We start from the raw sequence: 45,729 nt of genomic DNA, 5'->3' as shown, positions 1-45,729 counted from the left end.
CGCTTTTCTTGACTATTTCAACAAAATATTCCCGTGAGCAGTAAGCCACACTCCTTTTGCATCTTGAACAACACCAATCATATATGCTCGTTGACGAACAAGGGTTCCAATTTTATCACGTTCTAAAAAAATCATTTCTTTAGTTTGCGCAAATTTATCATAAAAATCATAATACTGTTCCAATATTTTTTCAGTCAAATTTTCATCACTATAGAAAAAAATCCGCAAATCATCGCGATTACATGCCCTACGTACTTCATATCGGGCATTTTTTGAAAATCCATGCAGAATTTCTTTTTCACTAGCTACTAAATTAATCCATTTGGAGGCTGTTCTCGCTCCCCATTTATTTGACAATTCTATATATGACAAAACATTTCCGTATCGTTCTTTAACCTCTCCATCAAGAGTTAACGGATACCAGACCTGCACCTCATCAACATATTTAGCATCATGTTCTAATTCTGCTAACTTTAAGGGATTTGACCAATAAATGCACTCAATACGTTTACCACATTGTTCATACAAAAATTTCATATCACATACTCCAAAATAACTCTTTACTGTGTGCCATAAAATTTAATATTTTCACAAACCAAACATTAAATCCTCAATAGATAAAATAGGAATATCTGTCCTTTTTACAAGTATAGTTTCAATCTCATCAAAATAATTGAGCGGTGTGACTATGATAGCATCGACAAGAGGTAACGCTTCATCCGGTGTTAGTAGTTCAATAGGTGCAAAAAGATTTGTAGCGTTCTGATCAATTCCATAAGCTACCTCAACACCACTATTCTGTAGTTCTGCAAGTAGCCGTTCGCCAACATCTGCCATACCATAGATGGCGATCTTTTTATAGCTCCTTTTAATAAGAGCCGTCGCCAGATTATTTTCATCTTGTTTTATCTTCACCCAACGGATCATAGCATGCGCCAACTGCATATTTCCCATACTTTTCCCCGCTTCTTTATCTACAAGTCTTGCCATACGCCGTGTGACATAGATGCCTGTCATTACTGCACCAACCAAAAAACTAAGTACGGAAATAAATACCATCAACATAAAATTCTCCCCCATAATTCCATGATTTTTGTAATCTCATAATCTCTTGCACGCTGATAAGATTTGACTGCAAGGGAAATAAACAAGTCCTCATCAGTCAGAATATGCATCATTGCCTCAGCCAAGGCATGTTCCTGCGGCCAGAGCAGTTCACCAAAATTAATTTTACGTATTGGTAATTGAGGAGTCATAATTCCATATGGACATATTCTTACCCCTTCTTGATCCATATCAAAACAATCCAAAATATCCCGGCATCCCCCTGGTGCATCTGCTGCCACAATTGGGATTGCCCATGTCATTGCTTCAATAATACCATTTGGAAATCCCTCACATTTCGAAGTTATAACACAAACACTTGCATCCATTAGATACGGCTGTATGTCTTCGACAAAACCAGGAAAGTTTACTCTATCTTCCAGATGTTCCATGTCTGCCAATTTTTTCAGATATGCTAAAAGTGGTCCTTGCCCAAGAATGGTCAATTGCGCCTCTGGAATTTTTGCTGCCACAGCTGCGAAGGCACGAATAATATGATCTTGTTGTTTCACGCCTTCAAGGCGGCCGACGACCAGTACTTGTTTCTTTACATAGCGTTCAAGACGCAAAACACGCATCTGCTCCCATGACTTTTGTTGCAGATGGACAGGATTGGGAATTATTGATATTTTCCGTGGAAAAATATCATAAATATCAGTCATCTCACGTTGTCCATCTCGTGCCATAACGACAACCGTATCCGCCAGTGAATATAAAAAATGAAGCATACGCCTATGATAAAGTACACCTGTCAGCGAACGTGCCGAAAGGATAGTACAAACACGAACAATAATCTTATCTCCACAACGTGAAAGTACATTAATAGCATTGAATTGTTCCATAAAACTGATTGAAACATCAATTGCATACCGTCTTTTTAAAGCTTTAATGCATTGTGCATTATGCCAAAGCTGTCCACCTGTTAAAACATATGAATTCATACGCCAAGGATAAATCGGCCTGATACCCGTTCGTACAATTTTTCCCTTTACTGAATAATGTACCGGAACACCAAAATCACCCAAAAAATAGTAAACTTGATGCCCTCTTGCTACAAAAAAATTGCCTATGCGCTGCGCCACATGTTCCGCACCACCACCACCGAGTTCAGGAATAAGTATTGCAATATTCATAAAACATTTCCTCTTAATTTATTTCGCGCATAAGTAGTAATCGACATACCTTCATATTTAATAGCAATCTTAGAAAAAAGCTGATCCATATCACAATATATTTTCTCAATACTACCCTCTGAGCGAAAACCTGGGCTACCAAAAGGCATCAATTCCGATGAATGAATCATAAATTCCAGATAGTCAGAAGGTGATTGTTCATGTCTTTCTACAATTTGCAGCATTATATTGAGATTATTACCGTTCGGACGCAACCAATTGGATACGATCCTACCATTTATCCACTCCTGCCGCACTGTGACAGGAATCTCCAAGATGCCGCTTCGTCCACATTTGCAAATATTATATTCATTCAACTCGTAAGCATTTTTCGGGAATCCCCGATAATCTGGTCCCTTTATCCCTTCTGTCAAACCTAAATTATTTCTCCAATCCACACCTGGAGTCACAGAACAATCGGCCAAGTAGCCATACTTTCGAAGGATCTTTAAATACTGTTTATTTATAAGCCAACGACCGCTGCGATGACTTGTAATAGAACATTCAAAGATTTTCTGCAACTGTTCTGTCAATATTTGTACCTTATTTTCTATAATATCATTCGGGTATTCTGATATATATGGATTGCAAGCTCCTGTATGACCAGCACCACGCTTAAGTGGATAATACGGTGGTACACTCCATCCATGCATATGCATACCAATTTCACACGTCCCCCGCAGCAATTTTTTTTTTGCCATTGCCGTAAATCTTTTTGAAAAGCTCATTTCATAATCGACAAAATAAGTTGGTATAAAACTATATTTTTCACAAAGTTTTTGAAATCGCAATAAATAATCTCCATTTACAATGGTAATACGATTTTGAACAGCATTCTTTGAATACATTGGCCGCCACATATTATCGCCCTCAGTATCAATCGTGATCAAAATTTTTTTCAATCTCTATCTTCCTTCTTTCTAATGTTTAGCAGGAATATCTACTTAACTGTTTCCAATATTTTTCCAAAATCATAACGGAAACCGACTTGTACTTACTTCTACTATCACAATAAAAATTTGGAATTGAAAACCCCCGTTTTTTCCTATGCAACAATTTTTCTGGTAATATTCCTCTATATGCTTGTTTTAAACAACGTTTAAGATCTAATCCACTGCAGCATTCTTCAGATGAAAGTGAAAATGCATATTCAATAACTTTCCGTGATAAAAATGGTACACGTGCTTCTAAAGAGAGTGCCATACTTGCTCGATCAACTTTTGTTAATATATCCCCCGGAAGGTATGTCATAAAATCAAGATACCTTGCACGAGTTATCACTGGTAAATCTTTACAATAATGCTTTTTCAAATGCCATGTAACATCATAATCGTCGGGGATTTTCCAAATTTTCTTGTAGGAACTAACCTGTTGATTATTCGCTACAAAAATAACAGGGCAATATTCATCTATCCCCGATGTTAAATACCTATGTGAAAAATTTTCTCCACAAAATAAATCCAATCGATTCAATTCAGCAAAATGACTAAGTGAAACAGAATCAAAAACTTTATCGCTCATTCTATCCGCAAATATTTGGTAACGCTGATAACCTCCAAATAATTCATCACCACCATCACCTGTTAACACCACTTTCACAGATTTACGCGCTAATCGCGACAATGCATAAGTTGGAAAAGCCGATGTATCTGCAAATGGTTCATCGTACCATTGTGTGAGTAATGGTTCTAGTTTATCCATATTTTCCGTATTAAAAAAATCAACCTTATTGTTTAAACCACAACTTTCTGCCAAAGCGTTTGCATAACACGATTCATCATATGCAGTATCATGGAAACCAATTGTAAATGTCTCAATCATCGGACTCAATAAATTAGCCTCATAAGTTATTATACTAGAATCTATTCCACCACTTAAAAAGGTCCCCACAGGGACATCTGCCACAAGTTGTTCGCATACCGAATTATGTAACAATTCGCGTAATGTTTCGCTCACATCTTTTTCATTATGTTCTCGTTTTTTATTCACATTTACATGTAATTGCCAATACGGAAAAATATTTTCTATTTTATGTGAATCAATATTATAAATAAGACATGAAGCTGGTTGTAATTTATAACAACCCTGATACATCGTTTTAGGTGCAGGAATATATTGATAAAAAAGATAATCATAAAGAGCCGTAGTATCCAACTTCCATAACATTCTACTATTTTTTGAAGCTTCAACTAACGCCTTCATTTCAGAGGCAAACGCTATTTTCCCGTCATATAAACAATAATAAAGTGGTTTAATTCCTGAACGATCCCGATACAATTTCAATTTTCTCTCTCTCAGATCAAGAATAGATATTGCAAACATACCATCGATTTTATCAATAAATTCATCGCCATATTCCATATAGGCATAAAGGATCACTTCTGTATCAGACGAAGACGAAAATTTATATTTATGTATTAATTCGCTTTTTAAAGATTGAAAACCATAAATTTCACCATTAAAAACAAGACAAACTTTACCATCCGAAGAACTCATCGGTTGCATACCATTATCTGTTAAATCCATAATGGCCAAACGAGTAAATGCCAGTGTAAATTCTTCAGCTTTCTTTACTCGGTTCCCATCTGGACCTCTATGATAAAGGCTTTCAATTCCTTTTTTATAGTCCCAATCTTTAAAATTACCACCTAAAATTCCACACATATAATTATCCTCATTCATAGATTATAGTATTAGTATATTTATGAGTCCAATAAAATTGAATCATCCTGCCTAATCAATATGGTGAATCATATTCTGCAATTTAATCCTATAAGCATGTATCAAACGCTTTTGGAGTTTCAGCAACCACGACCAATCATGTGTGGGCTTGATAACCTGATTCAGAAAATGTTCAGGATGAACACAATCAATAATAGGCTCTTGATGATAATCACTCAGTTTTTCATACTGATCAAGTTTATCTTCTTTTACGAACAAAAATGATTCCTCTGCATAGAAATAGCATATTTCTCGCCACTGATTCCATACCTTAGGGCGAATGTAATCAATACAAACATAACCACGCTTGCGAAATTTATGAATCCAATAACTTGGCCATCGTTCATTGACATGATGCATACCACCCGAACACGGTGTTGCTCCTGAGAAATAAATAACATTACTCAAACTTGTCAAAGTATCGATAAGATAATCAGCACGTCCATTCGAAAGATGTTCCGCCATCTCTAAACAAATGGCAAGATCATAACGTTCTCCATTTTTAACACAAATTGGTTTATTAGTAGTATCCTCAAAATCATAGATCTCAATACAATCAGGTTCTACTTCTAAAGACCAATTTTTAACCCATGCTCCATCAATACCATGAATATGCTTAACCTCTGGAAAAAGTTCAAAAGCATGTAACCAAATCCCTATGCCACATCCTAAATCACAGACAGAAGTGGGATGTATTGCTTCCATTAGAATTTTACTTATTACATCGGATGATTTTTGATTACTCGGACCGATCATAGACTTCATTGCTCGGTAGTTGATGTCCTTATTCTCAGACACGATTGTACTCCTTCCATTTATCAAATACACATACAACATATAACAAAATCATAACATCATGAACAATACTATAAAAAATACCATGCATAAACTTGATACCTATAGAACTTATTTTCCCTTTAGACTCAATTATTTTTCCATATGTATAACATAGTTATATCCTTATCCAGCTAAATATAAATTTCCACCAATTCATATAATCAAAATTACTAACATAGAAAACTTTCTTCATGAAAATTATTCCGCACTGGTTTCTTTTCCCTTATTATGTAGTAGTATTATAAATACTATTCCCCGCACTGATCTCCGTACACATGTTTTGCATATCACTATTGGCCTTCTTTTGATGTTGTATCCACAACGGTAAATCAATAATTCCTTCATCTTGTGGCAAACTACTTGCCAAAAGTGGTTGACATATATCCAATATCTGTTTATTTGTTAGGTTTATTTCTATACGAGACAATTTTTCCTGCTGAAAATCATAACAATAAATCAAACCATCAATAGAATTTTGGAAACAAAGTGTATCTTTCGACCAAAAATTAAATGAGAGTTTTGCATATACTCCGTCCGGGTAGGCTGCCATATTCGCTGTCCGGTAATTAATCTGTTTCAATGTATTTTCACCAATGTGTTGATAAAGTACAACAGGATAAGTAGCAGGGAAATATACAATTATATCATCATGGACATAGCAATACCAGCAACTGCCCGACCAATTGTGATCACTGTCCTCGAACTTAAAATACTGTTCTCTGCGAATAATACCATACTTCGGGTTCCAAATAACCGCACCACTTATTTCATTTGTAAGAATAATATCATCTTGATAAGCCGCCAATGCAAAAAAACGTTCATTTTCCCGATCACCAATTTGATACCAATTGTATTTCTCCTCTGATAAATCGAACTCCATCAAGAAGTGCGTTCCATAAAGCATCAAATAGAGCTTGTCTCCCATCTGTGTCTTATAAGAATTAAATCCTGTCCAAGACGAAACTCTTCCTTTTAATGGTTCATAGCATCCATCAATACGCTTACACGTATCCCTCCTGCAATCATAAATAAATATACTGTCGATAGTCCTAGCAAAAAGATATAATTTATCATTATAGAGTGTGATATTTGCAAATTTTTGATTACATGCCTTTTCATTTTGTGAAAGTCCCAGTTCAATTTTATAGAAAATTCCTTTCTCAATATCGAATCGCCAAAACTCCTTAGCATTATAAGGAGCAAGATAAAGATATTTTTCCCATCGAACAAGAGTTGTAACTAAAGTCCCATTTGGGATTTCTGGTAAAAAATACATTTTATCAACTATCCGTCTATTTTTATTCAGATGGAATAATACATTTGCTATATATGATACTGTCCACATACCAGTTTCATCTGGCTCTGCACCCATTCCAATCAAAGGACGTCTGTGCCGATAAGTTATACCATCATTTAAATCTTGTATTAAAAGTGATTTTCCAGTCACCTTATACAACCATACAACCGAGCTCATATCACCGTAATAAGCATCCGACCATGTTATTGCCCTATCCAGCTCCGCTGTATCATCATATATTCCCCATGCTTCATTTTTATATTCTTGTTCTATCTGCTCATATTCCTGCAAAATTTCCGGGCGCATTGATTCCATTGTAGCTTTCATCAAAGGATGCGGCCTCCACCAAAGAACCACATCCTTACGTTCCTTAAATACAGAAAAAACATAACGCAGCTTAGCATTTACCCTGCCCGAATTTTCCAGCATAGCACCAAGGCTGGTATTATACAATATGATTTTTCTGCCGTTTATTATTTTTTCCCAGTTATCAGGTAAAACAAAATCTTCTTTTTTACTGCTGAGAACTTTATCAAACTTTGGCGAACCTAGTGCCAAAAATTTGTCCTTAGGTGGATTACCTCCCGGATAATATGTCTCGTACTGTTTTTTTATTTTCTCTGATTCCACAATAACATGGTCTGCCATTACGATGCCAGGTGCCTGACAAATATCCTCAGAAACAGCAGGTCCTGACACAAAATACGGCACATATACAAGCATATTCGTATATTTTTTCAATTCACTGGAATAATAACTTGAATCAACAGATGTAACACGGTTATATCCATCATAGGGATTATGTATATAAATGACATCTGGTCGATGTTTAGCTATGTTATATTCTCGATAGTCAGTTATGGGTACGTATGAAGGGAACTGATCGGCTTCACAGTGCCATTGTGCCGCCGAGCCATCCGGATTGCGATCACAATAGGGAATAGGTATTACATAGGCATCGCAGTTTTCCTTGTCAGCGGCAGCAGCCTGCCAGATACTTTCCAGACTATCCCACATTGAAGCTTTATACGGCAAAAAAATAATCTCTTTTTTTACTTCTTTATCGTTTGATAATCGCGCAGAAATAATGTCAAGAGATTTTATAAATGCATCGCAATCAAATTTAGCCATGTTTTGCTGAGTGATCAACTGTTGGGATAGCTTATCAATAATCATACTAAAACCCTGATTATAATAATCTGCCCGTGTTTTAGAAAAACCATTTTGACATAACTGTTCAACAGATTGCAATGCCTGTATGCATTTTTTTAATACTATGTATTTATTTGAGACTTGAAAATAGGCAAGTCCCTTTTTAACTGAAACCATTATATTTAAAATTTGGTCTCTTATCTGCCGTCTCATGCAAGTGTTCCTCCCAATCCTTGGATGTATTATAATTCTTGATGTGTCGTATAAAATCCTGCCTTCATTATCAGATACTTATAATCTTTGAATTTAAAAATAGCTCTTTAATCGACTGTACTAACTATTTTTATGGAAGGATGACATATCTATCGTTGCCAAAATGGTCTCTATCCTCCCATATAGGGACACTAATGCAAGCAGCCTTACTAATATTAAATCTTTATATTATATCGAAAAACCTGGAGCGAAACTTAAACTCCAGGTTATATTCATTACAATTTGATCATCATGTTCAGTTATTCTTTATTTTATCCAATAGCACAAAATCAACCATCGGCATCCTTATGGCATAATCAGCGGCTTTTCCCTTATTCTTTTGCCGCAAAGACACCTGCACCAAGTTACGCAGCGTCCCTTCATCATGTGCATCGATAGAAAATGCCGTCTCTAAAAAAAACTGGGTTGATGTAAAATCATCATCAAAATAATACTTTGCTGCCACGGCATTAAGTTTTTTTATTTTATCCGTAAGTGATGTATCTTCCTGCAGTATACCGGCACTAATACTTTCTATAGCCGGTTCAGCAGCCGAAGTTGTACTATTTGTTATATCATTACCAGTAGCCTGTTCTGCCGCCATTTGGGCAGAAGGCTGTTCTATGTCGTCCGCCGGCGTCTGCCCAGAATCTTTCGCTAATTCCGTATTTATCATCTGCTCAATAGAATCTGCAGCCGATTGAGCTGACTGCAGTGACTCATCATCTGTGGCATGTTTAGTATTGTCTGTCCTATCATCTTCAGCAGCGAGTTCTTCATCAATATCTTTTGCGATATTATCCTGTTGCTGTTCTTCATCAGTTTCTGTCGATAGATTCATATCTATACCAGCTTCATCTTCTTCCATTTTTTTAGCAATATAGGGATATTTCTCCGCAATTATATCAGCATCATAGGCCAGTTCCACTACCAAAAGCATATCGTCCATCAGTTCACCATCAGCATCTGAAATACTTTCAGACAATCTCAATGCGTCGTTTAAGGCACCGGCCATTTTTTCCGTATCATTGTTATCCGAATATATTTGAGCTAATAGTATAAATGGTTTGCCTGTTTTTTGTGTCTTTAAAGAATTAAATGCCCACTTTTCCGCTCTTTGATAATCATGGGTGGCGTAGTATATTTCCGCTAAATCAAACATTAAGTCATAATCCGTGTGTCCGGTATCGAATAAACTGATTATTTTTTCCATCGCCGCATTATATTTTTTTTCTTCTATCAACACTTTTATTTCCTGGCGATGTTTACTTTCATTAGTTTTTGAATTTATATTATCACTTTTTAAATTACTATACTGCAAATTTTTCACAGCAATTTCCCTCCGTCTATTTTTTATAATACGTTTTTTATTTTTTCCCATACCATATCACCTTACATAAAATATTTTGTTAATAATAATTTATAACTTTAATATTTTAATATTGTTCAATTTATCTTATATAATTAGTGTTTATTTACATTTTCCATGTATTATAATTTCTTATTATGGAATTTATTTTTTTAATATTATAATTTATCTCTTCATCACCACTTTTTTCACAATTTGATATAATCTCATTCATAACCTGATGATATTTATCGGGTAGTATATGATATATAGATTTGACACTTTTATCCGATAAATTCTTATTTATTGCTATCATGAATTCATAATCATCCGATAAAGCCATATCAAATGCATCACAAGACCTATCATAAATCTGGGCGTTTAATAGATTTTCTCCCATATTATCAATGATATTGATGTTATACTTCTCTCGTAAAATTTTTTGATAAAACAAGATTATTTTACCAGAAAAGTGTCTATACAAAATATTTGTCAAAAATTTTAGCCTATTTTTATCTATCATATAGATACTATTTAAAATTACAATTTTTTCTTTAACATCCAGCGATTCCAATAAATGATAAAATTTTAACAAAACTTTATCATTATAAGGTTTTTCCTGTAAAAATTTTGCGTAGTATTTTACAGCCATTGCTTTATCACTCTTTATTTGAGATATTTCTCCCAAATAAAAATAAATACTCGTTAAGATTTCCTTTTTAGCATACTCAGAAAATTGTTCAGCATCATTTAAAAGCTTTATGAAAAAACTTTCTGCAATATCATATTTTTTCTCTCTATACGCCCGTTCACCTTTACCATAATTATAAACTATTTTATAAGGTACACCATCACATATAAATCTTCTATATTTATTATTCATTGTGATTTACATCCTGTTAAATTTTCTAATTGCATTATCAAGAATTACTTTATATACATCCGGCAGAATCAATTGCATTTTTTCATATTTGTCTTGTTTCTTATCAAGTAAAAATTCAAAAATCATTTTTTTGTAAATTTCCCGAAGATCCACTACTAATATTTCATTTGCCGTCCGATATTTTTTTTGTGCTATCAATGCATATTCCTTGAGAGGATTTTGCATATTTTTTTTACTCAGCATATTAAAACAATATAAAAATTTTCCATCCAGCTTATATCTTTTAAGCATTGCTGTCAAAAAATTTATGTCAGTATCGTCATTAAAGTTATAAATTTTATTTAACATTCTCAACAAAAGCCTATTGTCTTTATTTTTCACAACATAATAAAAATTATCAAAGAATTCTACGTTATGTTTATCGTTTTGCAAAGATTTTATGAAATATGATATTGCCTTAGATCTGTCATCCCTTGTTTTGGCTAAGGCACCTGCCACATTGTAAATAAAATTTTCAAAACGCGGCATAACAGATGATGTTATATTAAAATTTTTTTTCTTTAATAAAGCAACTGTCTTTTGCAAATTTTTTTCTGAATCGACATAATTGCCTTCTTTAAGTAATAAAAAACTTTTCATAACAAAAAAATCGGGTACCGTTTTAAATTTATCTATAGCAATATCAACTGCTTTCAAAATTTCGACATTGGCATGTCCCGCTAAAAAAAGCGAATCAATCAATCTCACGTAAGGATTTGTCTCTGCACCTATCATATTCAACCCACTGTCGATAAATTTTTGAGAATAATAAATGGCTTTTTCATAATCTCCCAAGCCGTAGTAACAATCTCCTATATAAGCAAAATATTGCGGATCATCACTATTTTTTTCTATTTCATTTTTTAATAACACTAAATTTCTTTTAGATTTTTCTTCGGAATTTGAGGCAGAGTATCCCGTATGCATTATCTGCACATCGTCTTGCAAAACTTTCAATTGTATAACTTTGTTATTTCTTCCCTGTAATGATTCATGTATTTTCCCTAAATAACGCATATCAGGATCATTGCGAAACACACGCAGCTGATAAAAACTGGATAAAAATTCATCATTATCCGGGTCAATATTTATCATCTTGCATGCCAAAGCATCAACCTTAGGATCCGAATCATACTTTTTTATATATTTTAAAACTTGTCGTCCATCATTTTCTAGAAAATATTCATCGGCGTCCAAAAAAATTATCCATTTTCCCCTTGCTTTTTCTATAGCAAAATTTTTAGCCGCTGCAAAGTCATCACACCATTCAAAATTATATACTTTAGCACCAGCTTTTTGGGCAATGTCAATTGTCTTATCTGTTGAACCTGTATCAACGAGAATTATTTCATTAACTAGCGGTTGTATATATTTTAAATATCTTTGTATATTTTTCTCTTCATTTTTCATAATCACACAGGCTGAAATAAATATAGCCTTTTTTTGCTGTGCATCTTCATTATATTTTTTTTGTATCATTTTCCCATATTGGTCTTTTTTCCCATACTTGTCCAAAACAGATAATATTTCATCACTGCTTTTTCCTGACAAATACAGCGAAGAGATAAGTGTATGATATATTTGTTCTTCTCCCCCCAAGGCCTTTAAACCAGAGGCAATAAATTTTTCGGCAAAAACAATTGCCCTATCATAATCTCCCAAACCATAATAACAATCTGCTAATGCCGAATAATAACGAGGATTATCACCATTCTCTATCATATCATCATTCATTATTTTTAAATTTCGACGTAGTTTATTCTCAATGTCCTTCTGCCAATAACCCGTATGATAAATCTCTATATCCGATATCACTGCTATATTTGTAATCTCTTTTCCGGCATAAAACAATTGTTCATGTACCCTTCCCTGATAACATAATTGGGGATCATTTCTCAAACCACGTACCACATATACAGTATTTACCGGTTTCCTACGTTCATCAAAATTTGTCAGTCTGCACATGAAAATCTTTACATCTTTCTCGATGGACATAATATTTTTCTTTACTAGTTTTATCGATTCATCGGTAAAATACTCATCAGCATCAAGAAATAAAATCCATTCTCCCTTTGCTTTACCTATAGCAAAATTTCTTGCGGCCGAAAAATCATTGCACCATTCAAATTTATATAATATGGCGCCTGCTTTTACAGCAATATTGCAGGTATCATCGGTAGACCCGGTATCGACGACAATAATTTCATCAGCAATTGCCCACATGTTTTTTAAGTAGTGACGAATATTTTTTTCTTCATTCTTTACAATTACACAAGCCGATATCCTTATCATTCACTATTTCTCCTATCTTTTATCCACGTCAAATATGATTTTACTTCCGCGGAATTGTAATTGTTTTGTAGCAATATCTCAAAATATTTTTCTGCTTTTACTAAATCCTTATTATAATAAGCTATTTTTGCCATTTTTATTACATAATTCATATCATTTCCAAAATATTGCCTCATATCATCAGAAAGGAATTTCCCAGCGCTCTGCCATTTTTCCAATCGGCATAATTCATCAAATATTTTAGCACGCTTGTTTAATGAAAATCTTGTACCAAGAGAAAAATATTTTTGTTGTATGTTTTTATCAGTCCGTCTGGCAACCACAGAGATTAAAGTTATATATGAATCAAAATTTTCTTCCGTTAATTCGATTTTCCCATAATAGGCACTTAAACATTGCCAAATTCCCTTTGGCAGCACATTATGGTATTTATCGGGCAAATCTCCCAAAAAGAGCAAAGAAATAAATAATAGCTGTATTTTTTCCACCGTCTGTATCAATAATTTTTCAAAGGCATCGTTTTTACTCTCATTCATAACTATTTCCCATGACCTCCATTTTTCTGAGTGAATACCAAATTTATTAAATAAAACTTTATTATAATGTATAAATAAGTTTTTTGTTCCTATATAAAAAAACTGATCAGACAAAAACAGTATATCCTTGATTGTGTCATCATAATATTTAGATAAACAATTGACACTATATTCATATGAAAATTTTTGCAATATAATACCCAAAAGCCGTAATGCCTTATAGTTATATTTATTTAGCAGCAGTGCCTTGTTCAAAAATAAATATGCTTTGGCAAATTTTTTTTCATATATATATATTTGTGCAAGATATCTATATACTTCCGGTAATAAAGCTGTAAAATTATCCGAAGACGAATCCCGATTTTTTTTATATAACGCTAAAGCCTGTAAAAAAAATTTTTTTGCTGTATTATAATGTCTGTCCGAAAAATTCAAGGCAGCATGTTGTGCAATAAATTCCGGCTGGTCAGGAAACAGGTCATTAGCTTTTTTTATTGTATTAAGAATATCTTGTAAAATATATTTTTGTTTGATCATAGAATCAATTAAATTAAAATAGATGTCATTTTCATTATTCAAGGAATGTAGTTGACTTTCTATATGCCTCTTATAATACTTAATAGCCTCAGCATAATTTTCTAAAGCATAATAGCAATCACCAAGATATCTGTAATAATATATATTTTCACCAGATTTTTTTATATTCTCCTGTAGTATTTTCAAATTTCTTTTAATTTTATTCAAGTATTTTTGGCTGGAATAACCGGTATGATATATAATAATTTCTTTTTGTTCCAATAATTTCAATTTATTGCTATCTTTTACCAGCTGTTCATGTATTTTCCCAACGTATCTCATATTTTCATCATTGCGAAATATACGCGTCTGCATAAATCTATTTATTTCAATATTTCCATCATCTACATCGATGTTGATCATTCGACATAAAAGTGCATCAACATTCTGTTTATCAAGCATTAATAAACTATTTCTCAGATCTATATCATCAGCGAAATATTCATCGGCATCAAGAAATATTATCCAATCTCCTTTTGCTTTATTTATAGCAAAGTTTTTAGCAGCGGCAAAGTCATTTTTCCATTTATAATGATAAAATTTCACAGGCATTTTTTTCAAAATAGATACCGTTCTGTCTGTAGATCCGGTATCCACTACTATTTGTTCATCGCTGCAGTCTTTTACAGAATTGTACCATCTGTCTATATTTTTTTCTTCATTTTTAACTATGACACAAGCTGATATATGCATATATCCCCCACTGCTTATTAATATCCATCTTAATTTTTATCTATTCAACTTTTAATTAAGCAGATAAAAATTAAGACGGATGTTAATATTAACATCCGTCTTAATAAATCCGTCAAAGAACAATCGGCAAACATTACTGCAACAACTGCAATATGTTCTGGCTGCCTGAGTTAGCCTGAGCAAGCATTGCCTGTGAAGCCTGCATCAGAATATTGTTCTTCGTGTATTCAGTCATTTCCTGAGCCATATTAGCATCAGTAATGGTTGATTCGGAAGCCTGTACATTCTGGCTGGCCGTTGTCAAGTTATCCTGTGTATAATCTAAGCGGCTTTCCACAGAACCGATCTGGGTCTGTTCTTTAAGAGCTTTCTGTACTGCATTGTCAAGAACGTTAACAGCAGCATTAGCATTGGCACGTGTGCTGACATCAAGATTTTGTACACTGCCATCAGCAGAAACACCTTGAAGTCCCAGAGCCTGAGCCCGCATATCACCAAGGCCTACACGGATAGTCTGGTTAGCTTTAGTACCAACCTGCAGGGTAATCGAATTGTCATTTGATTTATCCTGGGCACTGATCTGTTCATCCCATGCATCAAGCTTAGTATTAACTGATGTTTTAATATTACCATCCGTACCAGAAATACTGATCGTAAACCCAGCTATATTACCGCTAATACCACTCTTATTAGAAGTAACAGTCAAAACAGAAGAACCATCTGCTGTATGCATTGTCACATCCTGGGCATTCTTACCAATTGTAGAACCAGTTCCCGCCGTTTTTAAGTAAACACTATTGCCCATGCCTGTTATAGTGGCGCCTGTAGCCTGATTAGCTTTACTGAATATATCACTTAAAGTACTACTGCCAACTTTGAAGCTCGTTGTCATAACTTTACCGTTTGTGACATAAGATACTGTAACGGTATCCTGGGAAAGAATATTAAGGGTATTCCCATTACGATCCTTTAATGCCGTCAATGCCGTAAAAAATGTTGTGTCAGTAGCTAAACTTGCATTTGAATAAGCCACTGTAGTAGCACTTCCCTGCTGGTTCATGGAACCATCAACAAGCAGCTTGCTATTATAAGTTACATTTGCATTATCATTGATCTGGGCAACTGTCTGATCCAAGTAATCCTGAATAGTATTGCGATCATATGTGGTGTTGGTATCATTGGCAGCATCAAGAACTTTTTCCTTCAATGTTTTCAAGATATCAACGGTTGAAGCAACAGTACCTTCTGCTGTCTTTAACATATTCTGACCATTTGCAGCATTGGTATTATCCTGGTTCAATGAACGAATCTGAGTCTGCATGCGCTGAGAAATAGCATATCCTGCCGGATCATCGGCAGCACTGTTGATTTTCTGACCAGATGACACCTTCTGCAGACTAGCTGCCAAATTTTTGTTGTTTTTACTCATTATGTTCAGCGTGTTAAGTGCTGACATATTATTTTTTACTACTAAAGCCATGAGAAATTCCTCCCTGATAATTTAATTTGTTCCGCTCATCCTGAACGGTATATATAATCAAAAATTACACAGCCGCCGATCGCTCGGCTTATATAATTTCCAACCTCAATAATACTATCGTGCTGCTTCGGTTTGAACTTAATAGTTTCTATAAAATTTTACATCTTTTTATTAAAAAAATTCCCCGCATAAGTCATCGCATCATAAGAATGAACTTTATTATTTAAATTGCGATGACTTATCAGCCAAGACTGCGCCAGAGCACGAATTCTTACATTAAGCGGATTGATCTGTCTAATCAATGCCCTGCCCGCTTCTGTTTTATGGTAAGTTATATTATTAAGCTGCTCTAGTTGTTTCTGCAACTCCAAACGCTGGTCCAAAAGACTAAGAAACATATCCGTATCATTTTTTTTGATAAAACGATACATCTCCGTCGTCACCATATAAAACTTCTTCCATAAGACTTCTGCTTTTGCATCACTGTTTTCCATAATATACTCCAGCTTTATTCATTATATAACCTATTTTGTCAAGTTGCAATACCAAAACCAAACTATTTCATGATAAAAATCATAACATCCTACGTTTTTTACTATAACGGCAACACATACTGCTGTTAATAACTATATATCATTCGGCCTGATGCGCCTTTTTCATCGCCTGAGCCCAAGTATCGCGTAACTGCAATACCAGTTTTTTTGCTTCTTCCAACTTATCGGCATCATTTTTCATATTGCCTTCTATCAAAATGCGGTATATATAATTATAAATAGGATACAGCTGCTTAGCTATATCATATTCCATATTAAGTGATGACATAAGTTCTATTATTATATTCTGTGCACGAATCAGGACTTTGTTAGACTTTATGCAGTCTTCTTCACCGATATGTTTGATTCCTTCATTAATGAACTTTACAGCCCCATTGTAGAGCATCAGTGTGAGCATTTCCGGACTAGCTGTTAAAATCTGCTGCCTTTTATATGCTTCAGCAGTATAAGAAGCATTTTGCATCTACATAATCTCCTTGTACTTATCTTTTTAGCTGCTATAGCTGGATATAAAGCTATACTGGGAATTCAGATTTGATATGGCCGTTTCCATAGCATCAAACTGGCTGTATAAGCTATCCTGGTACTTATTCATTGTATCCTGAAAATCACTTAACTGGTTCTTTAAGTCTTTTATTTTATTGCCCCAGTAACTTTGGTCCGCATAATTGCTTGAATCAGTAGTACCAGCATCTCCCAATAATCCTGTAGCATTGGTTCCCAGTGATCCGCTGCCGGCTGCCGTTGACAGCGCCGTATTTAACTTTTTAACTACTCCATATGTCGAACTGTCATTTTTATCATACACAGGATTATCTAAAACCTTATATGCTGCCTCGGGATCACTGGCCAGTGCTTTTTGCAGAGTGCTCGTATCCAAAGTCAGCATACCGCTTGAATCTTTATTCCAATCAGCTGATACAGTAATACCCAGGCTGGCTAAACTGGTATAGCTGCCGCTAAGCCCGGATATCTTTGTGTTAACCGCCGAACGCATGCTGTCAATCAGGTCAGATAATGTAGGATCCTTGTATAAAAGCCCTGCTTTGGCCTTTGTTTCCCACTGGGTTATCTGATCTGCCGTCATGGTCTTCTTTTCAGCATCGGTCAGAGGTTGATAATTGCTATCAGGATTTGTATACACATCATTTTTCAAGCTGGTCAGCAGTGTATTATAATCAGTGACAAACTGCTGGACATTTTTTACAACAGTATCCGTATCATTGCCTATTGTAACAGTTGCTGTTTTGCCAATAGCATTGGCAGAGACAAGATTATATGTTACGCCATCCACGCTGATCTGGGTTCCTGTGACTTTATCATAAGTTTTGCCGTCAATTGTAACGCTGCCGTTTGTGCCGGCAATAGCCGTACTGCTGTCGGCGGTGTTTATATTGCCTACATCAGCCGGTGTATTATCAAAACCCGTCGGGCTGGCTGATGAACCGGCATTAATAGCACTTCCCAGCGTATTGCTGGCAGCATTATAAACCCCTAAATTGAGTGCAGACAAAAGCTTACGGGTATTATCATTGCTGCTGGATGTGACATTTTCTCCACTAAGGTTATTGGTCACCGTATCCACGGTCAAGTCGACCATATTGCCCGTCCCGCCAGCTTTATTATAAATACTGAAGGAATCATTCACTGAGTCATACTGGCCTGATATATTGGTCCCGCTATTGCTTATGGAATTGCCCAAATCATTCAATGTGGATTCAGCTAAGTCTCTGTAACTATAAGAAATCGTTTTATAGTTCTTTGTCTGGGCACTGTTATCTATATTGGTCACATTTGTACCATCACGGACAGTGAAACTGACAGCTGTCTCATCCATCTGCGAGCCGGTCAAAGTAACATCCTGCCCGTTCAGCGTAAAAGTAAGAGTATCTTTTGCTGATGTATCGGCAGTAGATGATGTAAGCTTTACATTTGACATTCCTATAATGTCAGATAGTTTAATACTTGTCGAATCAGATGTATTTCTTGTCACTGTACCGGTACTCTTCAAATATGCATTGGACGCCAGGCTGTTTACCGATACCTGATGGGAAAGCGAAGCCGCAGCACCACCGGCTGTCGCTGTTACGACACTGGTATCTGAACTTGATGCCGTTTTAGGATCCATGCCGCTGGACAGAGCATACTTATAAAGGGTATTATTTTGAAAATCAATGAGTTTCTTATACCAGGTATTATATGCATCTTTTGTCCATTCAGCCTTTTGTTCTTTTTTATAAATGGAATCATACTGCGTCTGTTTTCCCTTCATTGCCTGGGTAACAAGTGAATCAATATCCAGTCCCGATGCCAGACCATATATACCATTTACTCCCATAATAGTCATCTCCTGTTATCATATTTCTTTGTCCAAAAATTTTCCGACCCATTCTTTAGTCCGAACAAGGGCATTCATGATTTCCTCAGGGGGAAATGATTTAATCGTCTTATTGGTATTAATATCAACCATTTTCACTCCCAAGCGATCCAATTGTTTATACCAGACAAATTCAAGCTGAAGATTCATATCCTTCGTCATCTTATTGAGCTTCTCGGTCATACTTTTCACACTTTCGTCAGATAAATTATCTGACGCTGATTTTTCACCGTCAGCTGCCGCAGCATTTTTCGGTAAAGTATTTCCCGCTGTCATATCAGAAGAACCACTTGCTGCCGGTTCACTTAGACTCAAGGAATTATCATTTTTCTCCACTTGACCACTAGATAAATTGATATTCGATAAATTATTAATCATGATTACTCCCTCCCTGAAGAATCCTGCTGTCCTTAATTACAAATTTATCCCAATTTCAATCTTTTTTATCATTCTTTGACGGCATTAATTGATTCAAATCTATATTGTCAGGCTGTGTAGCTGATTTTTTATTTTCTTCGATTATTGCTTCATAAATCTCTCCACGATATATTTTTATATTACGTGGAGCATCTATTGCCATACGGACATTAGCGCCCTGTACATCTGAAATATGGATGACGATATCGTCGCCTATCGTTATATATTGCCCCGGATGACGCGTGAGTACTAACATTATTCATCATCCTCCACATTTTTTTTCTCTACCAACAAATGTTTAGTAGTATAATTTGTATTTTCTAAAATCAACTGCAACCCCTCATAATTACTCTGGTTTATTATAATTGGTGCTAAAAGATTCGCCGTTGTCTCTTTTATATCTTTATTTGGTATTGTCAAAAGCGAAAAAATCAATATGTCTTCCCGTTTTTTTATCTGAAGTTCATTCATTACATCATCGTTTACAACAAACTCATAATCATTAAAAAACATAAATGGACTCACCATCAAAAAAGCCAGCCGTGCTGTACTCACTGACTGAAGAAACAAAAACGGACTTTCTTCACTATAGGGAATAATAACAAATTCATGTTCATCTTCAAAAGATGGTATACCATGAGAAAATTTTATTATTTTAGTCTCATCAATCTTTATATTACCGAATCTAACGGTACTAATGCTTCTCACATTTACTGCCTCCACTAAGCATAGATGCTATATTTATTTCCGGTGGTCCACATCTTTACCGATGAATAACGATTTACAGATATGTCCACATTGGCAGGGCTATAATCAAGATGATATTTTCCAGGGACAGATTCAATCACATCACTGCCGGGATCAATTACCCCTTTGATTTCAGAAGGGCTAACTGTTATTTTGGCAGATGGCATTGAAGCTATTTTAAACTGCTTTTGCTCGGGGAGCAGATGCTGACGTTCAACGTTAATGATGGCATTGCTTCTAGCTCCCTTTTTCATAACTTCACGGGCTTCTTTCATCGTCTGGGCAATGTTGTCAGCAAGTTTTTGTTCTCCCTCCGCACCATATTTTTGTGCCCATCTGGTATTCGTATACAATCCCAGCGCTTCTCTGCATGCTGATGAATCTATTTTTACCTCCACCGGAGTAACTACTAACTTGTTTTGCGGCTGTATATATTCCCCCTTACCACTGGGCTGTTCAAAACTTGCATCTGCTTTCCCCCAATCCGTATGCATCTGTAATGCAAAATCTGTCGTCCTGATATTTAAAGTAAGCATATTCATCGTTCCTTCGTAATACTAAAAGTGTCGATATCAACTTAAATAATCTGCTATTGTTCCAGGAAGTACATTTTTACTTATGGCCAGTGATATATTGTATATTGTCTGGGCAGTCAACAATTTAGTAGCGACCTCAGCCACATTTATACCGTTCACATCAGTTATATTACCCTGTATAACAGTGTTTTGATCATTTAAAGTGGTGACAGCCGCGCTGTATGCCGAGCTTCTGGATGCCAAGCCGGTCTGGGCATGACTAAGATAGTCAGACGCATTATTGGCAAGGGTGATACCGTCGCTTGTCAACCAACTTTTGTTGCCGCTGTCCATCTCTGCCACAACAGTAAGCATATCATTTAATGTGGCCGTGCCATGCGACGCACCAAAAATATCACTGTCGCCAAACATATCACTGCCGGTAACATTGACACTGTCACGTGTTGTATCGACTCCACCGTTTAATTTTACCATAGATATCTTATTCTCGTCACCGGCATAGCTGACTACATATTGTTCAACGGTGTTAAAAGAAAATGTCGTACTCGTTCCGCTGACTGACAGCCCCGTTGTCTGCAGTGCCTTTCCGGCATCGGTAATTGCCCCGTTGGTAGTATTAAAATATTTATTTATAAAATCCTTACGCACATTTGTCGTAAGATTTTCATAAGTTCCTTCGTCAGCATATGCCGTGGCATTTAAATTTCCCGCAGCCAAATCGGCAGCAGTTTTCGGCAGATCCGCTAAGGTAGAATTACTGGTTAAAGTAATTCGTCCCACTGCATCATCAGCCGTCACGCTGGTCTGTCCGGCACTTATTTTATCTTTATAACCACTTTGGACAAAATCCTTACTGAAAACATATCCTGTGCTGGGATCCAGATAGTAATCATTACCATCACTGCCCTTAAGGCTCAACATTTGATCCATTCCATTGACTTGTGTTCCGCCGTCAACTTTTGTAGCGACCCCGCCTATGCTCACAGTTTTGCCAAAAAATGCCGATTGATTTTCATCGAGTGTCTTTGTAAGGCCGCGCTGAACCTTATCAGTTGACATAGTAAATGGCTGTGTCTTATCCGACTGCCCCGAAAACAGATATCTGCCGCCCTGATCCGTGTTGGCCTGGCTGACCGATTCCTGCAATATACTGAGCAATTCCGTGGCTGTTGAACTGCCATCAAATGTTTGATTAGTTCCATTTGCCGCCTGATTAGTCTGTTCTATAAATGTTTTAAACTGCTCATATATATTAGTAAGTGCACTATCACTAGTCGTCATCCATGACACGGCCGACTGGGCATTTGAAGTATATTGACTGTTTTCTACATCATCTGTTGTATAGCTGAGGTATTTAGCATAATCCACCGGATCATCAGACGGACGATTGAGTTTCTGCTGTGTAGAGTTCTGCTCCACGTACTTAGCCTGGGTTGCATAATTACCATTAACAGCATTTATATAATTATTAATCATCATTGCACTGCTTACACGCATCTAATCATCACCTTCCTACTTCACCTGTGCTGTTTATTAATTTATCAAGCATCTGATCCATCGTTGTGAGTACTCTGGCACAAGCAGAGTATCCCTGCTGAAATTTTATCATATTAGTAAGTTCCTCATTCCAGTTGACACCAGAAACTGATTGCCGTGCATTATCCAGCTGTGTAAGGGTAGATGTTGTCTTCGTAACATAATCATCGACATTACTGGAATCATCTCCCAGTTTCGCCATTGAATTATCATAATAATCATTTAATGATAAGTTTTCTGTTGAGCTGAATTTCGTCGCATTCCCGCTGGAATCCAACATTCCCGCGGCTGTTTTTATCGTACTGGTTATTTTAGCATCGGAAAGCGATGTGCTAAATAAACTGCTTAAAAGCACTGCATTGGAACCGTCGGCAATACCCGCGGTCCCATTTTTAGCCGGTATCCTGTTAGCATAGGTCACCTGATTGCCATTCGCATCAGTGTAGTATGTGTTACCATTAGCATCAGTCGTCGTATTGGCTCCTTTAGCAGCAATATAATCCGTTCCTCCGTCACCGGTTATTTTACTGTTGACTGTCAGTTCATTAATTATATTGATACCGCGCAGCTTCTCCGTTGTACCGCTGCCGTCAGTCTTTTCTACGCAGGCTGACTCATAGCCTTCCGATGTACTGCTTTTTTCATCAGCCCATTGATATGAGTTCTGCGTTTCACCAAAGAAATTTAAATCTGTCGTCCCATTCCCGTTATTGGCACCATCTATCCCATAACCTTCTTTATGTTGGGCATTAAATGTCGTAAGAAAGAACGCCGAATAATCAGCTAATTTATCCATATAAGATTTATCGGTCGCCACATTATCCTGTATTCCTTTGATTTCACCGTCACTGGGGTTAAAGATAGCGCCGGTATCTTTAAAGGTCAGTGTATAATCAGTAATGCCATAATCTGAATTATTTTCAGCCTGCAAAGCCAGATTAGTACTGCTTCCCTCATCTACCATATTACTGCCATCACAGCTGATGGTATATGCCCCGTTGCTTTTTTCTGAAACGTTGACTTTTAAATATTTGGAAAGATTATCCACCAGTTCATCTCGCTGATCCCGCAGATCATTCGCAGAGCCGCCATTTGCCTCAAGCTGTACAATGTTTTTGTTAAGAGCTGCAATCTGTGATGTTATAGTATTAACACTGTCAACATCAGCCTGCATCTGCCCATAATTTGTAGAAATCTGCGACTGCATATCCGATGCCATAGTCTTTATTTTATCAGCCATAGTAACAGCCGTATCGCGAACACTTATTCTATTTGCCGGTGTACTGGCTGCAGTACCCAGTTTCTGCCATGCCGACCAAAAACTATTTATAGAACTTTTCAAACCGACGTCGGTGCTGTTGACTTCAGAATCATTAAAAACATTTTCAACCACTGTATAATTATTTTGACACTGTGTGTAGTAAGAATTTGTGGCATTTTCTTTCCAATAATTCTTATCGGCAAATATGTCCCGTGCTCTCGTTATAGAAGCAGCTGTCACTCCACTGCCCACATAGCCTGTTCCATAGAGGGTATTTTGTGTCAAGGGTGCTGTTGCAACCAAATTCACACTTTGCCGGGAATAGCCTTCAGTACTATCATTGCTTAAATTCTGTCCAACAGTATCCAGTCCCAGCTGATGCGCCTGGAGTCCACTAAATACTGTATTCAATCCAGAAAATGTTGTCCGCATTTTGCCTCTCCTTTTTATATACTTTCATCAAACATCTTTATTTTATTTATACCTTTATCAGACATATCACCATGTGATTGATATGGTACATTAGCCGTAGTTTTAGTTAATACATTAATATTAAACTGAATGCATTCCATTTTATTCTTCAAAAGCAATTTATTGCATTCATTTATTTTTTTTATTGATTTAGCTTGTTCCCATACTTTTTTTGTAATTTCATCAACTTCAAGTTGTTCATTATCTGATATTGTGGTATTTGACTGCAGAATATTTTTCTTAGTTTTTTCTAATAATTTTATTTCGTTCATTAATTGTTCCAGACTGCAGGTTGTCGTATGGAAAAGTTTATTATTTACATTTTTCTCTATTAATAATTTTTTTTGTATTTCCATATTCTTTTTTAAAGCTTCATACTTTTCCACTTGTTTTTTTAATATATCTATTAATTTTGTCATAACACTTTTAAACCTTAAAATCCAATTCTTCTCTGTGCGGAGAAAAACCTTGATTCCCATTCCCCTTATAATTAGGATCAGCTTTTAATTGTGATATTGAATTTATATTCAAATTTATTGCCGTCAATGCTCCCCTCATCAGCAATCGGTTAGCATCATTTATATCAGTTACCTTTTTCACGGACATTGATAATTTCGTATTTGCAATTGAAAACTTTTCCTTATATTCCTGCGGGCAAAATGCTGTTAACGTCTTACTGTTCGATAATTGGTTTATCAAAGAATCTTTTTCAGCCATTTTTTTCAAAATGCCCCTGCGTTCAGCTTCAATAAAAACAATTTTATTCACTATTTTTTGTTCTTCATTCACAATTTTATCCAAATTATGCATATTTATTTCTACTATAGCTTTGCGTTTATTTTCATTGAGAATAAAAAGATTATCATATGTTTCTATAAGTTTCAGCAATACATTTATTAATTCCTGCCACATAATATTATCCTCTATTTATCTTAAGTTAGCCATTTAAAATTTTCCCGGCAATCTTTTGGGAATCAATTTTATAATCATTATTATTTATTTGGGCACTGAAAAAATTAACTTTATCCATCCGAACATCCGGCATGGATCTGAGTTTATTCAAATATGAAGAAAATTCCTGGCTTTCATTTGACAAAACAATTTTATCGCCGTCATCAGTTTTGTTGATGTCAATATTGTTTCGCGGTTTTGCAGCTGTCTTATCAATGCCGTTTAAATATATGCCGGTAATTGACTGAATATGACCGCTATTAGAAATCATTATGCACCCCTCCTTAAAAAAATTACCGATACTGCCTGCTAAACAGAATATCGGTGATTGCAATAATTCAATTAAATAGCGTTTTTAGTTATTTTTTCTATATTTTCTAACCAAATCATTCGTTTTCTTTAATTTTCACAGGTTAATGGTCATAAGTATTTATTTTGAATACATACCACGACTGTCAAGTTTTGAGTCACGAATTTTTTGCTGTTTTTTATTCATGACATCACTCATTTTTTTAATATCATTTTGTAATTCCTGAGTGCATTTAACGCAATAACGGCCTTCACTGATAAGTTCACCGCATCTTTCACAAGGATAGGTTATTGAACCCTTGCCGATAAACCGACCGGCCCGTATCATCCTCATTATTGTTTTTTCTTTTATTCCTGTGGCTTCATATATCTGTCTGATGGTACTGCCCGGATTATCTCTAAGATAACTGCTGACGACAAGTTCTTTTTTTTCCTCTTCGGCAACACAATCACTGCACATCCCTGCCCCTGTATCAATAAACAGCCTGCCGCATTCTGGACAATTTCTCATTTTGTTAGCCATATTACTACCTCCAGGATAATGTCTCTCTAAAACATTTTTCATATCATTAAACAAAAACTATTATTCAGCATCTGTTGCCAGAACCAGACCATATATTTTAGCCGCACCATGCCTTTTTAAAACCTTGGCACAAGCTGACAGCGTGGCACCGGTCGTATATATATCATCCAGCAGCAGACAATTCTTCCCGCTTACTGTCATTCCTTCTTTTAGTGAAAAAGCATTCTGCAGATTTTTTAAGCGTTCCCGCCGACGCAATTTATATTGCGCCTGTGTAAAAAATATTCTCTTTAAGTTATTTTCACATTTAAAATGCTTTTTTGCAAGCCATTTTTTAAAAATTAGTTCCGTCTGATTGAACCCGCGCTCTTTTAACCTTTTTTGATGCAGTGGAACGCAGATAACAATATCGATGTCTTCGGGCAGTTCAATATTTTTTATTGCAGTCTCAATAAAGCTGCCTAAATATGGCAGCGTGCTTTTCCGTCCGCCATATTTAAGTTGTATTATCAATCGGCGCAATACTCCGTGATATCTTCCCAATGCCCAAATTCTGTTAAAGTTTTGATAGTCCCATCGATCAATTGCAACAACATGTGCCTGAACAGTACTATCCATACACTTACTGCACCAGCTGCCAATATTCGGCAAATAGTGCCGGCATAAAGGACAACGCGGCGGGTATAAAAATGTCGCTATATAATCCAGAATGTCCATCTGTATAAACCTCATAAAATCAAGTTATTTTATGTGCCAATCGTTCTGCCAAAAGAGTATAGCGTTTTTGTGTACGATTATTCTGCACTGCGGTAAACAATGCCTTCTTGGTTCCCAATATGATAACTTTCTCTTTGGCCCTGGTCACTGCCGTATACAATAAATTACGCTGCAGCATTATAAAATGGCCGGCAGTCAATGGCAATATAACAATTTTATATTCACTCCCCTGACTTTTATGCACGCTCATCGCATAAGCCAAAATCAATTGATTACATTCAGCCAACTGGTAATCCACGTCTGCCTCAGCATATTTAACAATTATTTTTTCCGCTGTTATTTCTTTGATAAATCCAATATCTCCGTTAAATACATTTTTTTCATAATTATTTTTTGTCTGCATGACTTTATCCCCGACACGAAAAGACTGAACCGCTGTTTTATATTCTTTTTTATCCCGTGTCGCCGGATTCAAAGCCGCCTGTAAAAGTTTATTCAAATTACTCACTCCGCATGGTAAACGATGCATCGGTGAAAGCACTTGCACATCAATGAGTGAATTGTAACCATTTTGCGGTAATTTATCCTTGCAGAGTGTGACTATTTCCTGTGCTGTAAGTTCATCATTTTCAATTTCCTGAAAAATAAAGTCCTTGCTTGAAGAACAATCCGGCATTCTGCCGGCATTGATTGCATGGGCATTATGAATTATCATGCTTTCCTGGGCCTGACGAAATATTTCATCGAGTTTTAAAGAAAAAATCACCTGCGAACGCAATATATCCTTAAGGACGGCTCCCGGCCCCACTGCCGGCAGCTGATCAACATCCCCCACCAGGACAATACGACAACCTGTGGGGACAGCATTCAAAAAATGCTGCATCAGTACAATATCGACCATTGACACCTCATCTATTATTATTACATCAGCATCCAATGGTTCGTCACTATCCTTGCCAAAAGCTGCTTCATCGTCATAATTGATCCCGGTTGCTTCCAATAATCGATGTATTGTTACGGCTCTTTGTCCTGTAGCCTCTGTCAACCGTTTGGCAGCTCGGCCGGTAGGTGCTCCCAGTAATATCTGTAATCCTAAATGCTGCAATACGGCAAGGATTCCCCTAATTACCGTGGTTTTACCTGTTCCGGGACCTCCTGTCAGCACAAACACACCGTGCTGAAGTACTGCATCAATAGATTCACGTTGTTTTTGCGCCAATGTGATGTTACTGCTTTGCTCCCATTTAGTGGTAATCTCAGCAGCACTATCCAATGACAGCGAATCCGCATTATTATTTAAATCAAGCAGTTTTTGTGCGACCTGTTTTTCGGCAAAATAAAGATAGTCTGGATAAATTAGCTGTTCCCCTCCAATATATTCTGTATACAATCGGTTGGCAGTAATTTCGGCCTTGAGCCTTAATCGAACATTTTCATCATCAACATTCAAAAGCTTTGCTGTCTTGGCAATAACCATTGCTTCCGGCACACAGCAATGTCCGTTGCCGGCAATCTGCTGCAGGGAAAAATCAATGCCTGCCGTTATGCGGTTATCATCGTTTTTTTGAATTCCCAGTTGGCCGGCTACCTGATCTGCCGTCAAAAATCCAATGCCGTCAATATCCGACGCCAGCCTATATGGATCATTCTCCATTAATTCAATGGCAAAAGACCCATAAACATCAAATACCCGCCCGGCATAAGTCGATGACACACCATGCGCTTCAAGCCAGATCATTATATCGCGCAGTTCTCCCTGCTCATTATAGGAATCAACAATTTTTTTTAATGTCTTTTTGCCAATGCCGCCGATCTCACACAAACGACCCGGTTCGTTTTCGATTATCTGCAGTGTATCCTTGCCAAATTTATTTATTATTCGCTTAGCCATCACCGGACCAATGCCATCTAAAACCCCCGATGCCAAAAAACGTTCTATCCCATCAGCGCTGCTTGGTGCCGATACCGTTATCCCGCAGGCTTTAAACTGTTGTCCAAATCGCGGATGACTTACCCATTCTCCCTCCACACATACATTTTGCCCGATTAATGGTGCCGGAGCGTTTACCGTAGCGGTGATAGAAGTATTTTGTTGTTCCGGCTGCAGGCGAAATACACAGAATCTGCCATCACTACTGGCAAATATCACTGATTGAACACTGCCCTCAATTTTTTCCATAATTTTTCCCTGATTAATAATATATTTATACTACCTTTTGTACTATCTTTTCTTTGGTGCAGAGAAAAAACAATAAAAAGATAACCATTTATACCATTTTTTTTATATCATTCCAGCAGCTTATCCCATTCCTGGTATTTTGCATCTATTTCCTGCTGCTTGGCTGCGTAGTCACGCGCTATTTTCTGACTTTCCTGAAGGTCCTGCTGTTTCAGCGGATCATTCATTTCTCGTTCCAGTCCCTTTAATTCGACCTCCAGCATGGCAATCTGTGCTTCACAACGTTGCTGCAGCTGTTGTTTTTTATCTTCACTGGCAAAAGCAATACTATGATTTTCTTTTACACCGGTTTTAATTTTTTCTGTGTTTTTTTTATTATTGCTTTTAGCTGATTTAGCGTCTTTTGATATCTTCCCATTATCGATATCCATTGCCCTAATATTTTCGCTTTTTTTTAAACGATAATAACTATAATTCCCATCATATTGCGTCAAGCTGCCATCTTCCATCTCATAAGTACAATTAGTTACTTTATCTAAAAAATAACGATCATGCGACACGACTAAAAAAGTTCCTGGAAAAGACATCAATGCTTTCTCCACTGCCTCACGGGCTGGTATATCAAGATGGTTGGTAGGTTCATCGAGAATTATAAAATTTGCCCCATCCATCATGAGCTTTAACAATGCCAGTCGCGATTTTTCTCCGCCTGATAAATCAGCTACTATTTTATAGACATCATCACTTCTAAATAGAAAAGTCCCCAGGTAATTTCGGGCCTGCTCATCAGTAACACCATAATTATCGGTTATTTCCCGCAAAACATTATTTTCCCCGCTAAGTTCATCATGATACTGGGAAAAATAACCTATTTTTACCCGGCTGCCAATCTTTATCCGACCACTGTCAGGCTCTAACTCACCGACTACCAACTTTAACAGCGTGGTCTTGCCCACTCCGTTTGGTCCTACCAATGCAGCCCCGTCACCTTTTCTTACTGTCAATGAAATATTTCTAAATACATTTTCCGTACCAAAAGAAAAAGCGGCATCTTCGACTTCCAATACTTTCTGAGCGCATTCGACTGGAGGGTTAAATAAAAAATAATTAAAACCGCTGGCATCAGGCGGCAGAATAATTCTTTCCAGGCGATTCAACTGCTTTTCTCGTCCGCGAGCTTGTTTTGATTTTATTCCGGCTTTATAACGCCGAATATATTCTTCTGTCTTTTTTATATGTTCCTGCTGCTTGATAAAAGCTGATTCCAATGCTGCCCGACGTTCGTTACGCACCTGCAGAGCCCGGGTATAATTACCCTCATATTTATCTATTTTCCCATTTACCAGTTCCATTATCGAAGTAGTTACCTTATCAAGGAAAAAACGGTCATGAGAAATCATCAGTACTCCGCCCTTATAATCCTTCAAAAAATCTTCCAGCCATTCAATCATGGAAATATCAAGATGATTTGTAGGTTCATCAAGAAAAAGGAAATCCGGTTCACGCAAAAGTGCCTTAGCCAGACAGATACGTGTCTTTTGTCCACCGGAAAAATTCAACGGTGATTTATGCAGTTCGGCTTCACTAAAACCTAATCCAAAAGCAATCCGGCGAATATCATTTTCATATTCATAACCACCGCGACGCTCAAACTCCTCAGCGACTTTCGCATATTCATGTACTACATCATCAAGCGATGTATTTGTCTGCGCCGCCGTATCAATAGCTTTCTCCAATTGACTTTTCCTGCCGCCCAATAATAACACATCTTCAAAAGCAGTAAGGAATTCATCATATAGCGTTGCACCGGTAAATTCAGCCTGCTGCTGAACATACCCTATTCGGTCAGCTGGATCCAGTTTAATAATACCGCCGTCATAGTCTTCTATCCCCATGATGCAGTTAAGAAGTGTTGTTTTACCAACACCGTTGGCACCGATAAGGCCAATTTTATCACCTTTGTCAATGTCAAATGTCACTCCATTAAATAGTTGTCTTATACCAAATGCCTTCGCTAGATCTTGTATATGTAATGTGTTCAATTTTTATATCCTAACTTAAATTTATTTGTCGTACTGCTGCATCTCATGATAGCTAAAATCATTTTCAAATCAAATTATATGATAAGCTTTCGCCACCTGCATATGCTATCTTCTATAGTCCCTGCCAATATTTACTACAGCCTGGCCTGTACCGCTGCCAGTCATAATTACACAGGGGAATGACATTCCATAGAACAGATTTACAGCGTTGTCATTAGTCATGATTTTCGTCTGCTGATTAGATGAAGTGCGGCCAGTTTCAACACTTGAAATTTTAAAACCCTTACGCTGCAGCTGTTCAGCTACAGTCGCCCCCGCGCCATTTATTCCGCTGGAATTTATCACCATAACAGTAATATCTTCCGGTTTCATCGGACTATCTTTTTTCTCAGTATTATTTTCGACAGCATCGCTGTTGTTTACTTTTTTTTCAGGTCCCTTACTGAGCAGCTTTAAACCATCAGGCAGCGATTTATTATATTCTTCAGCTGTTTGCTGTGCATCGGCTTCCATCTGACTTGTCATCACAACATCCATTGTCTCTGCCATATTGCGGCGCAACTCTTCAATATCAGGCAGCCAGTAACTCACATCATCAATGTAAGCTGGTTTACCAGGAAGCATCGATGATGTGACGCCACCATCTTTCATCCCCGGTAGCAGCCTGGCAAATTTTAGCATATCAGTAAAAGACAAATTTGTCTTTACTGTTGAACTGACTTCCTTGATTATCTCCGGTATCTTAGGCAAAACAGCCGGCGTCAGTACTTTAGCCAGAACAGCCTTTATAAAATGCTGTTGACGGGCTATCCTGCCAATGTCTCCCTCACCATCCCGGAAGCGTACATATTCAATGGCTTTTTTCCCATCCATATGCTGCATTCCCGGATATAAATCAATATGCAGACCACCATTATCATCCCACGGATCATCATAGTACATTCTTTTTTCCACATCAATATCCACACCGCCGATAGCATCAATAATTTTGGCGAATGACTGAATGTTTATCAATACATAATAATTCATTGGAACATCCAGCAGGTCTTCGACCGCTTTTTGCGTCAGCTGATGTCCCCCATAAGCATAGGCATGATTTATTTTGTCGTAATTATGTCCATCTATCTTAACCCGGGTATCGCGCGGTATTGACAGCACAGATACATCATCTTTTTTTTCATCAACAGTAAATACCATCAAAGTATCACTGCGCCCCACATCGTCATTCCGACTGTCCACTCCCATTACCATTATCGTTGTTTTTTCATTGCCGGCTTGTCCCAAAGTATTTTTAGTTGTACTATATCTGGTAAAGGCATAAGCCATAGCCGCTGCAACCATCATCAGCAAAATAATACCCAGCATTATAACGCGATGATAACTTCGTTTATACTTTATTTTCTTTTGTTCCAATTATTAATTCCCCATGATTTTCATATTAATATCCACAATATTCTAATACTGGTTTGCAAAACATATAGATTAAATATCAATTCTCTATCTGAATTCTATTTTACCGGCTTAATATCCGTTTATTATTATCAAATAAAATCTGCATATATAAACAAAATTTAGTATAGCAAAAAGTCACGTTATTTTCAATTTTTCGTGTCATTGCCAATGCATACTATTTATTGTAAAATATTATCATAATCATAAAATATTAGATGTGAAAGGAGTCACACAATGGCAGTAAAATTAATCGCCCTTGACATGGACGGAACTACACTGAATAACGAAAATATAGTATCGCAAAGGAATCACGCAGCAATACATAAAGCCCGGGAAAAAGGCATCGCCGTGGCAGTCTGCACCGGCCGCTGCAATACAGAGTTGCTGCCTATTATAAATCAGCTGCCCGATATCCGGTATTTCATAAATGGCAATGGCTGCAAAATATATGATAAACAAGCTGATAAGACTATTTTATCTGATCCCTTGTCCTTTTCTGCCGCCAACACAATTTACCGAATCGTACGGGAATATCCAGTGATGTTTGAGGTATATACCAATGAGCAAATATACACGTCTCGATCATGTTACGAGCATGCAGTAAAATATGTACCAAAGCAATTCGTTCAGCTTGTCAAGGACACACGTACACCGCTTGATAATCTTAAAGCCTTATTCCGTAAGGACTGGCAAAAGCCGATATATAAATTAAATGCTTTTTTTAACCAATCCGATAATTATGAGGATATCCGTACCAAGTGCAAAGATTTGCCGGCAATAATGACCGGCTCCACAGAAGCTAACCTGGAGTTCAACAGTATGACTGCCAGCAAGGGAACAGCCTTATCCAAGCTGGCTCAAATGCTCCACGCCGCAGCGGACGAAGTAATGGCTATCGGTGATGGCAGCAATGACGTGTCAATGCTGGAATATGCCGGTTATTCAGTGGCTATGGCAAACGCCGTATTCGAAGCTAAAAAAGCCGCTAAGTACAGCACTGTCAGCAACGCAGATGATGGTGTAGCCATCGCTATTGAAAAATATGCACTTTAGAATATTTGACCGCATCTTATTCTCATTTTCTCATTGTTTCAATGCCCGCTGAAGGGAGGGGCAGTTTATGAAGTATACGATTTTTTTTCTGGTACTCAGCATTATTGCTGTTTTATCAGGCGATGCTTACAGCTTCCGACAGCTTTATCCCGCACCGGAAATAAGTACACATTATACCCAGGCTGTACCTGCTTCCGATGCACCTCTTTTGGCATGGAATAAAAACACTCAGGCTGTTTACTATGAGCTGGAAGTTTTTAACAAAATTCCTACGGACCTAAAAATTAATGCGCCTTCACCTGAACATGTTTACTTCACTAATCAGGTATTTATAAATGCTTTTAATCTTAATTTGAAAAATCTTGACCATGATGTCCCAACAACGCTGTATTGGCGGGTTCGCGCAATGGATATCGACAACAGGCCGATTACTAATTTTTCTTCTATGGAAGTTTTGTATACTGACAATCATCCCACTAAAATAAATTCACCAATTCCTAACGCTGATTATGACTCAGGCAACGGCAGTGTCCTTTTATATCCGGTTTACCAATGGATACCTAATGCCGGTGCCAGCAAATTCGAAATAGAAATACTGTCTTCTCCGCCGGAAACTAACAATACTGACTCATCGCAACCAGTCTATTCCCATACCATAGACTTCGCCTGTGAATATTATGACCCATTTCCCCGCATTGGCACATATTATTGGCGGGTACGCGGACTTGATGACAGCGGACAGCCTGTAGGTGACTACTCACGAACTGAAAAATTCAGTAATGATCCGGCTGCCCATTACAATGTCGGTATCTTTGGTGACAGCATCAGCCATGGGGGAGGACATATGTCATACAGTCCGGCAGATTTTGAATTCAGCTATGCCCATTATCTCAATTTCCCTACAATAAATTTATCAGAAAGTGGTGATACCATTGAAAGGATGGTAAACCGATTTGATAAAGATGTCCTGCCGTTTGCACCCAAATATTTAATCATAATGGGAGCCAGCAACAGCCTGCGGGCAGGTGTACCGGCCGATAAAATCATTGTCGGCTTAAAAATGCTGCAGCAAAAATGTTATCAAAATCACATAACGCCTGTATTATTAACATTACCGCCAATAAATCCAATCAACATAAAAAAAATATTCAATGAAGGTACAGCGTCCGGCTGGGCTGATGAATTTAATAAAGTCAATGCTTATATCCGCACACAGCTTTATATTGATACAGCGGCCGATTTTCCGACTCCACCTGATGTACTGCCTACTGAATATGCCTTGGACGGACTGCACTTGGATGACAATGGTAAAGAAATTATGGGACGGACAATCAATGCTGACTGGCAGCGTATTATCGAAACAGCAGCTGAAAATGCTGGTTCAGTCGATGTGGACATCAGTGATGATGAACTGAAAATGTTTTATGATACACCTGATGTACATTAGCCCAATGCCAATATATTGATTAATTGTATCTATTCATTAGCGGTGTTATAATAATAATAATATATTATTTTTATATCTTATATTAGAAAGGCAGGATTACTATGCAGGCAGTTGAAATAAAAAAAGGGATTTACTGGGTAGGTGTTATCGATTGGAATTTACGCAATTTTCATGGCTATCAAACCAGCAGAGGTTCTTCTTATAACGCTTATCTGATACTTGATGAAAAAATAACTCTGATTGATACGGCAAAAGATACCTTTCACGACGAAATATTGGAACGGATAAGCTCCGTCATTGATCCGGCAAAGATTGATTATATAATCTGCAACCATCTTGAACAGGATCACTCCGGCTCCATTCCCAGTATTATGGCAAAATGTCCTAATGCTAAAATTTATACTTGTTTTCCCAATGGTTTGAAAAATATTCCAAAATTTTATGGTAACTTGGATTATACAGGTGTCAAAGCCGGCGATTCTCTCAATATTGGCAGCCGCACCCTGCAGTTTATTCCGGTACCGATGCTGCACTGGCCGGATAGTATGTTCACTTATTGTCCTGAAGAAAGAATTTTATTTTCTAATGATGCTTTTGGTCAGCATTTTGCATCTGTTCAGCGTTTTGATGATCAAGTTGATTTCAACGTTCTCATGTATGAAGCAAAAAAATATTATGCCAACATCTTGATGCTTTACGATCGTCAGGCAAAAAAAGCCCTTGAAGATGTTGCCAATCTTGATATTGAAACCATTGCTACCGGACATGGTATAATTTGGCGAAAACATATCGCCGAAATCATCGCCAATTATAAAAAATGGTCTGCCGATGAAACAAACGAAGAAGCAGTTATTGTTTATGACAGTATGTGGCATTCTACCGAAACAATGGCCAAAACCATAACTGAAGCCTTTACTCGTAGAAATATCCCCGCGCAGCTTTATGACTTAAAAGAAAACCATATTTCAGATATAGTAACTGAAATATTGACAAAAAAATATCTTGCCGTAGGGTCTCCTACTTTAAACAATAATATGATGCCCACAGTTGCTTCCTTTTTGTGTTATCTGAAGGGATTATCTCCTAAAAACAAAAGCAGACTCACTTTTGCTTTTGGTTCATACGGCTGGGGTGGACAAAGTATCGGCCAGGTCGAAGATGAACTTAAAAAGTGCGGTTTTTCAATATGGCTTGATAAAATAAGCATCAAAAATATTCCTGCCAAAGACGAATTAACAAAAATAACAGAAACCATTTTACAAAAATAATACCTTAAAACAGAAAAATGCAGCAAGCGATTAATTTTCGTTTGCTGCATTTTTTATTTTCATTGTTTTACTTTATTATTCCCATGCGTTTTTGAATTATCCTGAGTGGTATTGTAAGCACCAGGTTAAACAATAAAATCATAATTATGAGCAAGGCACCAATACCATCAGCAATCAAGCCTCTGTCCGGTACCAGGCCTACCGACATCAAATACCATAAATGCACTGCTAAAGTCTCACCGGCAGCCATTACATCAGTATCAAACATATACCTTGATACTGTCGTACCGGCTGTAAAAATCAAAATAGCTGTTTCACCTAATGCACGTCCGGCAGTCAAAATGATCCCGGTAATAATCCCCGCTAGTGCTGATGGCAACACTACTTTATAAATTGTCTGCCACTTAGTGGCTCCTATTGCCAAACTGGCTTCACGATAAGCCTGCGGTACAAGTTTTATAGATTCTTCCGTAACTCTTACTAAAAGCGGTAAGTTCAAAAGTACCAAAGTAAAAGTACCGCTCAATATGCTGAATCCCAATCCGGCCATATTGACAAACACGATCATACCAAAAAGTCCCAGTACTATTGATGGTACTGTAGCAAGACTTTCCGTACTGAGCCTGATAATTTTTGTCACGACATTGTTTCTGGCATATTCAGCCAAATAAATACCGGCTCCCAAAGCAACAGGTACAGAAATCAGCAATGATAAAAACAGCATATAAAATGAATTGAACAATTGTGCGCCTACACCGCCACCTGCTAATATATCACTTGATTTGCCGAATATAAAATGCACCGAGAGCACCGGCACTCCCTTGTATAAAATGTACCCCAAGAATACACACAACAGCGCAATGATGAAAAATCCGGTCAGCCATAATATCAGCATAGCTATTTTATTTATCAATCTGGCACTCATCAGGCATACCTCCTGGCACTGATACGCTTTATCAGCAAAATCATCAACAATGAAACCACAAGCAAAACCAGAGCCATCAAAAACAATGCGTTTCCCCATGGTGAACCAAAGGGAGTATTGCCCATTTCAATGACAATATCACTGGTTAAGGTTGCTGTCGGTGTAAATAAGCTTTTCGGTAAAAGCGGTGTATTACCAATTACCATCTGCACAGCCATTGTCTCTCCCACTGCCCTGGCCATTGCCAGCACAACTGCCGTCAGTATTCCCGGTGCGGCTGCAGGTACAACGACTTTATATAAAGTCTGCCAATAAGTTGCCCCCAATGCTAAAGATGCCTCTTCTAAAGGTTTTGGCACCCCATCCAAAGCATCTTCACTAATGCTTATTATCGTTGGTAAAATCATCACAGACAATATTACCGCTGTCACAAAAATACCATAGCCCATATTGACATCAAATAAATTTCTTACTAATGGTATAAGCACAGTAAGACCAATATAACCATAAACCACCGATGGTATCGCCACATATAAATCAACAGCCGGACGCATAATATTTCTGAGTTTACGCGGTGCTATCTTGGACATAAATACAGCGCCCAAAAGCCCCAAAGGTGTCCCAATAACTATCGCCAGCATTGTTACTGCCACAGAGCCCAATATAAAACTCAATGCCCCATATTTATTGATTGACGGATTCCATTTATCAGTCAAAAAAAATTCAATAGGGCTGACATCATGAAATGTCATCAGCCCCTGTTTTCCGACAAAAAATATTATGGAAAAAATTATTATGGTCATCAATGCTGCGCAGGCGATAAACAAATACCGCACATAACGGTCATATATTAATTTTCGTTGATGATTAAAATCTTTTTCCATGTTTTTACCTTTGCAATGATTTTCTATAATTATTTTTTCATTTTGCTTATCGGGATAAATCCTAATTTTTCTACCTGTGAATTTTGGAATTCATCGCCCATTACATAATCAATAAAAGCTTTTACAGCATCTTTAGGTTCACCTTTTGTGTACATATGTTCATAACCGAAGATAGGATATTTACCATCAATAACCGCCTGAGCTGAATATGCCACACCATCAAGTGAGAAAGTTTTTACACTTTTATCAGCATAAGCGGCATCTACATATCCTATTGCTCCTGGCGTAGTTGCCACACCTTTTAACACAGCTCCGTTAGAATCCTGAATAGAGGCATTATCAGTAAATTCTTGTCCTTTCAATATAGTGGCCGTAATAATTGCACGGGAACCGGATGACTTAGCGCGGTGGATAATTGTGATTGGTTGATCGTCACCGCCGACATCTTTCCAATTGGTTATCTTACCGGTAAAAATATCAGATGCCTGCTGTATTGTAAGATTAGCTACTTTATTTTCAGTGTTGGTTATCAAAACAAACGGTGCCACAGCGACTTTATGATCAACCAAGCCTTTATCCTTGTACTGATCCGGTAAATCAACATCTGAATCACCGATATCAACCGCACCTTCGGCTACCTGATTCATTCCAGTGAAAGAACCGCCGCCAGCAATATTTACAGTAACCTTATCATGAGCCTTTTCAAATGCTTCCTGTGCCGGTTTAAGCATCGGCAGCAAGGCAGTTGACCCGGAAGCCGTTACTTTTCCTTCCAGTGCCGACGCTGCTTTATCTCCGCTGCCCGACGCCGCTTTATCAGCCCCACAGCCTGCAAGCAACATTGTTCCTAATACCATTGTTCCCAATAAAGCTAATAATTTTTTCTTTCCGCTAAATAGCATCCTAAACCCTCCAAATAAATTTAATTAAATTTAAAACCGACCAGATAATTCTTATCGGCATCTAACCTGATTTATTCCCTGTTACTCATTTTGCAGAACTATATCCTTTATGTTTCAAATTCATTTTAACGTATATTTCAATACTGCTTGTTATGCATTTGTTAATATTATGTTAACTATCGCGATATTTGCATTTATCAATAGGATATTCAGGAAATTTAGCGAAAGTTATACTTTGAATTCATTTTAATTAATTTAGTATGGAGAGTTTATATGAAAATTTTAGTTGTCGATGACGAAGCTCCGATTCGTGAATTACTGTCTTTTAATCTAAAAAAGAATGGTTATACAGTGTTGACCGCTGCAGACGGATTTAGTGCCATTGAGCTGGCCCAGCAAAACGACATTGCACTTATTCTGCTGGATATCATGCTGCCGCAAATCGATGGTTTTGAAGTGTGCCGCCGCCTGAAACAGAATAAAAACACCTCTAAAATCCCAATTATAATGATAACAGCTAAAGACGAAGAAATAGACAAGGTACTTGGCCTTGAACTGGGCGCTGATGACTACACGACCAAACCTTTCAGTATGCGTGAGCTTATAGCCCGAATCAAAGCTGTACTGCGACGCAGTAACACTCATCAACAATCTTCCGATGGTGAATTGATCCTGGGGCATTTAAAAATTGATTTTAATGGCTATGCCGCTTATCTTGATGATGAACAGCTGATGCTGACACCCAAGGAATACGATCTATTAAAATTATTTATAACCAATGAAGGAAAAGCTTTTTCGCGTGATGAACTGTTAGAAAAAGTATGGGGTTATGAATACTACGGTGACACGCGAACTGTTGATGTCCATGTCCGTCACCTGCGTGCCAAACTGCAATCAGCACCTGATATATGCGACGGCATAAAAACCGTACGTGGAGTCGGTTATCGATTTACCAGACAAAATTATAAAAAATAACACTCCCGAATATCCTTATATAACATCTGTTATCGTTTATTTACTGCACTAATTTTAACGAGGTGATTTTTATGTATGCAATAATAGACATTGGCTCCAACACAATACGCCTGGTCATTTACAAGGCAGAAAACAACTCGTATACCGTCTTACTAAATAAAAAAGAAATGGCTGCGCTGGCCTCTTACGTTCATGACAATATGATGAGTGGAGCCGGTATTGACAAGGCTTGTCATGCTTTGACGACTTTTAAAAAGATTGTCAATGAACTAAATATAAACAATGTATATGCATTTGCAACCGCTGCTTTGCGAAATGTAGCTAATAGTAATCAAGCCGTACAGGAAATAGAATACCGCACCGGTCTTAAAATAGATGTAATCAGCGGCAGAACAGAAGCCACTCTTGATTTTATCGGTATAGCCGGCACGGCAGCACTAAAAAGCGGTCTGATGATCGATATTGGCGGTGCCAGCACTGAACTGGTCGCTTATGAAAATATGAAAATAAAACAGGCCGTCAGTCTGCCATTGGGGTCGCTTAGTGCTTATAATAAATATACCAATCATTTTTTCCCCAATAAAGACGAACGGAAAAAAATCAGCAGCAAAATCTTATCTTTACTGGAAGCAGAAAAACAAATTAACTTTGCTGCCGAATACCAAAATATCTGTGGAGTCGGTGGGACTATCCGTGCAGCTAAAAAACTATATAACCAGATATTTAGTCTCAGTCCGCAAAATAACACGATGCAAGCTAAATATATCAACAACATCATCAAACCGTTTTTAAGCAAGAAGAACAAAAATCATATTGACCGCAGTTCACTTGATACTCTATTGGATATAGTTCCTGAACGAATACGTACTATTCTGCCCGGTACAATTATATTGGAAGCTCTGGTCGAACATTTCACAGCGCAAAATATATTTGTAAGCCAGGCAGGTGTACGGGAAGGTTATCTGTCAAAAATAGTTCTAAAAGAATTTGATGACATCGAGGTGTGATATATGGTAAAAAAATTTTATCCGACATATACACAAAATCGTGAACTATCATGGTTAAAATTCAATGAACGGGTATTGGAAGAAGCCTCTGATGAAACAGTACCGCTTTGCGAACGGCTGAATTTTTTATCAATATTCAACAGCAATTTAGATGAATTTTACATGATACGCGTTGGCAGCCTGTATGATTTATCTCTGGAAGACAAAGTTAAATTTGACAATAAAAGTTTCTTAACTCCCGCACAGCAACTTGACAAAATATTCTCAGCAACACGCTTATTATATAAAAAACGCGATGCCTTGTTTATCAAACTGGAACGAATTTGCAAGACTGCCGGTATACAGCATAAAACCGCTGCCAGACTCGGTAAACTGGAACAAATTTTTATTGAAAAATATTTCAGTATGCAGGTAATGCCATTACTTTCCCCATTGGTGATAAACATTCGCCATCCTTTTCCCCATTTAATCAACAAAGCACTGTATGTCACAGCCATTTTAAGAGAAAAAAAATCTTACATACTTGGAATTATTCCAGTACCAAAAAACTTACCAAAATTATTGTATCTGCCGGGCAAAAAAATAAAATATATTCTAATGGAAGATGTCATTCAATATTTTGCCAAAAAAATTTTTGATATGTACACCATAGAAAACACCGCAGTCATCAGTGTCACAAGAAACGCCGATATAAGTCTCGATGACGAGGACTTTGAATTGGGAGAAGATTATCTCCAGCATGCTCGTAAAAGCCTGAGAAGGCGGGCTAGGCTTGCCGCTGTACGATTAGAATTAAACGGAAATACTACTCCCTTTATGGTAGATTTTCTGGCAAAACATTTAAAAATAAAAAAGGCACAAATCTTTCATTGCCGGGCACCGATAAATATTACTTATTTGACATTACTGCAACATAAACTGTCAGCGTCATCAGGTTCAACTTATCCGGCATTCAATCCATCTGAAAAATGCGCCGTTCCAGAAAAGTGCCGCATGATTGATTATATAAGTGAACATGATTTACTTTTAAACTATCCTTATCAAAGTTTTGATTTATTTTTACAATTATTAAAAGAAGCTGTTTATGATGAAACTGTTTTTGCTATAAAAATTACTATTTACCGCATCGGCGGTCAAAAAACAAAATTAATCCGACTGTTAAGCATCGCTGCTGAACTCGGCAAAGACGTCACCGTACTAATGGAACTGCGGGCCCGTTTTGATGAGGCTAACAATATAAATTGGGCTGAACTGCTGCAAGATGCCGGCTGTAAAGTAATTTACGGCATGGAAGGTTTTAAGGTACATGGGAAAATATGCCTTATAATGCGTCGTCAAAGCGATAAAATTGAATACATCACTCAAATAGGCACCGGCAATTATAATGAGCAAACGGCTAAAGCGTATACAGATCTTGCTTTTTTCACTGCTTCGGAAGGTATCGGTCTGGATGCTGTACAATTTTTTCAAAATATGGGCACCGATAATTTATATGGCAGCTACAAACACTTTCTAGCAGCCCCGAACGGTCTTAAAAGCGGTCTTTTAGCTCTAATCAAGCATGAACAGCTGCAGGCTGCACAAGGTAAGTCCGCACATATTCTGCTAAAGATAAATTCCCTGACTGACCGTGAACTCATCGATGCACTGGCAGCGGCATCACAAACCGGTGTAGAAATAAAAATGATCATTCGCGGCATTTGCTGTTTAAAGCCTGGTATAGCCGGCAAAACAGAAAATATCAAGGTAAGGAGCATTGTCGGGCGGTTCTTAGAACATTCCCGCGTTTTTTGTTTCGGCAGCGATGCAGACATTAAAATTTATATTTCTTCTGCCGATTGGATGACCAGAAATACTGAACATCGGGTAGAATTAGCCTGCCCCATATATGACAAGTCACTGAAAGAAAGCATTTATAAAAATTTATTGATAATGTGGCAGGACACAGTTAAGGGGCGATCATTGGATACCGACGGCAATTATCAGAAAATTATCAGTAAAACCGCCCCATTCGACAGTCAGGCTTTTTTCCTGCAACAAAACAATACACTTCAGCAGTCAGATAGTTTTACAAAAAATTAACATTCAGCTAACAATGATATCGTTATTATATGCTATATTTACGAGGAAGACATGTCCAGGAGGTACTACAATGCAGTATAAAATGCAGGCCAAAAATCTAAATCTATATTATGGCAGTAAGCAGGCTTTATATAATATTTCACTTGATGTACCGTCTAATATGGTCGTTGCACTTATCGGTCCGTCAGGCTGCGGTAAGTCGACTTTTTTAAAAACTCTCAATCGCATGAATGATTTAATTGACAGTGTCCATATTGACGGTGACGTATATCTGGATGGCAATGACATCTATGCACCTGATAACGACGTTGTTTATCTGCGTAAGCGCGTCGGGATGGTATTCCAGCGTCCTAATCCTTTTCCTATGTCCATTTATGAAAACATTGCTTACGGGCCACGCATCCACGGACTGAACAGTAAGGCCAAATTAAATGAAATTGTTGAGCGCAGTCTGCATAATGCCGCTCTTTGGGATGAAGTAAAGGACCGGCTTAATGATTCTGCTATGGGAATGTCCGGCGGCCAGCAGCAACGACTTTGCATAGCCCGCGTTCTTGCAGTCGAACCGGAAGTCATTTTGATGGATGAACCCTGCTCTGCACTTGATCCTATTTCCACAATGAAAATAGAAGAACTAGTTACTGAATTAAAAAAGAAATACACTATTGTAATGGTCACACACAATATGCAGCAGGCAGCACGTGTATCTGACTATACGGCATTTTTTCTCAACGGTAAATTAATCGAGCATGATGTCACCGATGTAATCTTTACCAATCCGTCGGACAAGCAAACTGAAGACTATATATCCGGTCGTTTCGGCTAAGAAGGGAATGTAAACTATGGATCAACAAATGACACGCAAAGCCTATACCGAAGATTTACTAAAAATACAAAAAAAAATAGTCGATATGGGAACGACAGCCTCAGCAGCGGCTCGGGATTCAATTAAGGCGTTATTGAATTTTGACAAGGATCTTGCTGCCCAGGTAATGAACAACGATGACATAATCGACAAATTACTTATTGATATTGAAGATTCCTGCATACTGCTGATTGCTAAACAGCAGCCTATAGCTCACGATTTACGAATAATAGCCACCTCCTTTAAAATATCCACTGACTTGGAACGTATTGGTGATCATGCTTTTGACATAGCCAGAATCACCAGTAATTTAAAAAAGCCTTTTAATTTCAATAAATCTTACATAAAAGAATTATCTGATTGTGCCGTCACGATGATCAACATGTCGATCCAAGCTTATAAAGATGGTGATGTTAGTCTGGCCGAACAGGTTTGTCATGAGGATGATAATGCTGATTCACTTTTTGCCAAAACTCTGACTGAAATATCAAATTATACCAGTGTTGAATCACTACCGGAACTGGTATTCATCTCACGTTATTTGGAAAGAATTGGTGATCATGCTACAAATATTGCTGAATGGGTCATTTATCTCGAAACGGCCGAACGCATCCGCAAAACAAAAAAAATCAAATAACCGTTATCTTCAGTGCAAGGAGCTGTCGCATGAAGGGTATTAACCTCATCAGATACTGCTGCCGCCGTTATACGGTTATCCCCTGCCAAAGGGGATAAAGTCAACGGGATAGTGTATGCTTATGAATGAAAACACCTGCATGTGGCAGCTTTTTTTTTATGAAAATATTATCTATCTGTATTGTTCCAACCATTCAGTCCATATCGCTGCTTTTCAGTCCGTATCGCTGCTTTATTGAGACAAAAAGTATTTTTAAAAATTTACAATTTATCCATACAAATCTCTCTTTACAAAATCTATCACTTTTATAACGACAAGATTTGCGTTATATTATAATAAATATTCTTAGAGAGGATTCTCATTATGCTAAAATCAAGTATCAGCCGGCGGCTTACACTTTATTCACTGGTATTAGTAATTTTACCTCTGTTGATTTGCAGTATCTATATTGTCAATTATTTCTATCAAATAAATATCACAGACAGAACTACTTCTTTAGAAAATCAAGCCAAAACTATTGCCGACATTTCACAAAAATACTTTACCGATCCTGACGATGATGGTGTCGCTTTACTGCATTCAGTCAGTGATGACACAGGCCTGCGCATCACCCTGATAAACAGCATTGGCACTGTTATATATGATTCTTCTTATGATATCGAATCAATGGACAATCATGAAGACCGCACTGAAATACAAGACGCACTAAATACCGGACTCGGTTCTTCCATACGTTTCAGCCAGACTTTGCAGAAAAATCTTCTTTATGTCGCTATTCCTGTCTACAATAAGGGTGTATTAGTTGGGGTATGCCGGACGGCTATGAGTATTGCACCTTTGGAAAAATCTTATAATGACATGAAAAATAATATCTTATTCATATTTTTAATTGTCACCATTGCTGCTATCAGTATCGGTGTATTTTTAACCCGCCGCTTTATTCAACCAATAAAACAAATGACCAATGACGCCCAAAAAATAATCAATGGTGATTTAAATACCCGGCTGCATATCACAACCGGTGACGAATTAGAATTCCTCGCAGTCACAATAAATAAACTTACCAGTCGACTGCTTCGCAAAATTAATGATTCTCAAGCAAAAGCCCATACTTTGTCCCTGATTCTCGACAATATGGATAATGCCGTGATTTTATTAAATGAAAAAGGTCTCATTATTCAGGCTAATAAACAAGCTCAAAAAACTTTTGCCATAACATCAGACATCATA

General features: G+C 37.3%; 41 protein-coding genes (1 of these 41 cut by a window edge). 9 read left to right on the top strand and 32 right to left on the bottom strand.

All coding sequences use genetic code 11. The features are described 5' to 3' along the window. Positions 1-12: 12 nt before the first annotated feature. The 29 genes from I6751_RS09880 to I6751_RS09740 all read right to left on the bottom strand — a co-directional run bounded on the left by I6751_RS09880 (position 13) and on the right by I6751_RS09740 (position 32,415). A complete protein-coding gene (locus I6751_RS09880) occupies positions 13-537 on the bottom strand; it encodes a hypothetical protein (RefSeq protein ID WP_196590714.1) in 525 nt (174 codons plus the stop codon). A 51-nt stretch (positions 538-588) separates the two neighbouring features. Further along, positions 589-1,065, bottom strand: a complete 477-nt coding sequence (locus tag I6751_RS09875; RefSeq protein ID WP_196590713.1) for a hypothetical protein — start codon at positions 1,063-1,065, stop codon at positions 589-591. After that, a complete protein-coding gene (locus tag I6751_RS09870) occupies positions 1,059-2,237 on the bottom strand; it encodes a glycosyltransferase (protein WP_196590712.1) in 1,179 nt (392 codons plus the stop codon). Before I6751_RS09870 ends, I6751_RS09875 begins: the two co-directional genes overlap by 7 nt. Next, a complete protein-coding gene (locus tag I6751_RS09865) occupies positions 2,234-3,178 on the bottom strand; it encodes a polysaccharide deacetylase family protein (RefSeq protein WP_196590711.1) in 945 nt (314 codons plus the stop codon). The genes I6751_RS09870 and I6751_RS09865 overlap by 4 nt, the downstream gene beginning before the upstream one ends. A gap of 25 nt (positions 3,179-3,203) precedes the next feature. Beyond that, positions 3,204-4,940 (bottom strand): asparagine synthase (glutamine-hydrolyzing), encoded by a 1,737-nt coding sequence (asnB, locus tag I6751_RS09860; RefSeq protein WP_196590710.1) that lies wholly within the window; start codon positions 4,938-4,940, stop codon positions 3,204-3,206. A 69-nt stretch (positions 4,941-5,009) separates the two neighbouring features. Continuing rightward, on the bottom strand, positions 5,010-5,795 hold the full coding sequence (locus I6751_RS09855) for a methyltransferase domain-containing protein (RefSeq protein WP_196590709.1): 786 nt from the start codon (positions 5,793-5,795) through the stop codon (positions 5,010-5,012). A gap of 265 nt (positions 5,796-6,060) precedes the next feature. Next, entirely contained in the window at positions 6,061-8,496 is a 2,436-nt protein-coding gene (locus I6751_RS09850; protein WP_196590708.1) for a hypothetical protein, read from the bottom strand. Between the two features lie 295 nt (positions 8,497-8,791). After that, positions 8,792-9,916, bottom strand: a complete 1,125-nt coding sequence (locus I6751_RS09845) for a tetratricopeptide repeat protein (protein WP_196590707.1) — start codon at positions 9,914-9,916, stop codon at positions 8,792-8,794. A gap of 94 nt (positions 9,917-10,010) precedes the next feature. Next, the gene (locus tag I6751_RS09840; RefSeq protein WP_196590706.1) at positions 10,011-10,766 is read right to left on the bottom strand and encodes a tetratricopeptide repeat protein; all 756 of its coding nucleotides are present in this window, start codon (positions 10,764-10,766) and stop codon (positions 10,011-10,013) included. 6 nt (positions 10,767-10,772) lie between these two features. Next, on the bottom strand, positions 10,773-13,097 hold the full coding sequence (locus I6751_RS09835) for a glycosyltransferase family 2 protein (protein ID WP_196590705.1): 2,325 nt from the start codon (positions 13,095-13,097) through the stop codon (positions 10,773-10,775). After that, positions 13,094-14,902 (bottom strand): tetratricopeptide repeat-containing glycosyltransferase family 2 protein, encoded by a 1,809-nt coding sequence (locus tag I6751_RS09830; RefSeq protein WP_196590704.1) that lies wholly within the window; start codon positions 14,900-14,902, stop codon positions 13,094-13,096. The genes I6751_RS09835 and I6751_RS09830 overlap by 4 nt, the downstream gene beginning before the upstream one ends. A 133-nt stretch (positions 14,903-15,035) precedes the next feature. Continuing rightward, positions 15,036-16,382: a flagellin N-terminal helical domain-containing protein gene (locus tag I6751_RS09825; protein ID WP_196599092.1), complete on the bottom strand. Its 1,347-nt coding sequence runs from the start codon at positions 16,380-16,382 to the stop codon at positions 15,036-15,038. A gap of 158 nt (positions 16,383-16,540) precedes the next feature. Further along, positions 16,541-16,876 carry a hypothetical protein gene (locus I6751_RS09820; protein ID WP_196590702.1) on the bottom strand — a complete coding sequence of 112 codons (336 nt, stop codon included), beginning with the start codon at positions 16,874-16,876 and terminating at the stop codon, positions 16,541-16,543. Between the two features lie 139 nt (positions 16,877-17,015). Further along, positions 17,016-17,399, bottom strand: a complete 384-nt coding sequence (gene fliS, locus I6751_RS09815) for a flagellar export chaperone FliS (protein ID WP_196590701.1) — start codon at positions 17,397-17,399, stop codon at positions 17,016-17,018. A gap of 27 nt (positions 17,400-17,426) precedes the next feature. Further along, a complete protein-coding gene (gene fliD, locus I6751_RS09810) occupies positions 17,427-19,274 on the bottom strand; it encodes a flagellar filament capping protein FliD (RefSeq protein WP_196590700.1) in 1,848 nt (615 codons plus the stop codon). 18 nt (positions 19,275-19,292) lie between these two features. Further along, on the bottom strand, positions 19,293-19,691 hold the full coding sequence (locus tag I6751_RS09805; protein ID WP_196590699.1) for a flagellar protein FlaG: 399 nt from the start codon (positions 19,689-19,691) through the stop codon (positions 19,293-19,295). A gap of 55 nt (positions 19,692-19,746) precedes the next feature. Continuing rightward, positions 19,747-19,986 carry a carbon storage regulator CsrA gene (gene csrA / locus I6751_RS09800; protein ID WP_196590698.1) on the bottom strand — a complete coding sequence of 80 codons (240 nt, stop codon included), beginning with the start codon at positions 19,984-19,986 and terminating at the stop codon, positions 19,747-19,749. Beyond that, positions 19,986-20,438, bottom strand: coding sequence for a flagellar assembly protein FliW (gene fliW, locus I6751_RS09795; RefSeq protein WP_196590697.1), 453 nt, complete (start codon positions 20,436-20,438; stop codon positions 19,986-19,988). The genes csrA and fliW overlap by 1 nt, the downstream gene beginning before the upstream one ends. A 14-nt stretch (positions 20,439-20,452) precedes the next feature. After that, the gene (locus I6751_RS09790) at positions 20,453-21,013 is read right to left on the bottom strand and encodes a DUF6470 family protein (RefSeq protein WP_196590696.1); all 561 of its coding nucleotides are present in this window, start codon (positions 21,011-21,013) and stop codon (positions 20,453-20,455) included. A gap of 36 nt (positions 21,014-21,049) precedes the next feature. Further along, entirely contained in the window at positions 21,050-22,510 is a 1,461-nt protein-coding gene (locus I6751_RS09785) for a flagellin N-terminal helical domain-containing protein (RefSeq protein ID WP_196590695.1), read from the bottom strand. Between the two features lie 7 nt (positions 22,511-22,517). Continuing rightward, on the bottom strand, positions 22,518-24,242 hold the full coding sequence (gene flgK / locus I6751_RS09780) for a flagellar hook-associated protein FlgK (protein WP_196590694.1): 1,725 nt from the start codon (positions 24,240-24,242) through the stop codon (positions 22,518-22,520). Between the two features lie 14 nt (positions 24,243-24,256). Then, on the bottom strand, positions 24,257-24,700 hold the full coding sequence (gene flgN, locus I6751_RS09775) for a flagellar export chaperone FlgN (RefSeq protein ID WP_196590693.1): 444 nt from the start codon (positions 24,698-24,700) through the stop codon (positions 24,257-24,259). Between the two features lie 7 nt (positions 24,701-24,707). Continuing rightward, entirely contained in the window at positions 24,708-25,193 is a 486-nt protein-coding gene (gene flgN, locus I6751_RS09770) for a flagellar export chaperone FlgN (RefSeq protein ID WP_196590692.1), read from the bottom strand. Between the two features lie 25 nt (positions 25,194-25,218). Next, positions 25,219-25,503 carry a flagellar biosynthesis anti-sigma factor FlgM gene (flgM, locus tag I6751_RS09765; protein WP_182188041.1) on the bottom strand — a complete coding sequence of 95 codons (285 nt, stop codon included), beginning with the start codon at positions 25,501-25,503 and terminating at the stop codon, positions 25,219-25,221. 159 nt (positions 25,504-25,662) lie between these two features. Then, a complete protein-coding gene (locus I6751_RS09760; protein ID WP_182188040.1) occupies positions 25,663-26,064 on the bottom strand; it encodes a flagellar protein in 402 nt (133 codons plus the stop codon). Positions 26,065-26,124: 60 nt separating this feature from the next. Further along, a complete protein-coding gene (locus I6751_RS09755; protein WP_196590691.1) occupies positions 26,125-26,781 on the bottom strand; it encodes a ComF family protein in 657 nt (218 codons plus the stop codon). A gap of 19 nt (positions 26,782-26,800) precedes the next feature. Next, on the bottom strand, positions 26,801-28,960 hold the full coding sequence (gene recD2 / locus I6751_RS09750) for an SF1B family DNA helicase RecD2 (protein WP_196590690.1): 2,160 nt from the start codon (positions 28,958-28,960) through the stop codon (positions 26,801-26,803). A 107-nt stretch (positions 28,961-29,067) separates the two neighbouring features. Further along, the gene (locus I6751_RS09745; RefSeq protein ID WP_196590689.1) at positions 29,068-31,002 is read right to left on the bottom strand and encodes an ABC-F family ATP-binding cassette domain-containing protein; all 1,935 of its coding nucleotides are present in this window, start codon (positions 31,000-31,002) and stop codon (positions 29,068-29,070) included. Between the two features lie 105 nt (positions 31,003-31,107). Next, positions 31,108-32,415, bottom strand: coding sequence for an LCP family protein (locus I6751_RS09740; protein ID WP_231037831.1), 1,308 nt, complete (start codon positions 32,413-32,415; stop codon positions 31,108-31,110). Between the two features lie 273 nt (positions 32,416-32,688). Between I6751_RS09740 and I6751_RS09735 the strand changes: the two genes are divergently transcribed. The 3 genes from I6751_RS09735 to I6751_RS09725 all read left to right on the top strand — a co-directional run bounded on the left by I6751_RS09735 (position 32,689) and on the right by I6751_RS09725 (position 36,222). Then, positions 32,689-33,507 carry a Cof-type HAD-IIB family hydrolase gene (locus tag I6751_RS09735; protein WP_196590688.1) on the top strand — a complete coding sequence of 273 codons (819 nt, stop codon included), beginning with the start codon at positions 32,689-32,691 and terminating at the stop codon, positions 33,505-33,507. 67 nt (positions 33,508-33,574) lie between these two features. Beyond that, on the top strand, positions 33,575-34,954 hold the full coding sequence (locus I6751_RS09730) for an SGNH/GDSL hydrolase family protein (protein WP_196590687.1): 1,380 nt from the start codon (positions 33,575-33,577) through the stop codon (positions 34,952-34,954). Between the two features lie 101 nt (positions 34,955-35,055). Then, entirely contained in the window at positions 35,056-36,222 is a 1,167-nt protein-coding gene (locus I6751_RS09725) for an FprA family A-type flavoprotein (RefSeq protein WP_196590686.1), read from the top strand. 67 nt (positions 36,223-36,289) lie between these two features. Here the strand turns inward: I6751_RS09725 and pstA are convergent, their stop codons facing one another. The 3 genes from pstA to I6751_RS09710 are packed head-to-tail and all read right to left on the bottom strand — an operon-like array spanning position 36,290 to position 38,933. Continuing rightward, the gene (pstA, locus tag I6751_RS09720) at positions 36,290-37,147 is read right to left on the bottom strand and encodes a phosphate ABC transporter permease PstA (RefSeq protein ID WP_196590685.1); all 858 of its coding nucleotides are present in this window, start codon (positions 37,145-37,147) and stop codon (positions 36,290-36,292) included. Further along, positions 37,147-38,031 carry a phosphate ABC transporter permease subunit PstC gene (pstC, locus tag I6751_RS09715; RefSeq protein WP_182188032.1) on the bottom strand — a complete coding sequence of 295 codons (885 nt, stop codon included), beginning with the start codon at positions 38,029-38,031 and terminating at the stop codon, positions 37,147-37,149. Before pstC ends, pstA begins: the two co-directional genes overlap by 1 nt. Before the next feature lie 29 nt (positions 38,032-38,060). Beyond that, positions 38,061-38,933, bottom strand: a complete 873-nt coding sequence (locus I6751_RS09710) for a phosphate ABC transporter substrate-binding protein (RefSeq protein ID WP_182188031.1) — start codon at positions 38,931-38,933, stop codon at positions 38,061-38,063. Positions 38,934-39,206: 273 nt separating this feature from the next. On the opposite strand from I6751_RS09710, the gene I6751_RS09705 reads away from it, so the two are divergent. The 6 genes from I6751_RS09705 to I6751_RS09680 all read left to right on the top strand — a co-directional run. After that, positions 39,207-39,908, top strand: a complete 702-nt coding sequence (locus tag I6751_RS09705; protein WP_182188030.1) for a response regulator transcription factor — start codon at positions 39,207-39,209, stop codon at positions 39,906-39,908. Between the two features lie 71 nt (positions 39,909-39,979). Then, complete coding sequence (locus I6751_RS09700; RefSeq protein WP_196590684.1) at positions 39,980-40,915, top strand: Ppx/GppA phosphatase family protein; 936 nt, start codon at positions 39,980-39,982, stop codon at positions 40,913-40,915. 3 nt (positions 40,916-40,918) lie between these two features. Then, on the top strand, positions 40,919-42,997 hold the full coding sequence (gene ppk1 / locus I6751_RS09695; protein WP_196590683.1) for a polyphosphate kinase 1: 2,079 nt from the start codon (positions 40,919-40,921) through the stop codon (positions 42,995-42,997). A 70-nt stretch (positions 42,998-43,067) separates the two neighbouring features. Then, positions 43,068-43,823 carry a phosphate ABC transporter ATP-binding protein PstB gene (gene pstB / locus I6751_RS09690; RefSeq protein ID WP_182188027.1) on the top strand — a complete coding sequence of 252 codons (756 nt, stop codon included), beginning with the start codon at positions 43,068-43,070 and terminating at the stop codon, positions 43,821-43,823. Positions 43,824-43,839: 16 nt separating this feature from the next. After that, positions 43,840-44,499 (top strand): phosphate signaling complex protein PhoU, encoded by a 660-nt coding sequence (gene phoU / locus I6751_RS09685; protein ID WP_196590682.1) that lies wholly within the window; start codon positions 43,840-43,842, stop codon positions 44,497-44,499. Positions 44,500-44,862: 363 nt separating this feature from the next. After that, positions 44,863-45,729, top strand: partial view of an ATP-binding protein gene (locus I6751_RS09680; protein ID WP_196590681.1) — the beginning only. It continues 915 nt past the right edge of the window; the window shows 867 of its 1,782 coding nt (coding positions 1-867); the start codon lies at positions 44,863-44,865; its stop codon lies beyond the right edge, outside the window.

The organism is Pectinatus frisingensis (genome assembly GCF_015732285.1).
GTDB lineage: Bacteria > Bacillota > Negativicutes > Selenomonadales > Selenomonadaceae > Pectinatus > Pectinatus frisingensis.
This window is presented reverse-complemented; position numbering and strand designations above follow the sequence as displayed.

Excerpts from the sequence above, each read along its gene's own strand:
- I6751_RS09735 (WP_196590688.1), top strand. The coding sequence starts at position 32,689 with ATGGCAGTAAAATTAATCGCCCTTGACATGGACGGAACTACACTGAAT.
- pstA (WP_196590685.1), bottom strand. The coding sequence starts at position 37,147 with ATGAGTGCCAGATTGATAAATAAAATAGCTATGCTGATATTATGGCTG.
- I6751_RS09705 (WP_182188030.1), top strand. The coding sequence starts at position 39,207 with ATGAAAATTTTAGTTGTCGATGACGAAGCTCCGATTCGTGAATTACTG.
- I6751_RS09790 (WP_196590696.1), bottom strand. The coding sequence starts at position 21,013 with ATGCTTACTTTAAATATCAGGACGACAGATTTTGCATTACAGATGCAT.
- flgN (WP_196590693.1), bottom strand. The coding sequence starts at position 24,700 with ATGACAAAATTAATAGATATATTAAAAAAACAAGTGGAAAAGTATGAA.
- I6751_RS09700 (WP_196590684.1), top strand. The coding sequence starts at position 39,980 with ATGTATGCAATAATAGACATTGGCTCCAACACAATACGCCTGGTCATT.
- recD2 (WP_196590690.1), bottom strand. The coding sequence starts at position 28,960 with ATGGAAAAAATTGAGGGCAGTGTTCAATCAGTGATATTTGCCAGTAGT.
- pstC (WP_182188032.1), bottom strand. The coding sequence starts at position 38,031 with ATGGAAAAAGATTTTAATCATCAACGAAAATTAATATATGACCGTTAT.
- flgM (WP_182188041.1), bottom strand. The coding sequence starts at position 25,503 with ATGATTTCTAATAGCGGTCATATTCAGTCAATTACCGGCATATATTTA.
- ppk1 (WP_196590683.1), top strand. The coding sequence starts at position 40,919 with ATGGTAAAAAAATTTTATCCGACATATACACAAAATCGTGAACTATCA.
- I6751_RS09820 (WP_196590702.1), bottom strand. The coding sequence starts at position 16,876 with ATGGAAAACAGTGATGCAAAAGCAGAAGTCTTATGGAAGAAGTTTTAT.
- I6751_RS09840 (WP_196590706.1), bottom strand. The coding sequence starts at position 10,766 with ATGAATAATAAATATAGAAGATTTATATGTGATGGTGTACCTTATAAA.
- pstB (WP_182188027.1), top strand. The coding sequence starts at position 43,068 with ATGCAGTATAAAATGCAGGCCAAAAATCTAAATCTATATTATGGCAGT.
- I6751_RS09730 (WP_196590687.1), top strand. The coding sequence starts at position 33,575 with ATGAAGTATACGATTTTTTTTCTGGTACTCAGCATTATTGCTGTTTTA.
- I6751_RS09880 (WP_196590714.1), bottom strand. The coding sequence starts at position 537 with ATGAAATTTTTGTATGAACAATGTGGTAAACGTATTGAGTGCATTTAT.
- I6751_RS09825 (WP_196599092.1), bottom strand. The coding sequence starts at position 16,382 with ATGGCTTTAGTAGTAAAAAATAATATGTCAGCACTTAACACGCTGAAC.
- I6751_RS09760 (WP_182188040.1), bottom strand. The coding sequence starts at position 26,064 with ATGGCTAACAAAATGAGAAATTGTCCAGAATGCGGCAGGCTGTTTATT.
- I6751_RS09850 (WP_196590708.1), bottom strand. The coding sequence starts at position 8,496 with ATGAGACGGCAGATAAGAGACCAAATTTTAAATATAATGGTTTCAGTT.
- I6751_RS09755 (WP_196590691.1), bottom strand. The coding sequence starts at position 26,781 with ATGGACATTCTGGATTATATAGCGACATTTTTATACCCGCCGCGTTGT.
- I6751_RS09870 (WP_196590712.1), bottom strand. The coding sequence starts at position 2,237 with ATGAATATTGCAATACTTATTCCTGAACTCGGTGGTGGTGGTGCGGAA.
- flgN (WP_196590692.1), bottom strand. The coding sequence starts at position 25,193 with ATGTGGCAGGAATTAATAAATGTATTGCTGAAACTTATAGAAACATAT.
- I6751_RS09805 (WP_196590699.1), bottom strand. The coding sequence starts at position 19,691 with ATGATTAATAATTTATCGAATATCAATTTATCTAGTGGTCAAGTGGAG.
- I6751_RS09845 (WP_196590707.1), bottom strand. The coding sequence starts at position 9,916 with ATGGGAAAAAATAAAAAACGTATTATAAAAAATAGACGGAGGGAAATT.
- asnB (WP_196590710.1), bottom strand. The coding sequence starts at position 4,940 with ATGTGTGGAATTTTAGGTGGTAATTTTAAAGATTGGGACTATAAAAAA.
- csrA (WP_196590698.1), bottom strand. The coding sequence starts at position 19,986 with ATGTTAGTACTCACGCGTCATCCGGGGCAATATATAACGATAGGCGAC.
- I6751_RS09725 (WP_196590686.1), top strand. The coding sequence starts at position 35,056 with ATGCAGGCAGTTGAAATAAAAAAAGGGATTTACTGGGTAGGTGTTATC.
- flgK (WP_196590694.1), bottom strand. The coding sequence starts at position 24,242 with ATGCGGACAACATTTTCTGGATTGAATACAGTATTTAGTGGACTCCAG.
- fliS (WP_196590701.1), bottom strand. The coding sequence starts at position 17,399 with ATGCAAAATGCTTCTTATACTGCTGAAGCATATAAAAGGCAGCAGATT.
- I6751_RS09875 (WP_196590713.1), bottom strand. The coding sequence starts at position 1,065 with ATGTTGATGGTATTTATTTCCGTACTTAGTTTTTTGGTTGGTGCAGTA.
- I6751_RS09835 (WP_196590705.1), bottom strand. The coding sequence starts at position 13,097 with ATGATAAGGATATCGGCTTGTGTAATTGTAAAGAATGAAGAAAAAAAT.
- fliD (WP_196590700.1), bottom strand. The coding sequence starts at position 19,274 with ATGGGAGTAAATGGTATATATGGTCTGGCATCGGGACTGGATATTGAT.
- phoU (WP_196590682.1), top strand. The coding sequence starts at position 43,840 with ATGGATCAACAAATGACACGCAAAGCCTATACCGAAGATTTACTAAAA.
- I6751_RS09710 (WP_182188031.1), bottom strand. The coding sequence starts at position 38,933 with ATGCTATTTAGCGGAAAGAAAAAATTATTAGCTTTATTGGGAACAATG.
- I6751_RS09830 (WP_196590704.1), bottom strand. The coding sequence starts at position 14,902 with ATGCATATATCAGCTTGTGTCATAGTTAAAAATGAAGAAAAAAATATA.
- I6751_RS09785 (WP_196590695.1), bottom strand. The coding sequence starts at position 22,510 with ATGCGTGTAAGCAGTGCAATGATGATTAATAATTATATAAATGCTGTT.